Genomic DNA, 56,130 nt, shown 5'->3' on the forward strand with positions numbered 1-56,130 from the left:
GATGCCCAAACTGGCGCGTTAAAAACCGATTATGCGGGGCCGCTACCCACCACGTCAGGCTATGTGCCCTTCCACAAAGAAGGTGCCATTATTTTGGGTATTGGCGGCGACAACAGCAAAATGGCAGTCGGTAATTTCTATGAAGGCGCAATGACAAGCGGCAAGCCTTCTGATGCAACCGAAAACGCCGTGCAGGCCAATATCGTTGCAGCGGGTTACAGCGGAAATGCCCTGAGTTCTTATAAAAAACTCGTCAACCAAAACAGCAGCAAGTGCGTGGACGTTCAGCAACCCAATACCAGTGCGGGTAGCAATGTCGACCTCTACACGTGCAATGGGTTTGCCTGGCAAAATTGGCAAATGGTGGACTTGGGCAACGGATACGCGAGTATTTATAGCGAGCACAGTGGCATGTGCCTGGATGTCGCCGGATCTTCCACAGCTAATGGCGGCAACGTGATCCAAAATACCTGCAGCAGTAGCACCAGCCAGCAATGGCAGATAACAACGACCACCGCTCCCTGGTTCCGCCTGACCTCGCGCAATAGCGGAAAGGTGTTGGATGTTACCAACTGTGGCACGGCCGACACGACCAATATCCAGCAATGGGACTGGCTCAATAATGCTTGCCAACAATGGAAGCTGCAATAACTATTCTTTTATGAAGAATGGATTCGACTAATATTCAGTTGAACTAAACCAAGACGCGGTGACTGGTCCTCATGGACCGCCACCGCTTTTTATTGTCGGTGTGTCGCCCAGATGGGCAAAGCGCGACACAAGTCCAAAGTCGTCATTCGTTGCCGAATTTGACTGTTGAATTGCGTGGAATTCTGACCCTAAGGGGGGCAGTTTTAGACGCAAATCAATGCCCATAACATAGTCTGTCGAGCTCTTTATGGACGCCGTTTACGAGGTTATTACGAACAACTGAATTTTGAACCGATGACGAACGTCTAGAAAACTGGTGGCGATTCAAACGTCAGAGTCGACTTGTCGGAATCGATAAAGCGATGCCCCTTTTCGTTTTCACATGAAATTTGCACCAGAACCTGCGCAGTTATCCATTCCACTAATATCTGTCCTCCCAATTTACGGACAATTTTGGTCATTTTGGTCTGTCACGGATTTGTAGCCCCTCGTGACAGACTTTATTAGTCATTATCACAAGATAGAGGAGGAGCGCCTTTTTATAGGACTGTTTGAAGTCACATCGAAGCCCCGTGATCGCAAGTAGTCTGGAGCAGACCTTTGTCGGTATTGCTCGACTGGCTATTGCTGACAGATAGCATGCTTTGCTATGAATGGCGCGTATCTATCCACGACATAACGTCGTATTGAAACCGGTCACCACCTCGCAGATGCGGCGAGATATACGTCGCCGAAAAGCGCGTATCGATGTTTTCGACTTTAATGACCTGTTTTCGACTTTAATTGTAAGGAATAAGAGAATCAGCTCGCGGAAACCTTATTCGACAGTAACCGACTTAGCCAAATTCCGCGGCTTGTCCACATCCGTTCCCCGCGCCAGCGCCGTGTGATAAGCCAGCAACTGCAACGGTACCACGTGCAAAATCGGCGACAGCAAACCGTAGTTTTCCGGCAGACGGATCACATGCACGCCGTCGCTCGATTTGATGTGCGAGTCAGCATCGGCAAACACATACAGTTGGCCGCCACGGGCGCGGACTTCCTGCATATTCGATTTCAATTTTTCGATCAGCGTGTCGTTCGGCGCGACGGTCACTACTGGCATTTCTTCGGTGACCAGCGCCAGCGGGCCGTGCTTGAGTTCGCCGGCGGCGTAGGCTTCGGCGTGGATGTAGGTGATTTCCTTGAGCTTCAGCGCGCCTTCCAGTGCGATCGGGTAGTGGATGCCGCGGCCGAGGAACAATGCGTTTTCCTTGCGCGCAAAGGCTTCGGCCCAGGCGACGATGTGCGGTTCCAGCGCCAGCACGCTTTGCAGTGCGGCGGGCAGGTGGCGCATTGCTTTCAGGTGGGCGGCTTCTTCTTCATCGCTGAGGCGACCTTTGCTTTGCGCCAGCGCTAGCGTCAGCAGGAACAGCGCGGCCAGTTGGGTGGTGAAGGCCTTGGTCGAGGCGACGCCGACTTCGACGCCGGCGCGGGTGATGTAAGCCAGCGCGCATTCGCGCACCATGGCGCTGGTGGCGACGTTGCAGATGGTCAGCGTGTGCAGCATGCCGAGCGAGCGGGCGTGCTTGAGTGCGGCCAATGTGTCGGCGGTTTCGCCGCTTTGCGAGATGGTGACGACCAGCGAGTTTGGATTCGGCACGCTGTCGCGGTAGCGGTATTCGCTGGCGATTTCGACGTTGACCGGAATCTTGGCAATCGATTCGATCCAGTATTTGGCAGTCAGGCCGGCGTAGTAGCTGGTGCCGCAAGCCAGGATCAGGACTGAATCGATTTGCTTGAACACATTGAAGGCGCCGTCGCCGAACAGTTCCGGCATGATGCCGGTGACGCCTTCAAGGGTGTCGGCAATCGCGCGCGGTTGCTCGAAAATTTCCTTTTGCATGTAGTGCTGGTACGGGCCTAGTTCGACTGCGCTGGTGTAGGCATGCACGGTCTTGACTTCGCGCTCTACCGATTTGCCGTTGACATCGACGATCCAGACGCGTTGCAGCTGCAGGTCGACGACATCGCCTTCTTCCAGATAAATAATCTGGTCGGTCGTGCCGGCCAGCGCCATGGCGTCCGAAGCGACAAAATTCTGCCCCTGGCCGACGCCGACGATTAATGGTGATCCTTGGCGCGCAGCAACCACGCGATGCGGTTCATCAACGCAGAACACGGCAATTGCATAGGCGCCTGTCAGGCGTTTTACCGCTTGCTGCACGGTGGCAAACAGGTCGCCGTTGTACATGTGATCGACCAGGTGGGCGATCACTTCGGTATCCGTCTGGCTTTCGAACTGGTAACCGGCCGCTTGCAGCTCGGCGCGCAATTCGTCGTGGTTTTCGATGATCCCGTTGTGGACCAGCGCGATGCGGTCGCGCGAAAAATGCGGGTGGGCGTTGTGGGTGGCTGGCGCGCCGTGGGTGGCCCAACGGGTGTGGGCGATGCCGGTGAAGCCGGACAAGTGCGCTTTTTCGACTTGCGCTTCCAGATCGGCCACGCGCGAGGTGCTGCGTGAGCGCTGCAATTTGCCGTCGACATGCAAGGCCACGCCGCATGAGTCGTAGCCGCGGTACTCAAGCCGTTTCAGGCCTTCCAGCAGGATCGGAGTGACATTGATTTTTGCAACCGCAGCGACGATACCGCACATGGCTTTCCTCATTTGTTGGGTGAATGGGCGTATCTTAGGCTAGCGCTTGTGAAATATGATGTCTAAATTGATTAGAATTTGGTTTAATATTTCATGATATAAATAATGTGAAATATTATTTCATTTTAGATTGAATTTAATCCATATATTGCGCACATACATCATGGACATTATTCTTGACGAGTTGGATCGTCGCATCTTGAATGCCTTGCAGGCCGATGCTTCTCAAACTAACCAGGAGCTGGCGCTGCAGGTGCATGCCTCGGCCCCGACCTGCCTGCGGCGCGTCAAGCGTTTGACTGACGCCGGCGTGATTGTGCGCCAGGTGGCGATCGTAGCACCCGACAAGGTCGGCGCCGGCCTGACCGCCATTGTCGAAGTCACGCTCGATAACCAGGCTGAAGAGCGCTTGCAGGAATTCGAGGAGTTGGTAGCGCATGCGCCGCAGCTGCTGCAATGCTATCGAGTATCGCCGGGACCGGATTTCGTGCTGGTGGTGCAGGTGACGGACATGGCGGCCTACCACGCGTTGGCGCATCAGTTGTTTGCCGCCCAGAAGAATGTGCGCAATGTGCGGACGTATTTTTCGATCTACAGAAGTAAATTCGATACCCGCATCGCAGTGTAGAGGGGCGTTGGACAACCTCGGCTGAGACTATCCAACGCGTTGCTGCTATTTCTTGATCTTGACCGGCCGCTCCCAGCCATCAACAGTGATCTGCCTAGCCCGCGAGACCGTCAGTTTGCCTGCCGGCGCGTCCTTGGTCAGCGTGGTGCCGGCGCCCAGGGTTGCGCCTTTGCCGACCCGCACCGGCGCCACCAGTTGGCTGTCGCTGCCGATGAAGGCATCGTCCTCAATCACGGTACGGAATTTGTTAACGCCGTCGTAATTGCAGGTGATGGTGCCCGCGCCGATATTCACGCGCGATCCAATCGTCGCATCGCCAATGTAAGCCAGGTGATTGGCTTTGCTGTGGGCGTCGATCTGGCTGTTTTTCACTTCAACGAAATTGCCGATGTGGACATCTTCGCCCAGCTCAGCGCCCGGCCGCAGCCGTGCATACGGGCCGATCTGCGAAGCAGCGCCGACTGTGGCGCCTTCGATATGGCAGAACGGCTTGATGTTGGCGTTGCTGCCGATGCGCGCATTCTTGATCACACAGTTGGCGCCGATCACGGCACCGTCTTCAATGCTGACTTCGCCTTCGAACACGCAGCCGACATCGATGCTGACATCGCGCCCGCACTGCAATGTGCCGCGCACATCGATACGCGCCGGATCGAGCAGGGTCACACCCTGTTCCAGCAGGCGTTCGGCGATGCTGCGCTGATGGATGCGCTCCAGTTCAGCCAGTTGTACCTTGCTGTTGACGCCCAGCGTTTCCGCCACGGCGTCCGGTTGCGCCGATACGACCGGCGTGCCATCGGCGACGGCGCTGGCGATGATGTCGGTCAAATAATATTCACCCTGCGCATTGTTGTTGGAGAGACCGGCCAGCCATTTCTTCAGCTGCACGGTCGGCGCCACCATGATGCCGGTGTTGCATTCAGTGATCGCGCGTTGCTCGGCGTTGGCGTCCTTTTGTTCGACGATGCTGATAATCTGGCCATTTTCACGGACGATGCGGCCATAACCGGTCGGGTCTGGCAGTTCGACGGTCAGGACCGCCAGCTTGTCGGCGCCAGCGCTGTCGACCAGCCGGCGCAACGTGCTGCTGGCAATCAGCGGCACGTCGCCGTACAGCACCAGAGTCGGCACGCTGTCATCCAGATGTGCCGCGGCTTGCGCCACCGCATGGCCGGTACCGAGTTGCGGTTCCTGCTTGGCAAACACCAGGTCGGCGGCCGCCAGCGAACTGGGCACGGCATCGCCGCCATGGCCGTAGATCACGCATAGCGTGGTCGGCGACAGGGCGCGGGCGGCATCGATCACATGCGACAGCAGCGGCTTGCCTGCCAATGGGTGCAACACTTTTGGCAGCGCCGACTGCATGCGCTTGCCCATGCCAGCAGCGAGAATGACAATGTTCATGGTCGAATTTGAAAGAAAAGGTGCGAAATTTTATCACGCGCAGCGTAGGGCGAATTCACTCCCTGACGCCGCTGCATCACCATATCGCAGAACGCGCCGGCGTGCTGCCGGCGGTAGGTTGACAAGCTGAGAGACGAGATTAGTAGTGTTGCCAGAAACCGCCGGAGAACGTCCAGGCGTTGCCGTTGCGGACCCAATGGCCGGGTGCCCAGAAGAAACCGTCGCGGCGCGCTTCCCAATGACCGTTGACCCATTCATGGCGGCCGTTGTTCCAGCGCCAGAAGCCGCCGATCCAGACGTGGTCTGGGCTCGGCGCCGGCGTAATGATTTCCACACGCGGCGGTGGCGGTGCTACGTTGATGACGATTGGCGCGCCGCCGTAGCTGTTATTCAGCGGCACCCAGCGGCCTTGGTGGAATACCCACTGCCCACCTTCGTTAGCCCAGTAGGCATGCTGGAAAATCATGTTCTGGCGCGACTGTTCCCAATGGCCGTTGTTCCAGACGTAGCGGTTGCCCTCCCACTTCCAATGCCCCGGAATCCAGTAGGAATCAGGATACGGAGCTGGCGGCACGACTTCGACCAGCGGTGCCGGCGGCGCCTGCACTACCGGAGTCGGCACCTTGACCTCGCGGTATTCGACCCGGGTGTGCTGCGGTTCAACCACGCAGCCGGCCAGTGAAACGGTCGCTGCGGCAACGGCAGTCAGTACAAAATAGCGATGGAAATGACGGCGATTCATTGAATTTATCTCCCCAAGAAAATAGAACCTGGGTATTAAACGATTTGCCGTGTGGAATGAATACAGGGATTACAAATACTTGCAAATAATCCGCCGCGCGAGCTCTTGCTGCGGCAGTTAGGCGGGTTTGCGGGGGAATGATGCGGCAGTCTGAACGGCCGTCGGCGTGAGTAATGTCGTTAAATTAAGATAGACATTCCTCTTCGGCCGTCACTGGCGAGCCTGTCATTCCCGCGAACGCGGGAATGACGACTGTATATATCCGACGTGGGGGAGTTCTGGGCTGGCGGTGACTTCAGGCCTCGTCCTTGATATTGGTGCTGGGACCGTTTTTCTTGACGGCGTCGATACCAGCGTCGCGGGCGCTGGTGGTGGTGTACATCTGGCTGCTGCCGATGACCTGGTGGTTGGCGGCTTTCAGGTTGAAATAGAATTTGCCGTTGGAGGCCTGGTTGCGGCTGTAGCGGTCGTCCTGGGTGCAATTGTTCTGGACCGAGGCGATGCCATTCTCGGCGGATGCCTTGGCAACATACATTTCACTGTTCAGCACGACTTCGCCATTGCTCGCCTGCAGCAGGAAGTAAAACTGTCCATCTACCGACTTCTTGAGTACGTAGGAAGCTGCCATCTGACCTTCTCCTGGTTATCCTGGTTAATTACCGACAAACCTGCATGAAACCGTTAAACCGTTTGAGACATTATCGAATGTGCATGTACTGATAGCCCTGTGGGCGAGCTGCTGATCTTGATTATATATTCCGAACGGCAGGATGGATGTTGAATTGACGTGACTCAGGAGAGAAGGCAGACGCGCAAGGGTTTGCCGCGTCTGCGAGCATTGACTGCCTTAATCCAGCGGCCGCAGCGGAATGATTCCCGGCACGGTCGCGCTGGTCGGCGTCGCGCAAGGCTCATCGTCAAACGCGATATCGCCGTTCGGATCGGCAATCCCGGTCGCCTTCAAGCCGGTAAAGCCGAACAGGTTGCGGTCCATCAGGTGCGATGGCGCTACCGTCGACAAGGAAGAGAAGATGTTTTCCACGCGCCCCGGGAATTTCTTTTCCCAATCGCGCAGCATGCCCTTGATCTGCTTGCGTTGCAGGTTTTCCTGACTGCCGCACAGATCGCAGGGGATGATCGGGAACTGCTTGACCTCGGCGTAGCGGATCAGATCGGCTTCCTTGACGTAGGCCAACGGCCGGATCACGATCTGCTTGCCGTCGTCCGACTGCAGCTTGGCCGGCATGCTCTTCAGCTTGCCACCGAAGAACATGTTCAGGAAGAAGGTTTCCATGATGTCATCGCGATGATGGCCGAGCGCGACCTTGGTAGCGCCCAGTTCCGTGGCAACCCGATACAGGATGCCGCGCCGCAGTCGTGAACACAGCGAGCAGGTAGTCTTGCCTTCCGGGATCAGGCGCTTGACGATGCTGTAGGTATCTTCGTTCTCGATATGGTAGGTAACGCCGAGCTTTTCCAGATAGGCTGGCAGGATGTGGTCCGGAAAATTCGGTTGCTTCTGGTCCAGATTGACCGCAACGATCTCGAACTTGATCGGCGCCCGCTCGCGCAGCGTCATCAGGATGTCCAGCAACGCGTAACTGTCCTTGCCGCCGGAGAGGCACACCATCACCTTGTCGCCATCCTCGATCATGTTGAAATCGCCGATCGCCTGGCCGACCTGACGGCACAGCCGTTTATGCAGCTTGTTGTTTTCGTGGGCGATCTTTTCCATCTGCTTGTGGCTGGCGAAAGCCGCGACAGCATCGGCATCGACGGCCGCAGCTGGCGCCAATAATTGGTCTTCCATAGGTATTTCCTGCATCAATAGGTCATTCATGGCGATTCTTCATTCAATATTTACCGGCTCATGCCTTGGGCTTGATCCGGAACACTTCGACGCCGACTGAGTGGCAGTCGGGATAGGCATCCGGTTTTTCCGATGAGACTCGCACCGCGCGCACCCGCGGATGCGCCAGTAGTGCTGTGGCAAGGTCGTCGCACAGGGTTTCCTGCAGATGGATATGGCCTTGCGCCATGCGCTTTGCTACGGTATTGCGCATGAAATTGTAATCCAGCACGTCATCCATATGGTCTTTGGTCGGCGTCGACAACGCCAACGGCACAAACAGGTCGACATTGATCAGCGCACGTTGCGGACCTTGTTTTTCAGATTCGTAGACGCCGATATTGATCTGCACTTCGTAGTCGCGCAGGAACAGGCGACGGCAATCGCTAAGGTCGGGATGGATGAGTGCGGAGAGCATGTTTTTTCAGTGAGGATGGGAAGGGCGACCGGGTTGGCCATGAGCGGTCGCCTTGTCCCGAGGGTGAGGATACAAATGGTGACCGCCATCGACCAGCAGCGTGCTGCCGGTAATGGCGGAGGAGACGGCGACAAAACAGACCGTCGCCGCAATGTCGTTCAGCATCGCAGAATCCGCCGGCTGCAACGCCAGGCCGGTTTCGGGCGTGCCAGCGGCGGCCAGCGCCGGCGCAATTCCGACTACTCGCACCTGCGGCGCAAAAGCCTGCGCCAGCAAGGTGGTAGCGCTGTGCAACGCGGCCTTCGACAGCGTATACGACAAAAAATCCGGCTGTGGATTGAACAGTTTTTGGTCGAGCAGGTTGATGACTACGCCTTGCGCGCCGTCGATCTTGCTGGTGGCGGCATGCAGCGCCTGCGCCAGCAACACCGGTGCGGCGAGATTTCCCTGCATGTGGCGGGCCAGGGCTGCCGCAGAGAAGGTCGCGGGGCTGTCGCTTTCGATATGGCTGGCGTTGTTGACGATGCAGGTCACATTGCCGAGCGCGGCAGTAATGCGCGGCAGCAGTGCCCGGATCTCTGCTTCATCGGTCAGTGTGCAGCGAATGGTGGCGGCCTGCGCACCGATAGCCTGGCATTCCCGCAATAGAGCCGACAAGGCCGCCGGCTCGTTTTTATCCTGAAAGTGCAGCGCCAGCCGCCAGCCCTGCCGCGCCAGCGCGCGCGCAATGGCACTGCCGACCGTGCCGGCGGCGTCGGTGACAAGGGCAACTGCATCGGCAGGGGGGCGGGTTTGGCTATGGTACGCATACTTGTTGATCAATTAGTAATCGCTGTCAGGCGCGAGACTTTCTGTTTGGCGACGATACGGAGCCCGTCGCCATCTTTCATTATCGTCGATTGCTTGTACAGCGGCGTTATCTCCTACAATAGCGCCATGCAACTGCAATTACCCGAAGCTTCTATCGAAGCGCAGCGCGCGTCGCGCCTGCTGCACAATCTGATCGCCACTGAAATCCGCCGGCAAGATGGCTGGATTTCATTCGCACGTTATATGGAACTGCTGCTGTACGCGCCGGATCTCGGTTATTACAGTGGCGGCGCGGAAAAATTGGGCAAAGACGGTGATTTTACAACCGCGCCCGAAATTACGCCGCTTTTTGGCGCAACTTTGGCGCATTTGGCAACAGAATTGCTCGATTCCACGCCCGCGCTGCAGCCGCAGATACTCGAATTCGGCGCCGGCAGCGGCCAACTGGCCCACGATATCCTGACCGAACTAACTAGTGGCGCTCAGTCGGCACGCATGCCGCAGGCGTATTACATTGTCGAGCTGTCGGCCGAATTGCGTGCGCGCCAGCAACAAAAATTGCGCGATTTCCCACAAGTACAATGGCTGGATCGCCTGCCGGAGGCATTCTCCGGCGTGGTGCTCGGTAACGAAGTGCTCGATGCGATGCCGGTTGAGCTGGTAGTGCGCGGCGCCGACGGCTGGCTGCAACGCGGAGTCGGCCTGACTGAAGCCGCAACTGCGGACGATGATGGTCAGTTTGTCTATATGGACCGTCCCGCCGATCCATCACTGATCGCGCAAATTCCCGATGCCGAATCGCTCACGGTCGGCCACCTGACCGAGGTCCATCCGGTCGCTATCGGCTTCATGCGTTCGCTGGCAGCGATGCTGAAAGCCGGGCAGGGCGGCGTGGCGATATTTCTCGACTATGGTTTTCCGGCCGCAGAATATTATCTGCAGCAACGCGATCAAGGCACCTTGATGTGCCATTACCGGCACCATGCTCATCCCGATCCGTTTTATCTGCCGGGTTTGCAGGATGTTACCGCCCACGTTGATTTCACCGCGATGGCGGTGGCGGCGCTGGATAATGGACTGGACCTGCTGGGCTACACCAGCCAGGCCGCATTCCTGCTGGAGGCCGGTATTGGTCAGTTGTTGCTGCGCACGCCGCCGGAAAACGCGTTGCAATACCTACCCCAAGCCAACGCCATGCAAAAGCTGGTGTCGCCAGCCGAAATGGGGGAGTTGTTCAAGGTGTTGGTGGTCGGCATCGGCGCCGAGTTGCCTGAGCGGTTTTCCAGGCATGATCGTAGCCACCGGCTATGAAATCATTCGCTGAAAGTCGCCGATGATCCGTTGGATGCTGGTGATTTTTATCGCCGTTATCGTCTTTTCCAGCGCTTTGCCGTGGCTGGAAAAGCTCGGACTTGGTCGTCTTCCCGGCGATCTGCGATTCACGCTGTTCGGCAAGAAATTCTCCCTGCCGTTTGCCTCAACTGTGTTGCTGTCGACGGTGTTGTTCCTGCTCGTCCGGCTGTTGTAGGGAGCGAATCTTGCCCACTTCATCCATTATTTGTCGAACAACGCGCTAACCAACTGCGGTGGCCGCCCAATCACCGCTCGCCCACGATAAACCACCACCGGCCGTTGCAACAGCTTCGGGTACGCAGCGAGCGCTGCCAGCAACGCCGCATCGTCGGCCTGCGCCAGACCAAGCGCAGCGTATTCGGTTTCATTGTCGCGCACCATCGTGCTCACCGGCCGCCCAACTGATGATGCAAATGCTGTAGCTGTGCCAGCGTCAGCGGCGTCTTTTGATAGTCGACAACATCCAGCTGGAGCTTGTGCTCACTGCCGAATTGTTCGGCAATCGCCAGTGCTTCCCGCGATTTTGAGCAACGCGGATTGTGGTAAATCGTGATCATGCTTGTTCCTTGTCTTCTTTAATCGGTGAATCCTGCGGCAACACTTCATCGTCCCAGCCGCTGGCTGGCGCATCCTCGCGCAAGATGCGGTCGTGCGCAAACATTTCTTCCAGCTCTTCACGCGCCTTCTTGGCAATCGATACGATCTTTTGCTGGTCTTTCTGATGCGGATACATGTCATGCAGGGTTTGCAGATTATGCGCGCGGAACTTCATCGCCGCCTGGCGCGCCCGGTAGGCGCCGAAACCCATCGCGCGCAAGGCCTGGCGTCCGAGCTGCAAGGCCGATTCGAAGGTTTCGCGCTCAATCACGGTAACGCCCAGGTCCATCAGGTCAAAGTAATGCGTGACGTTGCGGGCTCGTGCGATGATCGGCAGGTCGGGAGCAATCCTGCGCACCGCAGCCACCAGTTTCAGGCTGCCCTCGATATCGTCCAGCGCGACTACCAGCAGGCGCGCCTTGGCAATGCCGGCAGCGCGCATCAGGTCCATCCGGGTGGCGTCGCCGTAAAACACCTTGAAGCCGAACTTGCGCAACAGCTCGATCTGGTCGGGGTCATGGTCGAGCACGGTGAGGCCGATCTTGTTGGCGTGCAGCAGGCGACCGATGATCTGGCCAAAGCGGCCGAAGCCGGCAATGATGACCGGGTTCTCGTTCTCTTCAATCTCGTCGTCCGGACGTTTTTGCGCCGCCAGGAAATAGGGGGCGATGACCTTGTCGTACAGCACCAGCAGCAGCGGCGTGGTGACCATCGACAGCGCCACCACGACCACCAGGATCGACGACGTCTCTTCCGAAAACACGCGGGCGGTGGCTGCCGCACCGAACACCACGAACGCGAACTCGCCGCCTTGCGACAGCAGCGCCGCAAACAGGAACTGCTGTGAGCGTGCGATCTTGAAGGCCTTGCTGAGCAGGTACAACACTGCGAATTTGATCACCAGGAAGCCGGCCACCAACCCCAGGATCAGCCAGGGTTTGGTCAGTAGCAGGCCGAAATCGACCGACATGCCGACCGCGATGAAGAACAATCCCAACAACAGGCCCTTGAACGGTTCCAAATCGGTTTCCAGCGCGTGTCGGTACTCGGAGTCGGCCAGCAGCACGCCTGCCAGGAAGCTACCCAACGCCATCGACATGCCGACTGACTGCATCAGCAAGCCGATCGCGATCACCAGCAGCAGCGCAAAGGCGGTGAAGATTTCGCGTAAGCCGGTACGCGCAATCACGCGCATCAGCGGCCGAACCAGGTAGCGTCCGCCAACGATCAGCGTGGCAATTACCGCCACCACCTTGGCAGCGCCGACCCAGCCTTGGTTGCTGCCATGGCCGACAGCGACACCCAGAACCGGCACCAGCGCAATCATGGGAATCGCTGCAATGTCCTGGAACAGCAAGATGGCAAAGCCCGCCGAACCGGCGGTGGTGGTGTTCAGCTTGCGTTCGTTGATGGTCGCCAGTGCGATTGCGGTGGACGACAGTGACATGCCAAGCGCGGCGATCAAGGCGGTCTTCCAGTCGACACCAAACGCCGCGGCAGCGCCGAACAGCGCCAACGAGACGGTCGCCACCTGCGCCGTACCCCAGCCGAAAATCTGGCGCCGCAGCGACCACAACCGCTTTGGATCGAGCTCCAGGCCGATCAGGAACAGCAGCAGCACAACGCCGAATTCAGAAAAATGCAGGATGTCCTCGACATTGTCGATCAATCGCAATCCCCACGGTCCGATCGCCATGCCGGCCAGCAGGTAACCGAGCACCGCGCCCAGTCCGAATCGCTTGGCAATCGGCACCGCAGCCACCGCGGCCGCAAGATAGATCAATGCATTGAATAAAAGATTTTGTTCCATAGTCCTAACCGGGTTGATCTGCGAGTTTGTCTGGGATGGCGGTTGGTGTCGGCGCAAGGGCGTCGGTACTCAACAACTCCGGCCAGTTTGGATAATTCGCCAGGCGCTTGCGATAGGTCTCGATGTGCGCCGCCAGGGTCTTCTGGCTAACCTGGTGTGCGCCAAAAAGCATATGTGGCGGTAGCCAGCGCATGCCGCATAACTGCGCGGTCTGCTGGAACGGCGGCAAGAAGGCGGCAAAGGGGAACAGATTGTGCCCATCGGCCTGGTAGGAACGGTCCGAGCCGCCAGTGGTGGCCACCAGCCAGAAATCTTTGCCATGCAAGGCGGTGCCACCGGGCCATAGGCCCAGCCCGGCGTCAGCACCGAGTCGACCCACTGCTTGAGCAATGCCGGCATGCTATACCACTGCACCGGATGCTGGAACACGATCAGATCGGCCTGTTCCACCAGCGCCTGTTCGCGCCGTACCGGGATGTGGAAGTCGGGATACAGTTCGTACAGATCATGTACCTGCACATTCGGCACCTTGGCGGCGGCTTCCGCCAGCCGCCGGTTGGCGCGCGAATGATGTGGCGTCGGGTGTGCATACAGGATCAGGATTTGCGGTGGTTTGGTCATGACGAACGATGTGGGTAGCGGGCGGAATGGCAAAAATGGCTGTAAATGACGGCTTAAGATGAACTGATATTGAAAACAACGCTCAATTACAATGACCGAGCCTATACTTTGCCAAGCAAATGTTACCGGCGACAGTTGTCAGTGCGCGGCTTTTGTTTTCAGTGGACATGCTAGCAGCACTTCTCTTAATTTTTTTATTTCTGACAATTTCTGACAATATGCCCGACTCACAGCCAAGCGATCCCAAGCATCCCGCAGCGGATACCGACACCAGTCCGGCGGCGCCAAAGCCGGCTGCCGCCGAACAGGTAGCGGCAGAAACCCAGCCTGAAGCCACGCCTGAAGTTAAACCGGAATCACCGCCAGAGGTTAAAGCGGAGGCGAAGCCCGAAGCGAAACCTGCGGCCGCTACCCAGCCGGCATTTTCCAACCAGAATAGCGAAGGCGCACCCTGGCCGCAAACCTGGAAGCTGATCGCCGCGCGTTTCCGTGCGCTGTCCGACAAGGCCGGCCGGCGCATGATGCAGCGGACCCTGAAAATCGGCATTTCGGCTCGCATCTTTCATCCGGAGGAGGGCGCCAAGGGGCTGCGCGGACGTACGCTGCAATACCTGGAGGAGTCGATCGCACAATGGGTGATGTCGCGCAATGTGCTGGTGTTCATGATTCCTACCGTAAATACCAATGGCCTGGTTCACCCAAGCTCGATTCGCCTGCGAGACTACGCCAAACACCTGGATGGACTGGTCCTGCAAGGCGGCGCCGACGTCTCGCCACAAAGCTACGCGGAAGCCGCGACCAGGCCGGAATGGGGCGGCGACCGTGTTCGCGACATGTACGAACTGGAACTGCTGCATGAATTTGTCGAGGCCGGCAAGCCGGTGCTGGGCATTTGCCGTGGTTGTCAGTTAATCAATGTTGCTTTCGGCGGCACCTTGTATCAAGACATCGCCACCGATGTTCCGACCTCAATCACCCACGTCAACGACGAATACGATCGCCTGCATCATGCGATCCAGTTTCCGGCGGGTTCCTCGCTGGCGGCGTTGTTCAACAACGGCGAGAGCGGCCAGACCGAATGGGTGGTCAACTCGATTCATCACCAGGCTGTAAAAGACCTCGGGCGCGATCTGACGGTCGAAGCAATCTCCGGCACAGACAATATCGTTGAGGCAATTCGTTACCGCAAGGCAGCATTTGTCATGGGCTTGCAATGGCATCCGGAATTCCATCGCGCCGGCGGCCCGCAGTTGCTGGATTGCACGCCAATACTCGATGGATTTTTAAGAGCTGCACGCGAGACGCGTTTCTGATATTATCTTGCGCCTTGGCCGGTGAAGCAGTTTTCCCGGTTCCGGCCAGGCTCGATGTCAGTCGTTTGCGTCAAATATGAAAAAACTTCAAATTATTTTGAGGAAATCATTTTTCGGCGGTTGACACTTCAGAGGTGCTTTACTATAATCTGGGGTTCCCTGCGGAGAGGTGGCCGAGTGGTTAATGGCAGCAGACTGTAAATCTGCCCTCTTACGAGTACGCTGGTTCGAATCCAGCCCTCTCCACCATTTTGGGAAGAAGCAAAAAGTAGTAGCTGTAGCAAAATGTTGTGGCGGTAGAAGTGAAATGATCGAATTGAAGTGATCTCGCGGGTGTAGCTCAATGGTAGAGCTGAAGCCTTCCAAGCTTATGACGAGGGTTCGATTCCCTTCACCCGCTCCAGTAGATTGCCAGGCAGCAGTAAATTATAAAGTTGGGCGTGTTGTTGGTTGGCGGTTGCCAATAAGAGCGCGCGTACAGCATAGCCCTTGTAGCTCAGTGGTAGAGCACTCCCTTGGTAAGGGAGAGGCCACGTGTTCGATCCACGTCAAGGGCACCAGATCAAAGTTGTTTTCGGTGCCCGCAATGGGGTGCTGTAAAAACTGGATATCAGTTTTTAATCCGTAAGGCGGTCGGGCGTGTGCCTGGACATTCTCATCAAATCTTTAGGAGTCTAAGATGGCAAAAGGCAAGTTTGAGCGGACCAAGCCGCACGTCAACGTCGGCACTATCGGCCACGTCGACCACGGCAAGACCACGCTGACAGCAGCGATCGCGACAGTATTGTCGAAGAAGTTTGGCGGCGAAGCCAAAGCGTATGATCAGATTGACGCGGCGCCAGAAGAAAAAGCGCGCGGCATCACGATCAACACGGCACACGTTGAATACGAAACTGCAAACCGCCACTACGCTCACGTTGACTGCCCAGGCCACGCTGACTATGTTAAAAACATGATCACTGGTGCTGCACAGATGGACGGCGCGATCCTGGTTTGCTCCGCAGCTGACGGCCCAATGCCACAGACTCGTGAGCACATCCTGTTGTCGCGTCAAGTTGGCGTGCCATACATCATCGTGTTCCTGAACAAGGCTGACATGGTCGACGACGAAGAGTTGCTCGAGTTGGTCGAAATGGAAGTGCGCGAGCTGTTGACCAAGTACGAATTCCCAGGCGACGACCTGCCAATCATCAAGGGTTCGGCGAAGTTGGCTCTGGAAGGCGACACTGGCCCATTGGGCGAGCAAGCAATCATGGCTCTGGCTGAAGCACTGGACACTTACATCCCAACACCAGAGCGTGCTGTTGACGGCGCATTCCTGTTGCCAGTGGAAGACGTGTTCTCGATCTCGGGTCGCGGTACTGTTGTGACCGGTCGTGTTGAGCGCGGTATCGTCAAGGTTGGCGAAGCCCTGCAAATCGTTGGTATCCGTGATACGCAAGATACAACATGTACTGGCGTTGAAATGTTCCGCAAGCTGCTGGATCAAGGTCAAGCCGGCGACAACGTTGGCGTTCTGTTGCGCGGTACCAAGCGTGAAGACGTAGAGCGCGGCCAAGTGTTGGCCAAGCCAGGTTCGATCAAGCCACACAAGCATTTCACAGGCGAGATCTATGTTCTGTCGAAAGACGAAGGCGGCCGTCATACTCCGTTCTTCAACAACTATCGTCCACAGTTCTACTTCCGTACAACGGACGTGACTGGTTCGATCGAGTTGCCGAAGGATAAGGAAATGGTTATGCCGGGCGATAACGTGTCGATCACTGTAATGTTGATCAACCCGATCGCGATGGAAGAAGGTCTGCGTTTCGCGATCCGCGAAGGTGGCCGTACTGTTGGTGCAGGTGTTGTTGCTAAGATCCTGGCTGACTAAAAGAAGAAAAGCAGTAATCGCCGCGACCCGGGAAATTCCCGCCTCGCGGCGTTGATGTCTGAATGGGATGCGTAAGTTAGCAAGCCAAGCCATTCAGATAAAGTGTTTTAAGCGTAGGGGTGTAGCTCAATTGGCAGAGCGCCGGTCTCCAAAACCGGAGGTTGGGGGTTCGATGCCCTCCGCCCCTGCCACCGATTCAGGTGTAGGGTACTGAAAGTAAACCGCGTATGTCTAACCACCCTGTGCAAACTGTCGGCGAATCCGGCAATAAGCTCAAAGTAATACTGGCAGTTTTGGCTGTCGTTGCCGGCGTTGTCGGCTTTTATTTTTTGTCGGGCCAGTCTGGTCTGGTGCGCGCTGGCGCATTGGTTGCCGGTTTGGTGGTGGCTGTCGCCCTGGCATGGACTTCGACCCAAGGTCGTGAATTCCTTGGTTTCGCCAAGGAGGCCGTGCGCGAAACGAAAAAAGTTGTTTGGCCTACCCGCAAGGAAGCGATGCAGATCACTGCGATCGTTTTCGCATTTGTGCTGGTGATGGCGATTTTCCTCTGGGGCATCGATAAGCTCCTCGAGGTCTTGTTGTACGACGTGATATTGGGTTGGAAACAATAATGAGCGATAGCACACAAAACGATGCGCAAGCAACGCCGCCTGCTGTGACGCCTTCGGCGCCAGTGGGCAAAAAGCGCTGGTATGTGGTGCATGCTTATTCCGGTATGGAAAAGAGCGTGCAACGCGCGCTTACCGAGCGCATTGACCGCGCAGGAATGCAAGAACAGTTCGGCCAGATCCTGGTGCCGACTGAAGAAGTGATCGAAGTCAAGAATGGCCAGAAAGCCGTTACCGAGCGTCGTTTCTTCCCAGGTTACGTCCTGGTCGAGATGGAAATGACCGACGAAACATGGCATTTGGTGAAGAATACCAACAAGGTAACCGGTTTTATCGGTGGCAAGTCGAACAAGCCTACCCCGATCCCGCAGCATGAAGTCGACAAGATCATGCAGCAAATGCAGGATGGTATCGAAAAGCCGCGGCCAAAGGTGCTGTACGAAGTTGGCGAGCTGGTTCGTATCAAGGAAGGCGCTTTTACCGATTTCAACGGCAACGTCGAAGAAGTCAATTACGAAAAGTCGCGTGTGCGTGTCACCGTTACTATTTTCGGTCGTGCCACACCAGTCGAACTGGAGTTCGACAAAGTCGAAAAAGTCTAAGCTGCGCTTGCCCTCATTGCAGCAGCAACAGCAGATTCAAACAAACGCCGTTCGGAGCGTCATGGATTAAACCTCATGAAATCCGAAGCAGTAAGAGGAGCCCTACTAGATCGCGGCCCGGCATGCCGGGTTGATCAAAAAGGCGCTAATACTCACACACTTAGGAGCCATCATGGCAAAGAAAATCATTGGTTTTATCAAGCTGCAAGTGCCAGCTGGTAAAGCAAACCCATCCCCACCAATCGGTCCAGCATTGGGTCAGCGCGGTCTGAACATCATGGAATTCTGTAAGGCATTTAATGCCCAGACCCAAGGTGTTGAGCCAGGTCTGCCAATTCCAGTCGTGATCACCGCGTTTGCTGACAAGTCCTTCACTTTCGTGATGAAGACTCCTCCAGCAACGATTCTGATCAAGAAGGCTGCTGGCATCACCAAGGGTTCGGCTAAGCCGCATACCGACAAGGTTGGTTCTATCACTCGCAAGCAAGCAGAAGAAATCGCTACCTTGAAGAAGCCCGATTTGACTGGTGCTGATCTGGAAGCTGGCGTACGTACAATCGCCGGTTCTGCTCGTTCGATGGGCATCACGGTGGAGGGTCTGTAATGGCTAAGTTATCTAAGCGCGCAAAAGCGATCAAGGCAAAAGTTGATCGCACCAAGGCATATCCATTCGATAACGCAGTTGCGTTGATCAAGGAATGCGCAACTGCAAAATTCAACGAATCGATCGACGTATCCGTCCAATTGGGCGTTGATGCAAAGAAATCGGACCAAGTGGTTCGCGGTTCCGTCGTGCTGCCAGCTGGCACCGGCAAGACTGTTCGCGTTGCAGTATTTGCTTCCGGCGAAAAAGCCGAACAAGCTAAAGCTGCCGGCGCCGATGTCGTTGGCATGGAAGACCTGGCCGAGCAGATCAAAGCCGGCAACATGCCTTTCGACATCGTGATCGCTTCGCCAGACACCATGCGTATCGTTGGTACCCTGGGCCAGATCCTGGGACCACGCGGCCTGATGCCGAATCCGAAGGTTGGTACTGTTACTCCTGACGTCGCTACTGCCGTCAAGAACGCCAAAGCTGGTCAAGTGCAATATCGTACCGACAAGGCCGGTATCATCCACGCAACCATCGGTCGTAAATCGTTTAGCGATGCAGAACTGAAGTCCAACTTGTTGGCACTGATCGATGCATTGAGCAAAGCCAAGCCAGCAACCAGCAAGGGTGTATACCTGCGCAAGATCTCGTTGTCCTCGACAATGGGTGCCGGCGTTCGTGTCGATCAGTCGACACTGGCAGCTTAATCGGCTGGCTGAGCTGTATTGAATCAAGTCCTGACGGCGGTGCGCGAGTCGCATAGCCATCAGGCGAATCTTTGGGCTGGATCTGTATTGGCTTTATCGATGCAGGTCCAGGCAATCAAAGACCGTTGGGCGGCGTGCAGCAGGTAGTGCACAAAGTTAAACACCAGGCGAGCAATCGTTTGGCACCCAACGCAGATGGTGTACCCGAACAAGTTTTGTAGTCTCAACGCTGTGTGTCGCTTTGTTTTTATGATGCGTCAGTACTGAACTCCTAACTTCGGACGCCGTGTTCGAACCGATGTGAGGTAAGTAACCACTTGCGGTTATGTCGTTACCGAGCATCATTTTTGGAGGTTGATCTTGAGTCTCAATCTGAATGACAAAAAGGCCGTAGTCGCCGAAGTCTCTGCAAAAGTAGCAGCTGCACAGACTATCGTCGTGGCCGAATATCGTGGCATCCAGGTTGGTCACTTGACCCAACTGCGCGCTAATGCGCGTACCCAGGGTGTGTACCTGCGTGTATTGAAAAATACACTGGCACGTCGCGCTGTTGAGGGTACCGCGTTTGCCGACCTCGCCTCGCAAATGACCGGCCCGTTGATCTATTCGATCTCCGAGGACGCCGTTGCTGCTGCAAAAGTCATCAATGACTTTGCAAAAACCAACGACAAACTGGTCGTCAAGGCAGGTAACTACGCTGGTAAGTCGCTGGATAAGGCGGGTGTACAAGCGTTGGCAAACATTCCAAGTCGCGAAGTTCTGCTGGCCCAAGTTGTGGGCATGATGCAGATGCCGATTGCTGGATTTGTGCGTGGTCTGGCTGCTTTGGCAGCGAAAAAAGAAGCCGAAGCCGCTTAATCAGCAAGCTTCAGGCGCTTTTTTTAGCGTTAGTACCAATCTGATGTATTCATTGTAAAAAAAATTAGGAGTTTCACATGGCCTTTGATAAAGACGCATTCCTGGGACAAATCGAGTCCCTGACTGTTATGGAATTGAATGACCTGGTTAAGGCATTCGAAGAGAAGTTTGGCGTTTCCGCAGCAGCTGTTGCAGTTGCTGGCGGCGGCGCTGCTGGCGGCGGCGCTGCTGCAGCTGAAGAGCAAACCGAGTTCACCGTTGTCCTGAAGGGCGTCGGCGCAAACAAGGTTGGCGTGATTAAGGCAGTTCGCGAAATCACCGGTCTGGGCTTGAAAGAAGCTAAAGACCTGGTTGACGGTGCACCGAAGCCAGTTAAAGAAGGCGTTTCGAAAGCCGACGCTGATGCTGCAGCCAAGAAATTGGTTGAAGCCGGCGCAGAAGCTGAAATCAAGTAATTTCAGCTTTTTTGAGCGCATTTATTGCGCTGGAGTCAAAGTGCAGAACTCTCGAAAAGGAGAGTTCGGCTTTGGCTCCTTTGTCGTTTTTGATTTTGTTTAGCGCTTGTTGTTTTATTAAGCGTCCGTTGCCATCAAGCTCGAAGGGCTGAGACTTGAGGAATTGTTGGTTACGACAGTTTAGCTAGATCGTTAGTTTTGTCTAGTTTGACCGAAATATCCAGCGAATCCTGAATTCTCTATCCTTCCTGTCACTCACGGAGTGTTCAATGCACTACTCATTTACTGAGAAGAAGCGTATTCGTAAATCCTTTGCGAAACGCGCTAACGTTCACCACGTTCCGTTCCTGCTGGCGACCCAGCTCGAGTCGTATCTTGGCTTTTTGCAAGCAGACAAAGTACCGTCTCAACGTAAGAATGAGGGCCTGCAGTCGGCTTTCACGTCTATTTTCCCTATCGTTTCGCACAATGGTTTCGCGCGTCTCGAATTCTTGTCTTATGTCCTCGGCGATCCGCCGTTCGACGTCAAGGAATGCCAACAGCGTGGTCTGACGTTCGCGTCGCCATTGCGCGCCAAGGTGCGTCTGGTGATCCTGGACAAGGAGTCGCCGACCAAGCCAGTCGTCAAGGAAATGAAGGAGCAGGAAGTGTATATGGGCGAATTGCCGCTCATGACCACTACCGGCTCGTTCGTCATCAATGGTACCGAGCGTGTGATCGTGTCGCAGTTGCATCGTTCCCCGGGTGTGTTCTTTGAACATGACCGCGGCAAGACGCACTCGTCCGGCAAATTGCTGTTCTCGGCACGTATCATTCCTTACCGTGGTTCCTGGCTGGACTTCGAGTTCGACCCGAAAGACATTCTGTTCTTCCGCGTCGACCGTCGCCGCAAGATGCCTGTCACGATCCTGCTGAAAGCGATCGGCATGTCGGTCGAGCAGATCCTGGCCAACTTCTTTGTATTCGACAATTTCGCGTTGCGCAATGAAGGCGCCGAAATGGAGTTCGTCTCCGAACGCCTGCGTGGCGAAGTTGCGCGTTTCGACATCACAGACAAATCGGGCAAGGTCCTGGTCGCTAAAGACAAGCGGATCAATTCCAAGCACGTGCGTGACATCGAAGCTGCCGGCATCAAGCACATTTCGGTACCGGAAGACTATCTGCTGGGCCGCGTCCTGGCGCGCAACATCGTTGACGGCGATACCGGCGAAGTGGTTGCCAACGCCAACGACGAGTTGACTGAAGAGTTGCTGGCCAAGCTGCGCGAAGCCGACGTTACTGACATCCAGACCCTGTACACCAACGATCTGGATCAAGGCGGCTACATTTCGCAAACGCTGCGTAGCGACGACACCAACGACCAGATGGCTGCCCGTGTAGCGATCTATCGCATGATGCGTCCTGGCGAACCGCCAACCGAAGATTCGGTTGAAGCGTTGTTCAATGGCCTGTTCTATAACGAAGACCGTTACGATCTGTCGGCTGTCGGCCGCATGAAGTTCAACCGCCGTATCGGCCGTGATGAGCTGACTGGCGCCATGACGCTGTCGAATGAAGACGTGCTGGCTGTGATCAAAATCCTGGTTGAGTTGCGCAATGGTCGCGGCGAAGTCGACGATATCGATCACTTGGGTAATCGTCGCGTGCGTTGCGTCGGCGAACTGGCTGAGAACCAATTCCGTGCCGGTCTGGTGCGGGTTGAGCGCGCAGTCAAGGAACGCCTCGGCCAAGCCGAAGCGGACAACCTGATGCCGCACGACCTGATCAATTCCAAGCCGATTTCGGCCGCGATCCGTGAATTCTTCGGTTCGTCGCAGTTGTCGCAGTTTATGGACCAAACCAATCCGCTGTCGGAAATCACCCACAAGCGCCGTGTATCGGCACTTGGACCGGGCGGTTTGACCCGTGAGCGCGCCGGCTTTGAAGTCCGCGACGTGCATCCGACCCATTACGGCCGCGTTTGCCCGATCGAAACACCGGAAGGCCCGAACATTGGTCTGATCAACTCGCTGGCTTTGTATGCTCGCCTGAACGAATACGGTTTCCTCGAAACTCCGTACCGTAAGGTTGAAGACAGCAAGGTTACCGACCAGATCGATTACCTGTCGGCGATTGAAGAAGGCCGCTACATCATCGCCCAGGCGAATGCGACTATCGACAAGTCCCTGAAACTGTCCGATGAATTGGTTTCTGCACGTGAAGCCGGCGAAACCATTCTGGTATCGCCAGAGCGCGTTCAGTACATGGACGTTGCGCCAGGCCAGGTGGTTTCGGTTGCAGCATCGCTGATCCCGTTCCTCGAGCACGATGACGCGAACCGCGCATTGATGGGTGCCAACATGCAACGTCAGGCAGTTCCTTGCTTGCGTCCAGAAAAGGCATTGGTCGGTACCGGTATCGAACGTACCGTGGCAGTTGACTCGGGCACCACTGTGCAGGCACTGCGTGGCGGTATCGTTGATTACGTCGATGCAGGCCGCGTCGTTATTCGCGTGAATGACGAAGAAGCGACTGCAGGCGAAGTCGGTGTCGATATCTACAACCTGATCAAGTACACACGTTCGAACCAGAACACCAACATCAACCAACGGCCAATCGTGCAAGTTGGTGACCGCGTCGCCAAGCACGACGTGATCGCCGATGGCGCATCGACCGATCTGGGTGAGCTGGCTCTGGGGCAGAACATGCTGGTGGCGTTTATGCCATGGAACGGCTACAACTTCGAAGATTCGATTTTGATCTCCGAGAAAGTCGTTGCTGACGACCGCTATACCTCGATTCATATCGAAGAATTGTCTGTTGTTGCTCGCGACACCAAGCTGGGCGCTGAAGAAATCACCCGCGACATCTCCAACCTGGCCGAAAACCAGCTGGCGCGTCTGGATGAATCCGGCATCGTCTATATCGGCGCTGAAGTCGAAGCCGGCGATACACTGGTCGGTAAGGTGACTCCTAAGGGCGAAACCCAACTGACGCCAGAAGAAAAGCTGTTGCGCGCGATTTTCGGCGAAAAGGCTTCGGACGTTAAAGATACATCGCTGCGCGTGCCTTCGGGCATGGTCGGTACGGTGATCGACGTGCAAGTGTTTACCCGCGAAGGCATCCAACGCGACAAACGTGCACAACAGATTATTGACGACGAACTGCAACGCTATCGCCTGGATCTGAACGACCAGTTGCGTATCGTTGAAGGCGATGCTTTCGAACGTCTGGAACGCATGTTGATCGGCAAGGTTGTCAACGGTGGTCCGAAGAAACTGGCCAAAGGCAGCAAGCTGACCAAGGAATACCTGGCAGATCTGGACAAGTACCACTGGTTCGACATCCGTCCGGCGGACGACGATGCGGCCGTGGCACTGGAAGCGATCAAGGAATCGATCGCCGAGAAGCGTCACCAGTTCGACCTGGCATTTGAAGAAAAGCGCAAGAAGCTGACACAAGGCGATGAGCTGCAGCCTGGCGTGCAAAAGATGGTCAAGGTTTACCTGGCCGTCAAGCGCCGCCTGCAGCCTGGCGACAAGATGGCCGGCCGTCACGGTAACAAGGGTGTGGTTTCGCGCATTCTGCCAATCGAAGACATGCCGCACATGGCTGACGGCACGCCGGCAGACATCGTGCTGAACCCGCTGGGCGTTCCATCACGGATGAACATCGGTCAGGTTCTGGAAGTCCACTTGGGCTGGGCAGCCAAGGGTCTGGGCCTGCGTATCGGTGAAATGTTGAAGGCGCAAGCCAAGATCGCCGAACTGCGCAAATTCCTGACCACGATCTATAACGAGTCGGGCAAGTCGGAAGATCTGGACAGCTTGACCGATGACGAGATCCTGCATCTGGCCAGCAACCTGAAGGCTGGTGTGCCATTCGCTACGCCGGTGTTCGATGGTGCGCACGAAGAAGAAATTCGTCGCATGTTGGACCTGGCTTATCCGGATGCCATCGCCAAGCAATTGGGCATGACGCCATCGAAGAACCAGGTCACCATGTATGACGGCCGTACCGGCGAAGCTTTCGAGCGCACCGTGACAGTCGGCTACATGCACTACCTGAAACTGCACCATCTGGTCGATGACAAGATGCACGCACGTTCGACTGGTCCTTACTCGCTGGTTACCCAGCAGCCATTGGGTGGTAAGGCGCAGTTCGGTGGTCAGCGCTTCGGTGAGATGGAAGTTTGGGCATTGGAAGCTTACGGTGCGTCGTACGTGCTGCAGGAAATGCTGACAGTGAAGTCGGATGACGTGAACGGTCGTACCAAAGTGTATGAAAACCTGGTCAAGGGTGACCACGTGATCGACGCTGGCATGCCGGAATCCTTCAACGTTCTGTTGAAAGAAATCCGCTCGCTGGGTATTGATATGGATCTTGACCGCGAATAAGCGGGCAAGATCGACCGTCCCTCATTGCGGGACAGAGTTTATGAGGCGCCGTAGCGCGACGAATTACTCTGTCCCCAACTGACTAGAACGTGAGATCGAGTCAGACCGGACTGCAGCGATGCAAAGGATGTGGGGTGATCAATTTCCCCTACGCAGCAATAGTAAAGAATCTTAGTTTCTTCACGCCAACTGGAGTGATACATGAAAGCACTGCTCGATTTATTCAAGCAAGTTCAGCAAAGTGAACAGTTCGACTCGATCAAAATTGGTCTGGCGTCGCCCGAAAAAATCCGTTCGTGGTCTTACGGCGAAGTTAAAAAGCCGGAAACCATCAACTATCGTACCTTCAAGCCAGAGCGCGACGGTCTGTTCTGCGCCAAGATTTTTGGCCCGATCAAAGACTACGAGTGCCTGTGCGGCAAGTACAAGCGCCTGAAGCACCGCGGTGTCATCTGCGAAAAGTGCGGCGTTGAAGTAACCCTGGCCAAAGTGCGTCGCGAACGCATGGGCCACATTGAACTGGCATCGCCAACTGCGCATATCTGGTTCCTGAAATCGCTGCCGTCGCGTCTGGGCATGGTCCTCGACATGACGCTGCGGGATATCGAACGCGTATTGTATTTTGAAGCCTACGTCATCACCGATCCAGGCATGACGCCGCTGAAGCGTTGCCAGATCATGTCGGAAGACGATTACGCCGCCAAGTATGAAGAGTACGGCGACGATTTCACCGCATTCATGGGCGCCGAAGGCATCCGTGAGTTGCTGCGCGCGATCGATATCGACCGCGATGCGGAAACTTTGCGTCAGGAATTGAAAGAGTCGAAGTCCGAAGCCAAGATCAAGAAATACGCCAAGCGCCTGAAAGTGCTGGAAGCGTTCCAACGTTCGGGCATCAAGCCTGACTGGATGATCATGGAAGTGTTGCCAGTGCTGCCGCCTGAGTTGCGTCCGCTGGTACCGTTGGATGGCGGCCGTTTCGCTACTTCCGATTTGAACGACCTGTATCGCCGCGTCATCAACCGTAACAACCGTCTGAAGCGCCTGATGGAATTGCGCGCTCCGGAAATCATCACCCGCAACGAAAAGCGGATGTTGCAAGAAGCGGTTGACTCGTTGCTGGACAACGGCCGTCGCGGTAAGGCAATGACAGGCGCCAACAAGCGTCCGCTGAAATCCCTGGCAGAAATGATCAAGGGTAAGGGCGGCCGTTTCCGTCAGAACTTGCTGGGTAAGCGCGTCGACTATTCCGGCCGTTCGGTTATTGTGGTGGGTCCACAACTGAAACTGCATCAGTGCGGCTTGCCGAAACTGATGGCGTTGGAACTGTTCAAACCATTCATTTTCCACAAGCTGGAAGTGATGGGCATCGCCAGCACGATCAAGGCAGCCAAGAAGGAAGTTGAAAACCAGACTTCCGTGGTGTGGGACATCCTGGAAGACGTGATCCGTGAACATCCGGTCATGTTGAACCGTGCGCCGACATTGCACCGTCTGGGTATCCAGGCGTTCGAGCCGGTTCTGATCGAAGGCAAGGCAATCCAATTGCACCCGCTGGTCTGCGCCGCATTCAACGCCGACTTTGACGGCGACCAAATGGCGGTCCACGTTCCACTGTCGATCGAAGCACAGATGGAAGCACGCACCTTGATGCTGGCTTCCAACAACATCCTGTTCCCATCGAACGGCGAACCGTCGATCGTGCCGTCGCAGGATATCGTGTTGGGTCTGTACTACGCCACCCGTGAGCAAATCAACGGCAAGGGCGAAGGCATGATGTTCCCCGACGTGTCGGAAGCCATCCGTGCTTACGACAACAAGGAAGTCGAGCTGACGACCCGCGTTACCGTCCGTATCACCGAGTATCCGAAGGATCCGGCGACCGGCGAATTCGTCAAGACAATCAAGCGTTACGAAACGACTGTCGGCCGTGCGATCCTGTCGGAAATCCTGCCTAAGGGCTTGCCATTCACCGTGCTGAACCGCGCGTTGAAGAAGAAGGAAATCTCGAAGCTGATCAACACGGCATTCCGTAAGTGCGGCCTGCGCGCTACGGTTGTGTTCGCTGACCAATTGATGCAGTCCGGTTTCCGTTTGGCGACCCGTGCCGGTATCTCGATCTGCGTGGACGACATGCTGGTACCGCCACAAAAGGCAACCATCATTGCGACTGCAGAACAAGAAGTGAAGCAGATCGAACAGCAGTACTCGTCCGGTCTGGTGACTGCTGGCGAACGTTACAACAAGGTTGTGGATATCTGGGGCAAGGCCGGCGACGACGTCGGCAAGGCCATGATGGAACAACTGAAGGTGGAAGACGTGGTCCGCCGCGACGGCACCAAGGGCACTCAGGAATCGTTCAACGCGATTTACATGATGGCCGACTCCGGTGCGCGTGGTTCCGCAGCACAGATCCGTCAGCTGGCCGGTATGCGTGGCCTGATGGCGAAACCGGATGGTTCGATTATCGAAACGCCGATCACCGCGAACTTCCGCGAAGGTCTGAACGTTTTGCAGTACTTCATTTCGACCCACGGTGCACGTAAAGGTCTGGCCGATACCGCGTTGAAGACAGCGAACTCGGGTTACCTGACACGTCGTCTGGTTGACGTGACCCAGGATTTGGTCGTGATCGAAGATGATTGCGGCACCTCCAACGGCGCCTCGATGAAGGCGATGGTTGAAGGCGGTGAAGTTATTGAAGCGCTGCGCGACCGTATCCTCGGCCGTGTTGCTGCCAACGATATCGTCAATCCGGAAACCCAGGGCACACTGTACGAAGCCGGCACGCTGCTTGACGAAGATGCAGTCGAAGAAATCGAACGCCTCGGCATCGATGAAGTCAAGGTCCGCACACCGCTGACATGCGACACACGCTACGGTCTGTGCGCACAATGTTACGGTCGCGACCTGGGCCGCGGCACGCTGGTCAACAACGGTGAAGCAGTCGGTGTGGTTGCTGCGCAGTCGATCGGTGAGCCAGGTACCCAGCTGACCATGCGTACGTTCCACATCGGTGGTGCGGCGTCGCGTTCGGCAGTGGCATCCAGTGTTGAAGCCAAGTCCAACGGTACGGTCCGCTTCACAGCGACCATGCGTTACGTGACTAACGGCAAGGGCGAACTGATCGTGATTTCCCGTTCCGGCGAAGTCCTGATCACCGACGACCACGGCCGTGAGCGCGAGCGTCATAAAGTACCGTACGGTGCGACACTGATCGTCAAGGATGGCTTGACCATCAAGGCCGGTACCGCATTGGCGACATGGGATCCGTTGACCCGTCCGATCATTACCGAGTACACCGGCACCGTCCGCTTCGAGAACGTCGAAGAAGGTTCGACCGTTGCCCGTCAGATCGATGAAGTTACCGGTCTGTCGACTCTGGTGGTTATCGATGCGAAGCGTCGTGGTTCGGTCACCAAGACTGTTCGTCCGCAAGTTAAGCTGCTGAACGAACAAGGCGAAGAAGTCAAGATCGCCGGTACTGAACACGCAGTGACGATCGGCTTCCAGGTGGGCGCGCTGATTACCGTGAAAGACGGTCAGCAAGTGCACGTTGGTGAAGTGTTGGCACGTATCCCGACTGAATCGCAAAAGACGCGCGATATTACCGGGGGTCTGCCACGCGTTGCCGAGCTGTTCGAAGCGCGTTCGCCGAAGGATGCAGGTATGCTGGCTGAAGTCACAGGTACTGTGGCGTTCGGTAAGGAAACCAAGGGCAAGCAACGTCTGGAAATCACAGACATGGACGGCAACAAGCACGAGTTCCTGATTACCAAGGACAAGCAAGTGCTGGTGCATGACGGCCAGGTTGTGAACAAGGGTGAAATGATTGTCGACGGCCCGGCCGATCCGCAAGACATCCTGCGTCTGTTGGGTATCGAAGCGCTGGCGCGTTACATCGTCGACGAAGTTCAAGACGTGTACCGCTTGCAAGGCGTGAAGATCAACGACAAGCACATCGAAGTGATCGTACGCCAGATGTTGCGTCGCGTTCAGATCGTTGATGCCGGCGATGCGTCTTACATCACTGGTGAGCAGGTCGAGCGTTCGGAACTGCTGGACGAAAACGATCGCGTGATTGCAGCGGGCAAGATTCCTGCAACCTACGAAAACGTATTGCTGGGTATTACCAAGGCATCGCTGTCGACCGATTCGTTCATCTCGGCCGCATCGTTCCAGGAAACCACCCGCGTGTTGACCGAAGCTGCAATCATGGGCAAGAAAGACACGCTGCGCGGCCTGAAGGAAAACGTTATCGTTGGTCGTCTGATCCCAGCCGGTACCGGTCTCGCGTTCCATCGTGCACGCAAGGAAAAGACAGCTGGGAAGCGGAAGAGCGCACAGCACTGTTGCAATCCGAACAGGCAGCACGCCTGGCAGCTGCAGAAGCACGTGCAGCTGAAGAATTGAACGCGCAGCAAGGCGACGAAGCTTAATCCTTTTAATGGATTAGTCAGCAAAAAAGGCAGTGGATAATTATCCGCTGCCTTTTTTTCGTCCATTGAAAGGGAAGTGCTGCTGCAGCTCAGCCCCAGCGATGTACGCAAGTGGCTGTTTTCAGCGGACAATCTAGATCAGCTCGACATTTCCCGCACGAAAACATGAGGATGGTGTGGAGCAGGTCCGAATGCGTTAATCACGCTGCTGGCGCAACGGCTTGCCATTGTCGATAACTTCGCGGCAGTCGCCCTTGAAGGTCGAGTTGTCGTAATCGCTCCAGCCATAGCTGTCGACATAGCGCCTGTGCAGACGCAGCTTGTTGCTCAGGAAGCTCCATTCCAGACGTTCGTCAGGGTAGCGGATATCGGACAGGTCCAGCAACGAATGGAACACGTTTTCGGTGGTCATGCGGGCGCGCTTGTGCCGCTGTAGCTGGTCGACCTTGTCCGGATAGGCTTGCTTGTACAAATCCGAATACCACATCAGTGCCGGAATATGGAATTCGAACTGAGTGTTGTGCCCATGGAATGCGATCTTGCAACTGCCGTCATACAGCGTCTGGCCGTGGTCGGAGAAATACATCATGGCGCTCAATTGCTTCGACTCCTTGAGTGCGCCGATCACCTGCGACAGGAACCAGTCGGCATACAGCACAGAGTTGTCATAGCTGTTGCTGAGCGCCGGCTTGATCGCCAGGTTGGTATAGGCGGGACTTTCGATGCCGAATAGCGACGGCTGCCACCTGTCAAAATCCTGCGGGTAGCGATGGCTGTAATTCCAGTGATTACCCAGTGTGTGTAGCACAATCAGCTTCTTCTCTGCCGGATCCAGCATTGCCTTTTGTAATTGCGGCAGCAGGATGGCATCGAGGTTGGAAGTATCGGTAAATCCGCCCAGATTCAGGAACTGGACCACATCGGCTTCATTGGCAAATACAGACACCGGCGTATCAAACTTGCCGTAGGACATCTGGTTGGAAATCCAGTAGGTCTTGAAGCCAGCTTCCTTATAAGCCGTAATGAAGGATTTTTCAGCAAAGCCGGCTTTCAGGCTTTCGGTTGCTGGCTTACGCGAAACCATAACTGGTACGGACAGGCGGGTGGCTGACACAGAGGTGATGACATCAGAGAAACTGACCAGGTTCGCCTCTTTTTGAGCAGTGGGTTGGTTTCGCGCTGATAGCCGTTCAAGCTCCAGCGATCGTAGCGGGAAGATTCACCGATCACCATGACCACGATCTGCGGTGTATGTTGATGTGTCGCCTGATGGGCACCGAAATGAAACTGGCTGTTCTTGTGCTCCAGATCATCCAGGTATTCTCGTTCTTTCCAGAAGTCGTAGCCGCGCACGGCCAGCCCGAACGGCCAGGTACGGCCGAGTGGTTCCGTCTGGAATGGCATTGCCGCCCAGCCAGGAAGTTTGCCTAGATATGTGCCGGGGACGGAAGTAGGGGGAGCTGTCCTGCCGCTTGCAACATTCGTTGAAACGGCTTGAATACCAATCTCTTGGCCATACAGCCAAACACATAGACCTGCAGTGAGCACTAACCAGCCAAGCCAGCGCGAGGGACCCTCCAGGTCCAGATCGCGAGTGCGGCTCGCGGCCAGCCAACTGAGCGCCCACCACAGCACGACGAGGGCGAGGATTGCAGCCAGCCACCAAACCTTGTCGCCAAGAAACTCCATGGTTTCCCTTGGGCTGGTCTCGGCGATGATGCCTAGATGGTGCGTGGAAATGCCCTGGTTGTAAAACTTGCGCAGGTAGATCTCGGTTGGCAGTGCAATGAATGCAGGTATCAACAACCAGTGAAACCAGGCCGGCCGCTTGAAGATCGACCAGATAACCAGCCAGATCGCCGCTTCCATCAGGATGATGCGTAGCGGATGCTCGATCGACTGTCCGAACAGCAGTGGTACGAATGGGACCAGGGACAACGCCAGATAGGTGACCAGTACGAACAGATTATTGCGGCGAAACAGGGCTGGCATCATGGTTAAGAAGAATAATCAAGCCTCATTATCTCGCAAAGCCGCATGACGGTAGCAGACATCTGGCAGATAAACCAAAGCGTTGCCGTCTTGAAAATTATTCACGGACAATGGGTATTGTCAGATTATTCATGCCTTCCTCCGGTGTTGCGTTTACGGTTATGCATCCAAGACTGCGGTTGACTGGCCGGCATCATAGGGATATACTCGCGGGTTCTCGATTGTAGGCTCTATTGGGCTGAGCGTTCTTTGGTCTGCTTCCGCTTTCTATAGCGCGTTTCCTCTCTACTGCTGAATGTCGATCTGCGCGAACGGTGCGCAAATTGTGCGGTTCCTAGCGCAAGTATCTGTCCAATCCCGGACAACCGATTTCGGGATTGTTGTTATTAACGTCGTAATTTTGTTGGATATATAACGATGCCAACCATCAATCAATTGATTCGCCAGCCGCGCGTTTCTGCGGTCGTAAAGAGCAAATCACCAGCGCTGGAAAACAGCCCGCAAAAACGCGGCGTTTGCACCCGCGTTTATACGACAACTCCAAAGAAGCCAAACTCGGCTCTGCGTAAAGTTGCCAAAGTTCGCCTGACCAACGGTTTCGAAGTCATTTCGTACATCGGCGGTGAAGGCCATAACCTGCAAGAACATAGTGTCGTGCTGTTGCGCGGCGGCCGTGTGAAAGACTTGCCAGGTGTGCGTTACCACATGGTTCGCGGTGCACTGGATACCCAAGGCGTCAAGGATCGTAAGCAAGCGCGTTCGAAGTACGGTGCAAAGCGTGCTAAGGCTGCAAAGAAATAATCATTTTCGGGCGGCGTAAGCCAAGCGAAACTAGTGTCGGTCCCGAATGGGCCGAGTAAGTGGGTGGCTATGATGGCTGTCCGCGAGTGTGCAGAAACAAAAGGTCTGCGTGCTCAACTGAAGATTGAAAGGAATCGAAATGCCACGTCGTCGTGAAGTTCCCAAGCGGGAGATTCTGCCGGATCCAAAATTCGGTAATGTTGATGTTGCGAAGTTCGTCAACGTCCTGATGTTGTCCGGTAAGAAATCGGTCGCTGAAAACATCATTTACGGTGCCTTCGAGCACATTCAAGCCAAATCCGGCAAAGATCCGCTGGAAGTGTTTGCCCTTGCTATCAGCAACGCAAAACCTTTGGTTGAAGTTAAGTCGCGTCGCGTTGGTGGTGCAAACTACCAGGTGCCAGTTGAAGTTCGTCCTGTCCGTCGTATGGCTTTGTCGATGCGTTGGTTGCGTGAAGCAGCTAACAAGCGCAGCGAAAAATCGATGCCACAACGTCTGGGCGGCGAATTGATGGAAGCCGCAGAAGGCCGCGGCGGCGCAATGAAAAAGCGTGACGAAGTTCACCGTATGGCAGAAGCGAACAAGGCGTTCTCGCACTTCCGCTTCTAATAGACTGGACAGCCGCCTCCCTGAATCGAGACGTCTGTCCGCATCTGAAATTTGTTCGAGCCGAGCGCATATTTTTATCAAAAATGGCGCTCGGTTTCGTGCATTAAAAGACTTAGGAATAAATCATGGCTCGCAAGACCCCCATTGAGCGCTATCGCAATATCGGTATCTCCGCTCACATCGATGCAGGTAAAACCACGACTACAGAACGCGTTCTGTTTTATACCGGTGTGAATCACAAAATCGGTGAAGTGCATGATGGCGCGGCCACCATGGACTGGATGGAGCAGGAACAAGAGCGTGGTATCACGATCACTTCCGCTGCGACCACCTGTTTCTGGAAGGGTATGGCGGGTAACTTCCAGCCGCACCACATCAACATCATCGACACACCGGGCCACGTTGACTTCACGATTGAAGTTGAGCGCTCGATGCGTGTTCTGGACGGCGCTTGCATGGTTTACTGTGCAGTCGGCGGCGTGCAGCCACAGTCGGAAACTGTGTGGCGTCAAGCTAACAAGTACAAGGTTCCACGTCTGGCGTTCGTCAACAAGATGGACCGTACCGGCGCGAACTTCTTCAAGGTTTTCGAGCAGATGCGCGCTCGCCTGAAGGCTAACCCTGTTCCAATGCAAGTACCTATCGGCGCTGAAGACAAGTTCGAAGGCGTGATCGACCTGGTCAAGATGAAGGCGATCTACTGGCACGACGATACTCAGGGTATGACTTTCGACTACCGTGACATTCCTGCTGACCTGGCTGCGGATGCCGCCAAGTGGCGTGAAAACATGGTTGAAGCCGCTGCTGAAGCATCGGAAGAGCTGATGAACAAGTACCTGGAAGAAGGTGACCTGACCGAAGCGGAAATCAAGGCTGCGATCCGTCAACGTACTCTGGCCAGCGAAATCGTGCCGATGATGTGCGGTACCGCGTTCAAGAACAAAGGTGTGCAAGCCATGCTGGACGGCGTGGTCGACTACCTGCCTTCGCCGCTGGACGTGCCGCCGGTACCTGGCCTGGACGAAGATGATGCGCCGATCTCGCGTAAAGCAGAAGACACTGAAAAGTTCTCCGGCCTGGCGTTCAAGATCGCAACCGACCCGTTCGTTGGTCAGATCTGCTTCATGCGTTGCTACTCGGGTACTTTGAACTCGGGCGACACCGTGTTGAATTCGATCAAGGGCAAGAAAGAGCGTATCGGTCGTATCGTGCAGATGCACGCCAACCAGCGCGAAGAAATCAAGGAAATTCTGGCCGGCGACATCGCTGCACTGATCGGTATGAAGGACACAACTACCGGCGATACATTGTGCGATACCAATGCATTCATCATTCTGGAACGCATGGTGTTCCCAGAGCCGGTGATTTCGCAGGCAGTCGAGCCTAAGACTAAGGCTGACCAGGAAAAAATGGGCTTGGCGCTGAATCGCCTGGCACAAGAAGATCCTTCGTTCCGTGTCCGCACTGACGAAGAATCGGGCCAGACCATCATCGCCGGTATGGGCGAGTTGCATCTGGACATTATCGTCGATCGTATGAAGCGTGAATTCAACGTTGAAGCGACCGTTGGTAAGCCACAAGTTGCGTACCGCGAAACCATCCGCAAGACTTGCGAAGAAATCGAAGGCAAGTTCGTCAAGCAATCGGGTGGTCGTGGTCAATACGGTCACGTGGTTCTGAAGATCGAACCGCAAGAACCAGGCAAGGGCTTTGAATTCGTTGACGCGATCAAGGGCGGTACCGTTCCACGCGAATACATCCCTGCAGTTGAAAAGGGTGTCCGTGAAACATTGAACACCGGTGTCCTGGCCGGCTACCCAGTGGTAGACGTCAAGGTAACCCTGTTCTTCGGTTCGTACCATGACGTTGACTCGAACGAAAATGCGTTCCGCATGGCCGCTTCGATGGCGTTCAAGGACGGCTGCCGTAAAGCCAGCCCGGTTATTCTGGAGCCAATGATGGCTGTTGAAGTCGAAACTCCGGAAGATTACGCTGGTACTGTGATGGGCGATCTGTCGTCGCGTCGCGGTATGGTTCAAGGTATGGATGAAATCGCCGGCGGTGGCGGCAAGATCATCAAGGCCGAAGTGCCTCTGTCGGAAATGTTTGGTTACTCGACTTCGTTGCGTTCGGCTACTCAAGGCCGTGCAACTTACTCGATGGAATTCAAGCACTACGCTGAAGCACCGAAGAACGTTATCGATGCAATCGTAACGTCCAAAGCCAAGTAATCAGGCAAGTTGCCCTTGTCCGCCACGAGCGGGCAAGGGCTGAAATGTTTCACTCATTGTTTAACGACATCGTTCTTTTTGAAGGAAGAATAAAATGGCAAAAGGTAAATTCGAGCGGACCAAGCCGCACGTCAACGTCGGCACTATCGGCCACGTCGACCACGGCAAGACCACGCTGACAGCAGCGATCGCGACAGTATTGTCGAAGAAGTTTGGCGGCGAAGCCAAGGCGTATGATCAGATTGACGCAGCGCCAGAAGAAAAAGCGCGCGGCATCACGATCAACACGGCACACGTTGAATACGAAACTGCAAACCGCCACTACGCTCACGTTGACTGCCCAGGCCACGCTGACTATGTTAAAAACATGATCACTGGTGCTGCACAGATGGACGGCGCGATCCTGGTTTGCTCCGCAGCTGACGGCCCAATGCCACAGACTCGTGAGCACATCCTGTTGTCGCGTCAAGTTGGCGTGCCATACATCATCGTGTTCCTGAACAAGGCTGACATGGTCGACGACGAAGAGTTGCTCGAGTTGGTCGAAATGGAAGTGCGCGAGCTGTTGACCAAGTACGAATTCCCAGGCGACGACCTGCCAATCATCAAGGGTTCGGCGAAGTTGGCTCTGGAAGGCGACACTGGCCCATTGGGCGAGCAAGCAATCATGGCTCTGGCTGAAGCACTGGACACTTACATCCCAACACCAGAGCGTGCTGTTGACGGCGCATTCCTGTTGCCAGTGGAAGACGTGTTCTCGATCTCGGGTCGCGGTACTGTTGTGACCGGTCGTGTTGAGCGCGGTATCGTCAAGGTTGGCGAAGCCCTGCAAATCGTTGGTATCCGTGATACGCAAGATACAACATGTACTGGCGTTGAAATGTTCCGCAAGCTGCTGGATCAAGGTCAAGCCGGCGACAACGTTGGCGTTCTGTTGCGCGGTACCAAGCGTGAAGACGTAGAGCGCGGCCAAGTGTTGGCCAAGCCAGGTTCGATCAAGCCACACAAGCATTTCACAGGCGAGATCTATGTTCTGTCGAAAGACGAAGGCGGCCGTCATACTCCGTTCTTCAACAACTATCGTCCACAGTTCTACTTCCGTACAACGGACGTGACTGGTTCGATCGAGTTGCCGAAGGATAAGGAAATGGTTATGCCGGGCGATAACGTGTCGATCACTGTAATGTTGATCAACCCGATCGCGATGGAAGAAGGTCTGCGTTTCGCGATCCGCGAAGGTGGCCGTACTGTTGGTGCAGGTGTTGTTGCTAAGATCCTGCCTGACGCGTAATAGCAAGGTTGTAGTGCAATAGGCAAGCCGTTTCGGCGGTTTGTCAATGTAATAATATACCGTGGGTGGCTGTCATCCACGGTTCGTTCTTTTAAGGAAAATCATGTCAGCTCCGAACCAAAAAATCCGCATCCGCCTGAAGGCGTTCGACTACAAACTGATCGATCAATCGGCTCAGGAAATCGTTGATACAGCCAAGCGCACCGGCGCCGTTGTCAAGGGCCCAGTACCACTGCCAACACGTATTCAGCGTTTTGACGTATTGCGTTCGCCGCACGTCAACAAGACCTCGCGCGATCAGTTCGAAATCCGTACGCACCAACGCCTGATGGACATCGTTGACCCAACCGACAAGACTGTCGATGCGTTGATGAAGCTGGATCTGCCAGCCGGCGTGGACGTGGAAATCAAGCTGCAGTAATAAATTTGCAATAATTTGCAATAAGCAACACATAAGAAATATCGATGCGGGACAGGGTTTAAGAGCCATCTAAACATGGCGATTGACTCTGTCCCCAAGTCTTTATAGGTGTTGTAAAACAGTCCTAACCGCTGAATGTTTGACATACCACGACAAAGATGGTCTTGCAAATAAAAATTTACGCGGTTATACTGATCGGCTTCGGTGCGATTGCCGGCGGATTTCGTCTTTGCAATCGTGCTTATTTTAGTTGTACAAACATCAGCCCCGCCCAATCGTAGGCGGGAATGGAGAAAAACAATGAGCTTAGGCCTTGTTGGTCGCAAGGTTGGTATGATGCGCATCTTCACGGAAGATGGGGATTCGATCCCAGTAACCGTGTTGGACGTGTCGAACAACCGCGTGACCCAAATCAAAACGCCTGAAACAGACGGTTATACCGCTGTTCAAGTTGCATTCGGTTCGCGTCGCGCTTCACGCGTGACTAAAGCTGCCGCTGGTCACTACGCCAAAGCTGGCGTCGAGGCTGGTACCATCCTCAGAGAATTCCGCATTGATTCAACCAAGGCTTCCGAGCTGAAGGCCGGCGAAGTTATCGCTGCTAGCCTGTTCGAAGTCGGTCAAAAGGTTGACGTTCAAGGTGTGTCGATCGGTAAGGGTTACGCTGGTACCATCAAGCGTCACAACTTCTCGTCCGGTCGTGCTACCCACGGTAACTCCCGTTCGCATAATGTTCCAGGTTCCATCGGTATGGCGCAGGACCCAGGTCGTGTTTTTCCTGGTAAGCGCATGACCGGTCACATGGGTGACGTTACTGTAACCACGCAAAACCTCGAAATTGCACGTGTTGACGCTGAGCGTCAGCTGTTGCTGGTCAAGGGCGCGGTTCCAGGTGCGAAGAACGGCCAAGTTGTGGTCAGCCCTGCGATCAAAATCAAAGCTAAGAAGGGAGCCTAATTCATGGAACTCAAGCTCCTGAATGACCAAGGTCAAGCTGCTTCGAACGTTGCTGCGCCGGATACCATTTTCGGTCGCGATTACAACGAAGCCCTGATTCACCAGGTCGTAGTTGCTTACCAGGCTAACGCTCGCAGCGGTAACCGTAAGCAAAAAGACCGTGAAGAAGTTCATCACACGACTAAAAAGCCATGGCGCCAAAAGGGTACTGGCCGCGCTCGTGCTGGTATGTCGTCCTCGCCTCTGTGGCGCGGCGGCGGTCGGATTTTCCCGAACTCGCCAGATGAGAACTTCTCGCACAAAGTAAACAAGAAGATGTATCGCGCAGGCCTCTGCTCGATTCTGTCGCAGTTGGCACGCGAAGGTCGTTTGTCTGTCGTCGAGAATTTCTCGGTCGAAGCACCAAAGACCAAGTTGCTGTCACAAAAGCTGAAGACCATGGGTCTGGATTCCGTGTTGGTGATTACCGACAATCTGGAAGAAAACCTGTTGTTGGCGTCGCGTAACTTGCCAGGTTTCCTGGTATGTGAGCCACGTCACGCTGATCCAGTATCGCTTGTGTTCTACAAGAAGATCCTGATCACCAAGCAGGCTTTGGCGAAGATTGAGGAGATGCTGGCATGAACGCAATTAAACATAGCGAAGAACGCTTGATGAAAGTGTTGCTGGCACCGGTGATTTCCGAAAAGGCAACGTTGGTTGCGGAGAAGAACGAGCAAGTCGTTTTCCGTATCGCACCAGACGCTACCAAGCTGGAAGTCAAGGCTGCTGTCGAGCTGCTCTTCAAAGTTCAGGTTGAATCGGTGCAAGTTGCCAATCGCCAGGGTAAGCAAAAGCGTAGCGGCAAGACCATGGGTCGCCGCAACCATACCCGCCGCGCATTCGTATGCTTGAAGCCGGGTCAAGAGATCAACTTCACCGAGGAGGCTAAATAATGGCACTCGTTAAAGTTAAACCAACCTCGCCGGGCCGCCGTGGCATGGTCAAGGTCGTTAATCCCGACCTGTACAAAGGCCGTCCATTTGCTGCCCTGGTTGAGAAGAAGTCGAAAACAGCTGGTCGTAACAACAACGGTCATATCACTACTCGTCACATCGGCGGTGGTCATAAGCAACATTACCGTCTGATCGACTTCAAGCGCACCAAAGATGGTATTCCAGCGAAAGTGGAACGTATCGAATACGATCCAAACCGCACAGCGAATATCGCTCTGTTGTGCTACGCCGACGGCGAACGTCACTACATCATCGCCACTAAGGGCATGGCTGTAGGTGACCAGGTAATGAGCGGCTCGGAAGCGCCGATCAAATCCGGTAACTGCCTGCCAATCCGCAACATTCCGGTTGGTACGATTCTGCATTGCGTCGAAATGCTGCCAGGTAAGGGTGCCCAAATGGCCCGTACCGCCGGCGCCGGCGTTGTGTTGATGGCTCGTGAAGGTACTTACGCTCAAATTCGTTTGCGCTCCGGTGAAGTTCGCCGCGTGCACATCGAATGCCGCGCTACCGTAGGTGAAGTCGGCAATGCCGAACACAGCCTGCGCAAGATCGGTAAAGCGGGTGCGATGCGTTGGCGTGGTGTTCGTCCTACCGTTCGCGGTGTGGTCATGAACCCGGTTGACCATCCTCACGGTGGTGGTGAAGGCAAGACCGCAGCTGGTCGTCATCCAGTTTCGCCATGGGGTCAACAGACTAAGGGTAAGAAGACACGCAGCAACAAGCGTACTACTTCCATGATCGTCTCGCGCCGCGGCAAGAAATAAGGGATAAAACATGACACGTTCATTGAAAAAAGGGCCGTTCTGCGACGCCCACCTGGTGAAAAAAGTCGAAACCGCGCAAGCAGTTAAAGACAAAAAGCCAATCAAGACTTGGTCCCGTCGCTCGACCATCATGCCGGATTTTATCGGTCTGACGATTGCTGTGCATAACGGCAAGCAACACGTCCCGGTATATGTGTCCGAGAACATGGTTGGTCACAAGCTCGGCGAATTCGCGCTGACCCGTACGTTCAAGGGTCATGCTGCTGATAAGAAGGCTAAGAAATAAGGTCCGATGATGGAAACTAAAGCTACCCTCCGCGGCGTGCGCCTGTCGGCCCAAAAGGGCCGTCTGGTCGCCGACCTGATTCGCGGCAAAAAAATTGATCACGCGCTTAACATCCTGACTTTCAGCCCAAAGAAAGGTGCAGCTATCATCAAGCGTGTTCTGGAATCCGCAATTGCGAATGCCGAACACAATGACGGTGCTGACATCGACGAGCTGAAGGTCACGACGATTTACGTGGAAAAAGGTTCGGTCCTCAAGCGCTTCACAGCGCGTGCAAAAGGCCGTGGCGATCGTATCTCGAAGCAATCCTGTCACATTTACGTGACTGTCGGAAACTAAGGAGTCACGATGGGACAGAAGATTCATCCAACCGGTTTTCGCCTTGCGGTTACACGTAACTGGGGATCCCGCTGGTATGCAGGCAATAGCAATTTTGCCCAAATGCTTAGCGAAGATCTGAAAGTTCGTGCTTTTCTCAAGAAAAAACTGAAGAACGCATCGGTCGGCCGCGTTGTTATCGAGCGTCCTGCAAAGAACGCACGTATCACGATTTACAGCTCGCGTCCTGGTGTTGTTATTGGTAAAAAAGGCGAAGACATCGAAGTTCTGAAGTCGTCGTTGACCAAGCTGATGGGTGTGCCGGTTCACGTTAATATCGAAGAAATTCGTAAACCTGAAATCGACGCACAACTGATCGCTGACTCGATCGCGCAACAGCTCGAAAAACGTATTATGTTCCGCCGCGCGATGAAACGTGCGATGCAGAACGCAATGCGTCTGGGCGCGCAAGGGATCAAGATCATGTCGTCCGGCCGTCTGAATGGTATCGAAATCGCACGTACCGAATGGTACCGCGAAGGTCGTGTGCCACTTCACACACTGCGTGCTGACATCGACTACGGTTTCGGCGAAGCTGAAACCACGTACGGTATCATCGGCATCAAGGTCTGGGTCTACAAGGGTGATCGTTTGGCTAACGGCGAAGCGCCGGTAATCGACGTACCTAACGACGACGACAAGAAGCGCCGTGGTCCACGTCGTGACGATGGCAAGCCAGCTGGTCGTCCACGTGCTAAAACTACAACGGCAGGTCCAGGTGCGCCAGCTGCGCGTCCGGCCCGTGCCAAGAAGCCGGATGGCGCTGCTGAAGGTGCTGCTGCACCGGCTGAGAAAGCAGGAGAATAATCATGCTGCAACCAGCACGCAGAAAATATCGTAAAGAGCAAAAAGGCCGCAACAAAGGCATTTCGCATTCGCGCGGTACCGCCGTGTCGTTTGGCGAATTTGGCTTGAAAGCGGTTGGCCGCGGTCGTATCACCGCGCGTCAGATCGAAGCAGCTCGTCGCGCAATGACCCGTCATATCAAGCGGGGTGGTCGTATCTGGATTCGTATTTTCCCGGATAAGCCAATTTCGCAAAAGCCTGCTGAAGTCCGTATGGGTAACGGTAAGGGTAACCCCGAGTACTACGTGGCTGAAATCCAGCCAGGTAAAATGCTGTACGAGATGGATGGCGTCGACGAAGCTCTGGCGCGTGAGGCATTCCGTTTGGCTGCAGCTAAACTGCCACTCTTGACCACGTTCGTCGTGCGTCAAGTCGGCCAATAATTGGAGTGAAACATGAAAGCATCTGAACTCCGCGACAAAGATCAAGCGGCCTTGACGAAAGAGCTGAACGAGTTGTTGAAGGCGCAATTCAGCCTTCGTATGCAAATCGCTACTCAGCAATTGAGCAATACGTCGCAATTGAAGAAAGTTCGTCGCGATATAGCACGGGTCAAGACCGTCATCAATTCGAAGGGCGCCCTGTAATGAACGATCAAGTGAAACAAGCGCTCAAGCGCACGCTGGTTGGTAAAGTTGTGTCCGATAAAATGGACAAGACTGTTACCGTCCTGATCGAACGCCACGTCAAGCATCCTCTGTATGGCAAAATCATTGTGCGTACTAACAAGTACCATGCACATGACGAAACCAACCAGGCCAAGGAAGGCGACGTTGTCGAGATCCAAGAAGGACGTCCAATCTCCAAGACTAAAGCTTGGAGCGTGACACGTGTGGTACAAGTGGCACAAGTCCTGTAAGTAATTGTTGCGAGCCAAGCATTTTGATGTAATAATGCTTGGCTTCGCTCCTGTTGGCTTCCAATGAGAGCGAAATAAACACCCTGCAGTATCTAGCAAGAAGTTTTGGAAGTCGTCCACCTAAGCAGTGCGCTCAGCAGAGTTGTTCTGACAGGACCAAGACTGACCGTAAATCCGCATCGTGCGGCAGCGAGTTAAGTTGGGAAAGAAAATATTATGATTCAAACGGAAAGCCGGCTCGAAGTAGCCGACAACACTGGTGCACGCGAAGTGATGTGTATCAAAGTTCTGGGTGGTTCCAAGCGTCGCTATGCCAGCATTGGTGATGTGATCAAGGTTACCGTCAAAGTGGCAGCGCCACGTGGTCGCGTCAAAAAAGGCGAGATATATAACGCCGTTGTCGTGCGGACCGCTAAAGGTGTTCGCCGTCAAGATGGTTCGTTGGTCAAGTTCGATGGTAATGCAGCGGTGCTGCTGAACGCGAAGCTTGAGCCAATTGGTACGCGTATTTTTGGACCAGTCACTCGTGAGTTGCGCACAGAGCGCTTCATGAAGATTGTGTCGCTCGCGCCTGAAGTGCTGTAAGGAGTCGAGATGGATAAGATTCGGAAAAGCGACGAAGTAATCGTCCTGACTGGTAAAGATAAGGGCAAGCGCGGTGTTGTTAAGCAACGCGTTGATGCCGAGCACGTCATCGTTGAGGGTGTCAATGTTGCTAAAAAAGCGACTAAGCCGAACCCGATGACTGGTGTAACTGGTGGCATCATTGACAAGTTGATGCCAATTCACGTGTCAAATGTTGCGTTGTTCAACGCTGCAACTGGCAAGGCAGATCGCGTTGGCTTTAAAGATGTGGACGGCAAGAAAGTCCGCGTTTTCAAGTCCAGTGGCGAAGTTGTTAAGGTTTAAGAGATCATGGCCCGTCTCCAAGAATTCTATAAAGAAAAGGTCGTTACCGATTTGACAGCGAAATACGCTTACAAGTCAGTAATGGAAGTGCCGCGCATCCTGAAGATCACCCTGAACATGGGTCTGTCGGAAGCGATTGCGGACAAGAAAATCATCGAGCACGCTGTTGGCGATCTGACCAAGATTGCAGGTCAGAAGCCAGTTGTGACCAAGGCGCGTAAGGCTATTGCGGGTTTCAAGATCCGTGAAGGCTACCCGATTGGTTGCATGGTTACACTGCGTGGCGCTCACATGTATGAGTTTCTGGATCGCCTGATCACTGTCGCGCTGCCGCGCGTTCGTGACTTCCGTGGTGTGTCCGGTCGTGCATTTGACGGCCGTGGTAACTACAACATCGGTGTGAAAGAGCAGATCATTTTCCCCGAAATTGAGTACGACAAGATTGACGCGTTGCGTGGTATGAATATCAGCATCACGACAACTGCTAAGACCGACGAAGAAGCAAAATCGCTTCTCGCCGCATTTAAATTTCCGTTCAGAAACTGAGGTTGCCATGGCAAAACTGGCACTGATTAACCGTGAACAAAAGCGCGCTGACCTGGTAAAGAAATACGCCGGCAAGCGTGCCGAGTTAAAGGCAATCATTGATGACCAATCGAAGTCGGAAGAAGAGCGCTACGAAGCTCGCTTGAAACTGCAAGCGCTGCCACGTAACTCGGCTCCGACCCGTCAACGTAATCGTTGCTCCCTGACTGGTCGTCCACGTGGCACTTTCCGCAAGTTCGGTCTGGGCCGTATTAAGCTCCGTGAAATCGCCATGCGTGGCGAAATTCCGGGTATGACTAAAGCAAGCTGGTAATAGGAGAATATGCAATGAGTATGAGCGATCCTATCGCCGATATGCTGACCCGTATCCGCAATGCGCAAGTAGTTCACAAGACAACCGTGGCAATGCCATCGTCGAAGGTCAAGATTGCGATTGCCAACGTCCTCAAGGACGAGGGTTACATTGAAGATTTCGCTGTCACTGAAGAAGGCGGCAAAGCGGAACTCAAAATCGGTTTGAAGTATTACGCCGGCCGTCCTGTTATCGAGCGCCTTGATCGCGTATCCCGTCCAGGGCTGCGTATCTATAAGGGCAAAGATGACATTCCTAACGTGATGAACGGCTTGGGTGTGGCAATTATTTCGACACCTGCTGGTGTCATGACGGACCGCAAAGCGCGCGCAACCGGTGTCGGTGGCGAAGTTATTTGCTACGTCGCCTAAGGAGTGCAATATGTCTCGTGTAGGTAAAATGCCGATTGCACTGCCAACTGGCGCGGAAGCGACCATTACAGCAGCGCAGATCACAGTTAAGGGCCCATTGGGCTCGCTTTCCCAGGCTTTGAATGGTCTGGTGAAAATCGAAAACAACAACGGTACGCTGAATTTCAGCGCCGCTGATGACAGCCGTGAAGCTAATGCGATGTCAGGCACCCTGCGTGCTCTGGTCAACAACATGGTCAATGGCGTAACCAAGGGCTTTGAAAAGAAGTTGAACCTGGTTGGCGTTGGTTTTCGTGCTCAAGCACAAGGTGACAAGTTGAATCTGTCGCTCGGTTTCTCGCATCCTGTTGTACACCAAATGCCAGAAGGCGTTACCGTGGCAACACCGACGCAAACCGAAATCCTGATCAAGGGTATCGACAAGCAACGTGTTGGTCAGGTTGCTGCAGAAGTTCGTGCTTACCGCGAACCTGAGCCTTATAAGGGCAAGGGCGTTCGTTACTCGGACGAAGTGGTAATCCTTAAAGAAACCAAGAAGAAGTAATAGGGGTTGACGATGGATAAGAAACAATCACGTCTGCGCCGTTCACGCCAAACGCGTGCCAAGATCGCAGAGTTAAAGGTGAACCGCCTGGCAGTGCATCGTACCAACTTGCACATTTACGCTAGCATCATCGGCCCTGACGCTAAAGTGCTGGCTTCGGCCTCCACAGTGGAAGCTGAAGTACGTGCGGAACTGGCCGGCAAGTCCGGTGCAGGCGGCAATACAGCAGCTGCATCTTTGGTTGGCAAGCGCGTTGCCGAGAAGGCACTGAAAGCAGGAGTTACCGAAGTTGCGTTTGATCGCTCCGGTTTCCGTTACCACGGCCGCGTCAAGGTGCTGGCAGATGCCGCCCGTGAAGCTGGTCTGAAGTTCTAAGGAAGAATCGTCATGGCAAAAATGCAATCGAAAATGCAAAGCGATAAGCCGGATGATGGCATGCGCGAAAAAATGATCGCGGTCAACCGTGTGACCAAAGTGGTCAAGGGTGGTCGTATCATGGGTTTCGCAGCATTGGCTGTTGTTGGTGATGGCGATGGCCGTATCGGCATGGGCAAGGGCAAATCGAAAGAAGTGCCAGTTGCTGTGCAGAAGGCTATGGAAGAAGCCCGTCGCAAGATGATCAAGGTAACGCTCAAGAACGGTACTCTGCAACATGCTATCTCCGGCAAGCACGGCGCGTCATCGGTTTTGATGCTGCCAGCTAAAGACGGTACTGGTGTTATTGCAGGCGGCCCAATGCGCGCAATTTTTGAAGTACTGGGTGTGACGAACGTTGTGGCGAAATCCACTGGTTCGACCAATCCGTACAACATGGTTCGTGCTACGTTGAACGGCTTGTCAAAAATGAACACTCCATCGGAAATTGCTGCCAAGCGCGGCAAGTCCGTTGAAGAAATTCTGGGCTAAGGTGATCAACATGACAAAGACTGTAAAAGTACAATTGGTCAAGGGTTTGATCGGCACGCGCGAAACTCATCGCGCGACAGTTCGCGGCTTGGGTCTGCGTCGGGTCAATTCGGTTTCCGAATTGCAAGACACGCCAGCAGTGCGCGGCATGATCAATAAAGTGTCATATCTTGTGAAAGTGGTTTCGTAAGCTAACGCTTGCGAACGGAGCAAATTATGGAATTGAATACTATTCAACCTGCAGATGGCGCCAAGCACTACAAGCGTCGCGTTGGTCGTGGTATCGGCTCGGGCCTGGGTAAGACATCTGGCCGCGGTCACAAGGGTCAAAAATCGCGTTCGGGCGGTTTCCACAAAGTCGGCTTCGAAGGCGGTCAGATGCCTTTGCAACGTCGTTTGCCAAAGCGCGGCTTCAAGTCGATGGCAACGCCGTACAAGGCTGAAGTGCGTTTGTCGGACCTGGAAAACCTGCCGGTAACTGAAGTGGATATCCTGGTTCTGAAGCAAGCTGGCGTGATCGGTGAGCTGGCACGTGTTGTACGCGTGATCCTGTCGGGCGAAGTCACTAAAAAAGTAACGCTCAAGGGCTTGATCGCTACCAAAGGTGCAAAAGCTGCGATTGAAGCAGCTGGCGGATCGGTTGCTTGATTTGTCGTTCTAACTCGTAGCAATGGAGCAATAAGTGGCGACTTCTCCCCAACTTGCAAAGAGTGCTGCGAGCGGCTTCCCTTGGGCCGTCTGTGGTTCTTGCTTGCTGCATTGGTTGTATATCGTATTGGTGCGCATATTCCGGTACCTGGAATTGACCCATCGCAATTGGCGCAATTGTTCAAGCAGCACCAGGGCGGTATTCTGGGTATGTTCAATATGTTCTCCGGTGGCGCGTTGTCACGCTTTACCGTGTTTGCGCTGGGATCATGCCGTATATTTCGGCTTCGATCGTGATGCAGTTGATGTCGATTGTGTCGCCTCAGCTGGAAGCGTTGAAGAAGGAAGGCGAATCCGGTCGTCGCAAGATTACTCAGTACACCCGTTACGGTACGCTGTTGTTGGCTACCTTTCAGGCTCTGGGTATCGCTGTTGCACTGGAATCACAACCTGGCCTGGTGTTGGATGCCGGCTTGGCTTTCCGTTTCACGACAGTTGTTACGCTGGTGACCGGAACGATGTTTTTGATGTGGTTGGGCGAGCAAATTACAGAGCGTGGTCTCGGTAATGGCATCTCGATCATCATCTTTGCAGGTATTGCAGCTGGTTTGCCAAATGCTATCGGTGGTTTGTTCGGACAAGTCAGTACTGGTTCGATGAGTGCTCCTTCGGCAATCCTGATTTGCGTGATTGCTGCGGCGGTAACCTACCTGGTGGTGTTTATCGAACGTGGTCAGCGCAAGATTCTGGTGAATTATGCCAAGCGCCAGGTGGGTAACAAGATTTATGGCGGTCAAAGCAGTCATTTGCCGCTGAAGCTGAATATGGCTGGTGTAATTCCTCCAATCTTCGCTTCCTCGATCATCTTGTTTCCTGCGACAATCACGAGTTGGTTTACTTCCGGTGATTCCACCAATCCGGTAGTGAATTTCCTCAAGGATATGGCGGCTTCATTAGCGCCAGGCGAGCCGATTCATGCACTGCTGTATGCGATTGCAATTGTGTTCTTCTGTTTCTTCTACACAGCGTTGGTGTTTAACAGCAAGGAAACTGCTGACAACCTGAAGAAGAGCGGCGCGTTTGTACCGGGGATTCGTCCAGGTGAACAAACTGCACGTTATATCGACAAGATCCTGATGCGTTTGACTCTGGTCGGCGCGGTCTATATCACTGTAGTCTGCCTGGTTCCGGAATTCTTGATCGCTCGCTGGAAGGTGCCGTTTTACTTTGGTGGTACATCGCTGTTGATTATCGTTGTAGTCACCATGGATTTCATGGCGCAAGTACAGAATTACGTGATGTCGCAGCAATATGATTCGCTGCTTCGTAAAGCAAATTTCAAGGGCGGCGTTTCGACGCGTTAAGTTGAAATGAACGACCAGAGGAACCAGTAGACCGAATGGCAAAAGACGACGTTATCCAGATGCAAGGCGAGATTCTTGAGAATCTCCCCAATGCAACATTTAGAGTCAAGTTGGAAAACGGACATATCGTCCTCGGTCATATTTCTGGCAAGATGCGTATGAACTATATCCGCATACTCCCAGGAGATAAGGTGACGGTAGAATTGACACCTTATGATTTAAGCCGGGCACGGATTGTGTTCCGTACCAAGTAACAGCAATTAGAACCTAGAACGAAAGAGGGCAAAAATGAAAGTGCTCGCATCAGTCAAGCGGATCTGCCGCAACTGTAAGATCATTAAGCGCAAAGGCGTTGTCCGCGTCATTTGTACAGAACCGCGCCATAAACAGCGCCAAGGTTAATTAACGTTATTGATCGAGGAATAACGAATGGCACGTATTGCAGGGGTAAACATCCCAACCATCAGCACACCGTTATCGGCTTGACAGCCATCTACGGTGTTGGCCGCCCACGCGCAAAGGAAATTTGCGAGAGCACGGGTATTTTGACTACGAAGAAGATCAAAGATCTCGACGATAACGAGCTGGAAAAGCTGCGCGACGAAATTGCAAAATTCGTCGTCGAAGGTGACCTGCGTCGTGAACTGTCGATGAACATCAAGCGTTTGATGGATCTGGGTTGCTACCGTGGTATGCGTCATCGCAAAGGCTTGCCTTGCCGTGGTCAACGTACTCGTACTAATGCTCGTACCCGCAAGGGCCCGCGCAAAGCCGCTCAATCGCTGAAGAAATAATTAAGCTGCCACGCTTCCGTGGCAACTGATTGTTCTTAGGTAGTCGGATTCAAGGAAATTATTATGGCAAAGTCCCCAAATAACGCCGCAGCAGCACGTGTGCGTAAAAAAGTTAAAAAGAACGTTGCTGAAGGTATCGCGCATATCCACGCGTCTTTCAACAACACCATCATCACGATTACCGATCGTCAAGGTAACGCGTTGTCGTGGGCGACATCTGGTGGCGCTGGCTTTAAAGGCTCCCGCAAGTCGACTCCATTTGCAGCGCAGGTTGCAGCCGAAGCCGCTGGTAAAGTGGCTGTGGAATGTGGCGTAAAGAACTTGGAAGTGCGTATCAAGGGCCCAGGTCCTGGTCGTGAATCCGCTGTTCGCGCGTTGAACAACCTGGGTATCAAGATCACCCAGATTCAAGACGTTACTCCAGTACCGCATAACGGTTGCCGCCCTCCAAAGCGTCGTCGTATCTAAATCTGTACAGATTTTCGCTATTGCCCTGCAATAGCGTATGCAAGTAGCCCGCCAATGATCTTGGCGGGTTTTGTTCTTAAGCCCACTGTCTGATTGAAGGTAAGTCAGACTAGCGCCAGGTCGGTTATCGACCGCAAAAGGCAGTAATGCCCCGGCGTCATATTTTTAAAAGGAAGCATCGTGGCACGTTATATCGGACCTAAAGCAAAACTTTCCCGCCGTGAAGGCACGGACCTGTTCCTGAAGAGCGCACGCCGCTCGCTGGATTCCAAGTGCAAACTGGATTCCAAGCCAGGCCAACACGGCCGTACCTCCGGCGCACGTACTTCCGACTACGGTAACCAATTGCGCGAAAAGCAAAAGGTTAAGCGTATGTACGGTATTCTGGAGCGCCAATTCCGCCGTTATTTCGCTGAAGCTGACCGTCGCAAGGGCAACACCGGTGAAACGCTGCTGCGTTTGCTGGAAGCGCGTCTGGACAACGTCGTCTATCGTATGGGCTTTGGTTCGACCCGCGCTGAAAGCCGTCAGCTGGTTTCGCACAAAGCGTTCACCGTCAACGGGAACGTTGTGAATATCGCTTCGTACCAAGTGAAGACTGGCGACGTGATTGCCGTTCGTGAAAAAGCCAAGAAGCAAGCGCGTATCATTGAAGCGCTGCAACTGGCTGAACAAGGCGGTATGCCATCGTGGGTTTCGGTTGATGCGAAGAAGATGGAAGGTACTTTCAAGTCCTTGCCAGACCGTAATGAAATCGCCAACGACGTCAACGAATCGCTGATCGTCGAACTGTATTCGCGTTAATTTTAGTTTTTCGGCTCTGCCTGGTTTCAGGTGGAGCCGTTTCATCAGGGTGCCTCTAATAATCCTCGTGATTATTGGCGGCACCCTTAATGCCATCAGCCTTATCGGTGTAACGAGCCGAGGGTATTGAAAAGGACATTTCATGCAAAACAGCTTGTTGAAGCCACGTATTATCGAAGTAGAAGCACTGGGTGCCGGCCACGCTAAAGTCGTGATGGAACCGTTTGAACGTGGCTACGGCCACACGCTGGGCAACGCATTGCGCCGCGTCCTGCTGTCATCGATGGTTGGCTATGCGCCGACTGAAGTGACCATCGCCGGTGTGGTTCATGAATACTCGTCACTCGACGGCGTGCAGGAAGACGTAGTTGATATCCTGTTGAACCTGAAGGGCGTTGTGTTCAAGTTGCATAACCGCGACGAAGTAACACTGACATTGAAAAAAGATGGCGAAGGCGCCGTGTTGGCTTCCGACATCGATCTGCCGCATGACGTAGAACTGGTGAACCCCGAGCACGTGATTGCCCACCTGACCGCCGGCGGCGCGTTGGATATGCAGATCAAGGTTGAAAAAGGCCGTGGCTATGTGCCGGGCAACGTGCGTCGTCTGACTGAAGATGCCAACAAGACCATCGGTCGCATCATCCTGGACGCATCGTTCTCGCCAGTGCGCCGTGTTTCCTACGCTGTTGAATCGGCGCGTGTGGAGCAGCGTACCGACCTGGACAAACTGGTCATCAACATTGAAACCAATGGCGTGATCACTCCGGAAGAAGCGATTCGCCAATCGGCGCGCGTGCTGGTTGATCAACTGAATGTGTTCGCGGCACTGGAAGGCACTGAAGCTGCTGCTGAAGCGCCATCCCGCGCACCGCAAGTCGATCCTATCCTGTTGCGTCCAGTCGATGATCTGGAACTGACAGTACGTTCGGCGAACTGCCTGAAAGCAGAAAACATTTACTACATTGGCGATCTGATCCAGCGTAGCGAAAATGAACTGCTGAAGACGCCAAACCTGGGCCGCAAGTCCTTGAACGAAATCAAGGAAGTTCTGGCATCCCGTGGTTTGACACTGGGCATGAAGCTGGAAAACTGGCCGCCTGCAGGCCTGGAAAAGTAATATTTGTTGTTAGCTCGGGGGTGAGATAGAATCACGCCCCTGAGCTTGTTTTGCTCTCGTTGTTTCTATTGTTGTACTAATTTCAACCGGCCCGCGACCAGGCACTGCCAAAGTCGATCGAAGAGCTGGATGTAAACTCAAAACTGAAAGGAATTACCATGCGTCACCGTCACGGCCTCCGTAAATTAAATCGTACTTCTTCCCACCGTCTGGCCATGTTGCGCAACATGACTGTTTCGCTGCTGCGTCACGAAGCAATCAAGACCACATTGCCAAAGGCAAAAGAACTGCGCCGCGTGATCGAACCGATCCTGACACTGGGCAAGACCGACACCCTGGCAAACAAGCGCCTGGCATTTGCTCGCCTGCGCGACCGTGAAATGGTCCTGAAGCTGTTCGCTGAACTGGGTCCACGCTACGCTACCCGTAACGGCGGCTACCTGCGCATCCTGAAAATGGGTTTCCGCGTTGGCGATAACGCGCCTATGGCCTATGTTGAGCTGGTTGACCGTCCGGAAATCAGCGACGCTGCTGAAGTACCGACAGCGGACTAAGCTTAACCAGCACTGCTGCGTTAGAATGAAAAGCCAGGCCTTGCCTGGCTTTTTTGTTATCTGTACGTTTCGCGGACTTGCTGCTTGCGGCCTGGTGAAGCAGCTTAATGTAAGGAATCAGGGAGGAGCGTCGACTATGTCGGAAGCGTTGCTTATACTCACCAACTTGCCCGGGCTGGCTGAAGCAGAAGCCTTGGCGCGGGACCTGGTTGAACGCAAATTTGCCGCTTGTGTCAATATCTTGCCTGTCGTGCAGTCGGTGTATCGCTGGCAAGGAATGGTGAAGCAGGCCAACGAGGTTACGTTGCTGATCAAGACTGCTGCGAACCGCTATGCCGAGCTGGAAGCTGCGATCAAAGCAGCTCATCCCTACGCGCTCCCGGAAATTGTTGCGATACCGATTGCGGCCGGCTTACCGGCCTACCTGAACTGGATTACCGCTGAAACTCAAAAGGATGTGAATGTTTAAGTTGCTCAAGCAATTGTCTGTCTTGTTGGTGATGATATTGGCGTTCGGCGCGGCACATGCCGACGATGACGATTACCTCGCACCCGAAGTCGCCTTCAAATTTTCGGCGCGCATGGTAGATGCCAAGACCGCCGAAGTCAGTTATGCGATCGCGGATGGTTACTACATGTACCGTGAACGTTTCCATTTCAAGGCCGAAGGCGCGACCTTGGGTGAGCCGCAGATCCCGCCCGGAACCGTGAAATTCGACCAGACTTTCAACAAGAATGTGGAGACTTATCACCACGGTGTCACGATCCGTTTGCCGGTTGAGGCGAACGGCAGCTTCACTTTGATTGCCACTGGCCAGGGTTGTGCTGACAAAGGTTTGTGCTACCCGCCGATGGACTCGCGGATCAGCTTGTCCACGACCGGTGGCAACGGTGGTGGTCTGTTGAGTGCGATGGGGATCGGTAGTGGTGGCAGTGCCGCGGCCGATACGCCGCAATCGGTTGCAGCGGACAATGCTTTCCAAGCTGCTCCAGCTGCAGCCGTTTTGCAAAACCTGGCCCCAGTAACTGCCGCACCCGATTCCGAAACTGGGCGCATCGAATCCTCGCTGAAGGGGGCAAACTGCTGGTGATCATGCCGCTGTTCCTGCTGCTTGGCCTGGGGTTGTCGTTCACGCCATGCGTGCTGCCGATGGTGCCGATCCTGTCTTCCATTATCGTCGGCGAAGGTACGCAAGTCAGTCGCCGCCGCGGTTTCCTGCTGTCGGTGACTTATGCGTTGGGTATGGCGTTGGTCTACACGGCTCTTGGCGTGGCAGCGGCCTGGCAGGCGAAGGTTTGGCGGCAACCTTGCAGAATCCTTGGGTGCTGTCGGCATTTGCCTTGCTGATGATATTGATGTCGCTGTCGATGTTTGGCTTCTATCAATTGCAATTGCCGGCGGCATTTCAAACCAAACTGACAAAGGCCTCCGACCAGCAATCTGCCGGCAAGCTGATTGGCGTTTTTGTCATGGGGGCGATATCGGCATTGATCGTCGGTCCTTGCGTCGCAGCGCCGTTGGCAGGTGCACTGGTGTATATCAGCCAGACGCGGGATGTCGTGATCGGTGGTAGCGCGCTGTTCGCGATGGCGGTCGGTATGAGCGTACCGCTGATGCTGGTCGGCATTTCTGCCGGCTCGTTGCTGCCGCGCGCCGGCGCCTGGATGGAGTCGGTCAAGCGCTTCTTCGGCGTGTTGATGCTGGCGGTGGCGCTGTGGATGGTTTCGCCGGTGATTTCGCCGCTGTTCCAAATGCTGGGTTGGGCGGCGCTGGGTATCGGCTACGGTGCTTACCTGCTGTGGGATAAGTCATCGACTGCCTGGTTTGCCAAGGCCTTCGGAGTGGTATTCATGGTGTGCGGCATTGTGCAATTGGTCGGCGGCATCTCCGGCGGGCGCGATGTGTTTGCGCCCCTCGCACATTTGGGCGGCCGCCAGGACAGCGCCCATACCCAGTTCATCCGCGTCAAATCGGTTGCCGAACTGGATGCCGCATTGGCGCAGACCAACGGCAAAACCGCATTGCTGGATTTCTACGCTGACTGGTGCGTGTCGTGCAAAGAGATGGAAAAATTCACGTTTGCCGATCCGCGGGTGCAAGCGCGTTTTGGCGATATGGTATTGCTGCAGATTGACGTCACCGCCAACAATGCCGATGACAAGGCCATGCTCAAGCGTTTCAATCTGTTCGGGCCGCCGGGCATCATATTCTTTGACGGCCAGGGACAAGAAGTGCCTCACGGTCGGGTGATCGGGTATCAGAACGCCGATAAATTCCTGCAATCACTGGCGGTTCTGGATGTAAAAAAATGATGGGCATCGGGGCCGCCAGCCCCTGCTGCGCCGAAGGAGTAGAATCGTCTGTTCGGTGCCTCCAATCTGCAGTCTAGTCGAGGTCTGGCTTCTAACTGCAGGTTATGTAGATAGTCGATAAAGTTCGTTAGACTATCATCGTCGCACCGCTATAGTTTTAGTTCTAGCAAACCTGTGCGATCTAAAGGAGACTGAAATGACTTTACGCCTTGGCGACGTTGCCCCCGATTTCGAGCAAGATTCTTCACTCGGGAAAATCGGGTTTTACGATTGGGCCGGCGATTCATGGGTGGTGTTGTTTTCGCATCCAGCCGACTTCACGCCGGTCTGCACTACCGAACTCGGTTTGACTTCCAAATTGAAATCGCAATTCGAGCAGCGCGGCGTCAAGGTGATCGCGCTCTCCGTGGATCCTGCCGACAAGCACCAGGAATGGATCAAGGATATCAACGAAACACAAAACACCGTGGTTGGTTTCCCGATCATTGCCGATGCCGACCGCAAGGTATCTGAACTGTATGACCTGATCCATCCGAATGCCAGTGCAACTGCCACCGTGCGTTCGCTGTTCGTCATTGATCCGGCCAAGAAGGTGCGTCTGATCATCACGTATCCGGCCAGCACCGGCCGCAACTTCGATGAAATCCTGCGTGTCATCGACTCGTTGCAACTGACCGATAATTATTCGGTAGCGACGCCGGGCAACTGGAAAGACGGTGAAGATGTCGTCATCGTTCCGTCGCTGCAGGACCCCGAAGTTCTCAAACAGAAATTCCCAAAAGGTTACAAGGCGATCCGTCCATATTTGCGGCTGACGCCGCAACCAAATCGTGACTGATTGTTTGTCCGCGATCTCTAAAGTGTACTGAAAGCAAAAAGCCTCGCCAGGAAAAATGGCGAGGCTTTTTGTTTAGGTGCGCAGTAGTTACAGCCGGTTGTTCAACGCCGGTCCAGCGCCTGGCTTTCCAGGTAGCGGCGGCGCTGGAAGAACACCAGCATGACGACGATCACGAGTGCCATGCTGCCTATTGTCAGCCAGAAGCCGAGCGCGTTCTTGAGCAAGGGCATGACTTCGAAATTCATGCCGAAGATCCCGGTGATCAAGGTCAGTGGCATGAACAATGCCGTGATGACGGTTAAGGTGCGCATGATTTCATTAGTGCGATGGGCCACCGCCGAGAAGTGGATCTGCACCGCCGATTCAATCGATGATTCCAGCCGGCGCGCATGATTCAGCACGCGCGTGATGTGCTCCATCACGTCGTTGATGCGTACCAGCAGTAAGTCGTTGGCGCGACTGATTTCGATACCGTCGTTGAGGTCGACAAAGTAGTCACGCAGCTCCTGCATTGCATCGTGCTGCTCCTCACACAGGTTTTCCAGCTTGCGCAATTCGATCCGTGCATCCAGCAGCGCCATCCAGTCCTTGAACGGCCTGCGTGGGTCAAGCAGGGCGCGCTGCCAACGGTCGAGCTGCGTCGTCAACGGTTGGCGCAAATCCAGGTACTGGTCGACCATGGCGTTGATCAGGCGCAGCAGCAGGTCTTCCGGCGAGGCCGGCAGGCGCGTCGGATGCGGCGCTTTTTCAGGTTTGTTGCAATGGTCGAGCAGGCGCGTGCGTGCCGCATCGATGGTGCGGCTGTAACGTTCATGCACGGTGATCAGTGCATGGTCCATGATCAGGAATGTCACCGGCTGCGTGGCCAGCTTGCTCAGCGCGGCCGGGATGCGGCGCTTGCCGGTATCGGTGTCCGTTGCATCGGCGGTTGGCGCATCGCCTTTCGTGCTGGCAGACTGAACGCCGGTATCCGATACATTGCCGTTCCCGTTTCCGCTGCCATTCAGCATCAGCTTTCGAAACACCACCATCCCGTAATCCTGGGTCGAGTCGAAATACGACGGATGGTTGGGGTTGAGGGCATCCGTCATGTGCGGATCGTAGATTTGAGTGCCGGTTGCCTGGGTGATGGCATTGCGCCAGGCCTCCGGATCGGCTGCCACTTCTTCGTGCGTGGCGTCGATCCAGAGAAACCCTTTCAGCGGAATGGCGTCCGGGATTTCATTGCTTTGCTTGACCTGGTTTTCACTGATGAGAAAGATGTCCATGCATTGTCGATAAACGTTTGAATATGAACCGGAGCGCAGGTGTCGAACTGCATGATGTGGTGATGATGCGGTTCGGTACCAGCCGCTACGGTGAATAGTGCGCCAACCGTGTCTCGCAGCATGCGACACCGACGGCTGTCAGCATCGCATGCCGAATTGGAGGCGGCAATCAACATGGATGTTACCGCTGCGGCGCGCCAGGACTGTGTGTCATTGCGCGCTGCCGCCGGCTCACCCCTTTTTCAGATGCCGGGCAATGTCCAGCGCGAAGTAGGTCAGCACGCCATCGGCGCCGGCGCGCTTGAACGCCAGCATCGCTTCCATCATGGTCTTGTCGTGATCGAGCCAGCCGTTTTGCGCCGCGGCCTTGAGCATCGCGTATTCGCCGCTGACCTGGTAGGCAAAGGTTGGCACCTTGAATTCGTCTTTCACGCGCCGCACGATATCGAGATAAGGCATGCCGGGCTTGACCATCACCATGTCAGCGCCTTCGGCCAGGTCGAGCGCGACTTCATGCAAGGCTTCATCGCTGTTGGCCGGATCCATTTGATAGGTG

The 56,130-nt window shown here is 54.7% G+C and carries 59 protein-coding genes, 4 tRNA genes and 6 pseudogenes (2 of these 69 cut by a window edge); 54 read left to right on the forward strand and 15 right to left on the reverse strand.

The features are described 5' to 3' along the window. Positions 1-651 carry the 3' portion of an arabinofuranosidase catalytic domain-containing protein gene (locus CAter10_RS01320; RefSeq protein WP_061531992.1) on the forward strand. The gene continues 852 nt to the left of window position 1, outside the view, so only the last 651 of its 1,503 coding nucleotides appear in the window; the start codon falls outside the window, past its left edge; its stop codon occupies positions 649-651. Positions 652-1,468: 817 nt separating this feature from the next. Here the strand turns inward: CAter10_RS01320 and glmS are convergent. Continuing rightward, entirely contained in the window at positions 1,469-3,286 is a 1,818-nt protein-coding gene (gene glmS / locus CAter10_RS01325) for a glutamine--fructose-6-phosphate transaminase (isomerizing) (protein ID WP_061531993.1), read from the reverse strand. 163 nt (positions 3,287-3,449) lie between these two features. Here glmS and CAter10_RS01330 point away from each other — a divergent pair, with 163 nt between their 5' ends. Beyond that, the gene (locus CAter10_RS01330; RefSeq protein WP_061531994.1) at positions 3,450-3,914 is read left to right on the forward strand and encodes an Lrp/AsnC family transcriptional regulator; all 465 of its coding nucleotides are present in this window, start codon (positions 3,450-3,452) and stop codon (positions 3,912-3,914) included. Positions 3,915-3,959: 45 nt separating this feature from the next. Here CAter10_RS01330 and glmU read toward each other — a convergent pair whose 3' ends face one another. The 6 genes from glmU to CAter10_RS01360 form a co-directional block, all read right to left on the reverse strand. Next, complete coding sequence (gene glmU / locus CAter10_RS01335) at positions 3,960-5,318, reverse strand: bifunctional UDP-N-acetylglucosamine diphosphorylase/glucosamine-1-phosphate N-acetyltransferase GlmU (RefSeq protein WP_061531995.1); 1,359 nt, start codon at positions 5,316-5,318, stop codon at positions 3,960-3,962. A gap of 139 nt (positions 5,319-5,457) precedes the next feature. Then, positions 5,458-6,060 (reverse strand): YXWGXW repeat-containing protein, encoded by a 603-nt coding sequence (locus CAter10_RS01340; protein WP_061531996.1) that lies wholly within the window; start codon positions 6,058-6,060, stop codon positions 5,458-5,460. Between the two features lie 295 nt (positions 6,061-6,355). Next, positions 6,356-6,688: a YegP family protein gene (locus CAter10_RS01345; RefSeq protein ID WP_061531997.1), complete on the reverse strand. Its 333-nt coding sequence runs from the start codon at positions 6,686-6,688 to the stop codon at positions 6,356-6,358. Positions 6,689-6,907: 219 nt separating this feature from the next. Next, positions 6,908-7,870, reverse strand: a complete 963-nt coding sequence (gene ttcA / locus CAter10_RS01350) for a tRNA 2-thiocytidine(32) synthetase TtcA (RefSeq protein WP_128083171.1) — start codon at positions 7,868-7,870, stop codon at positions 6,908-6,910. 58 nt (positions 7,871-7,928) lie between these two features. Then, on the reverse strand, positions 7,929-8,327 hold the full coding sequence (locus CAter10_RS01355) for a dihydroneopterin aldolase (protein ID WP_061531999.1): 399 nt from the start codon (positions 8,325-8,327) through the stop codon (positions 7,929-7,931). 6 nt (positions 8,328-8,333) lie between these two features. Beyond that, a complete protein-coding gene (locus CAter10_RS01360) occupies positions 8,334-9,149 on the reverse strand; it encodes an SDR family NAD(P)-dependent oxidoreductase (RefSeq protein ID WP_236905465.1) in 816 nt (271 codons plus the stop codon). Positions 9,150-9,263: 114 nt separating this feature from the next. Between CAter10_RS01360 and CAter10_RS01365 the strand changes: the two genes are divergently transcribed. After that, positions 9,264-10,448: a class I SAM-dependent methyltransferase gene (locus CAter10_RS01365; protein ID WP_061535111.1), complete on the forward strand. Its 1,185-nt coding sequence runs from the start codon at positions 9,264-9,266 to the stop codon at positions 10,446-10,448. A gap of 22 nt (positions 10,449-10,470) precedes the next feature. Continuing rightward, on the forward strand, positions 10,471-10,665 hold the full coding sequence (locus tag CAter10_RS01370; RefSeq protein ID WP_061532000.1) for a DUF2905 domain-containing protein: 195 nt from the start codon (positions 10,471-10,473) through the stop codon (positions 10,663-10,665). 26 nt (positions 10,666-10,691) lie between these two features. Here the strand turns inward: CAter10_RS01370 and CAter10_RS01375 are convergent. From CAter10_RS01375 to CAter10_RS24105, 4 genes and pseudogenes are all read right to left on the reverse strand, one after another. Beyond that, positions 10,692-11,047, reverse strand: a pseudogene (locus tag CAter10_RS01375) (ArsC/Spx/MgsR family protein). Then, on the reverse strand, positions 11,044-12,897 hold the full coding sequence (gene kefC, locus CAter10_RS01380) for a glutathione-regulated potassium-efflux system protein KefC (RefSeq protein ID WP_061532001.1): 1,854 nt from the start codon (positions 12,895-12,897) through the stop codon (positions 11,044-11,046). Before kefC ends, CAter10_RS01375 begins: the two are co-directional and overlap by 4 nt. A 4-nt stretch (positions 12,898-12,901) precedes the next feature. Next, entirely contained in the window at positions 12,902-13,276 is a 375-nt protein-coding gene (locus tag CAter10_RS24100) for an NAD(P)H-dependent oxidoreductase (protein WP_335340178.1), read from the reverse strand. Positions 13,277-13,287: 11 nt separating this feature from the next. Then, positions 13,288-13,518: pseudogene (locus CAter10_RS24105) on the reverse strand (NAD(P)H-dependent oxidoreductase); the annotation flags it as partial. A gap of 218 nt (positions 13,519-13,736) precedes the next feature. Between CAter10_RS24105 and CAter10_RS01390 the strand changes: the two are divergent. The 14 genes and pseudogenes from CAter10_RS01390 (at position 13,737) to rpoC (ending at position 29,341) form a co-directional block, all read left to right on the forward strand. Continuing rightward, positions 13,737-14,831 carry a gamma-glutamyl-gamma-aminobutyrate hydrolase family protein gene (locus tag CAter10_RS01390; RefSeq protein ID WP_061535112.1) on the forward strand — a complete coding sequence of 365 codons (1,095 nt, stop codon included), beginning with the start codon at positions 13,737-13,739 and terminating at the stop codon, positions 14,829-14,831. 163 nt (positions 14,832-14,994) lie between these two features. Further along, positions 14,995-15,080, forward strand: a tRNA-Tyr gene (locus CAter10_RS01395). A gap of 80 nt (positions 15,081-15,160) precedes the next feature. Continuing rightward, positions 15,161-15,234 (forward strand) — tRNA-Gly (locus CAter10_RS01400). Positions 15,235-15,316: 82 nt separating this feature from the next. Continuing rightward, positions 15,317-15,391 (forward strand) — tRNA-Thr (locus CAter10_RS01405). 119 nt (positions 15,392-15,510) lie between these two features. Then, complete coding sequence (gene tuf, locus CAter10_RS01410; RefSeq protein WP_061532002.1) at positions 15,511-16,704, forward strand: elongation factor Tu; 1,194 nt, start codon at positions 15,511-15,513, stop codon at positions 16,702-16,704. A 115-nt stretch (positions 16,705-16,819) separates the two neighbouring features. Beyond that, positions 16,820-16,895 (forward strand) — tRNA-Trp (locus CAter10_RS01415). 36 nt (positions 16,896-16,931) lie between these two features. Continuing rightward, on the forward strand, positions 16,932-17,315 hold the full coding sequence (gene secE, locus CAter10_RS01420) for a preprotein translocase subunit SecE (protein WP_061532003.1): 384 nt from the start codon (positions 16,932-16,934) through the stop codon (positions 17,313-17,315). Beyond that, positions 17,315-17,914, forward strand: a complete 600-nt coding sequence (nusG, locus tag CAter10_RS01425; protein ID WP_061532004.1) for a transcription termination/antitermination protein NusG — start codon at positions 17,315-17,317, stop codon at positions 17,912-17,914. Before secE ends, nusG begins: the two co-directional genes overlap by 1 nt. A 172-nt stretch (positions 17,915-18,086) precedes the next feature. Then, positions 18,087-18,518 carry a 50S ribosomal protein L11 gene (gene rplK, locus CAter10_RS01430; RefSeq protein WP_038484621.1) on the forward strand — a complete coding sequence of 144 codons (432 nt, stop codon included), beginning with the start codon at positions 18,087-18,089 and terminating at the stop codon, positions 18,516-18,518. Next, complete coding sequence (rplA, locus tag CAter10_RS01435; RefSeq protein ID WP_061532005.1) at positions 18,518-19,213, forward strand: 50S ribosomal protein L1; 696 nt, start codon at positions 18,518-18,520, stop codon at positions 19,211-19,213. The genes rplK and rplA overlap by 1 nt, the downstream gene beginning before the upstream one ends. Before the next feature lie 360 nt (positions 19,214-19,573). Further along, positions 19,574-20,071, forward strand: a complete 498-nt coding sequence (gene rplJ / locus CAter10_RS01440) for a 50S ribosomal protein L10 (RefSeq protein ID WP_061532006.1) — start codon at positions 19,574-19,576, stop codon at positions 20,069-20,071. 77 nt (positions 20,072-20,148) lie between these two features. After that, on the forward strand, positions 20,149-20,526 hold the full coding sequence (rplL, locus tag CAter10_RS01445; protein WP_061532007.1) for a 50S ribosomal protein L7/L12: 378 nt from the start codon (positions 20,149-20,151) through the stop codon (positions 20,524-20,526). A gap of 269 nt (positions 20,527-20,795) precedes the next feature. After that, a complete protein-coding gene (gene rpoB / locus CAter10_RS01450; RefSeq protein ID WP_061532008.1) occupies positions 20,796-24,902 on the forward strand; it encodes a DNA-directed RNA polymerase subunit beta in 4,107 nt (1,368 codons plus the stop codon). Between the two features lie 201 nt (positions 24,903-25,103). Beyond that, positions 25,104-29,341 (forward strand): annotated as a pseudogene (rpoC, locus tag CAter10_RS01455) (DNA-directed RNA polymerase subunit beta'). Between the two features lie 196 nt (positions 29,342-29,537). Here the strand turns inward: rpoC and CAter10_RS23270 are convergent. Then, the gene (locus CAter10_RS23270) at positions 29,538-30,455 is read right to left on the reverse strand and encodes a phosphoethanolamine transferase (RefSeq protein WP_236905467.1); all 918 of its coding nucleotides are present in this window, start codon (positions 30,453-30,455) and stop codon (positions 29,538-29,540) included. Beyond that, on the reverse strand, positions 30,392-31,336 hold the full coding sequence (locus CAter10_RS23275; RefSeq protein WP_236905468.1) for a hypothetical protein: 945 nt from the start codon (positions 31,334-31,336) through the stop codon (positions 30,392-30,394). Before CAter10_RS23275 ends, CAter10_RS23270 begins: the two co-directional genes overlap by 64 nt. 414 nt (positions 31,337-31,750) lie before the next feature. Between CAter10_RS23275 and rpsL the strand changes: the two genes are divergently transcribed. The 36 genes and pseudogenes from rpsL to CAter10_RS01635 all read left to right on the forward strand — a co-directional run bounded on the left by rpsL (position 31,751) and on the right by CAter10_RS01635 (position 54,306). After that, a complete protein-coding gene (rpsL, locus tag CAter10_RS01465; protein WP_014004389.1) occupies positions 31,751-32,134 on the forward strand; it encodes a 30S ribosomal protein S12 in 384 nt (127 codons plus the stop codon). A 139-nt stretch (positions 32,135-32,273) separates the two neighbouring features. After that, a complete protein-coding gene (gene rpsG, locus CAter10_RS01470; RefSeq protein WP_061532009.1) occupies positions 32,274-32,744 on the forward strand; it encodes a 30S ribosomal protein S7 in 471 nt (156 codons plus the stop codon). Positions 32,745-32,869: 125 nt separating this feature from the next. Beyond that, positions 32,870-34,975 carry an elongation factor G gene (fusA, locus tag CAter10_RS01475; RefSeq protein WP_061532010.1) on the forward strand — a complete coding sequence of 702 codons (2,106 nt, stop codon included), beginning with the start codon at positions 32,870-32,872 and terminating at the stop codon, positions 34,973-34,975. Positions 34,976-35,069: 94 nt separating this feature from the next. Further along, positions 35,070-36,266: an elongation factor Tu gene (gene tuf / locus CAter10_RS01480; protein WP_061532011.1), complete on the forward strand. Its 1,197-nt coding sequence runs from the start codon at positions 35,070-35,072 to the stop codon at positions 36,264-36,266. Between the two features lie 103 nt (positions 36,267-36,369). Further along, positions 36,370-36,687, forward strand: coding sequence for a 30S ribosomal protein S10 (rpsJ, locus tag CAter10_RS01485; protein ID WP_038484649.1), 318 nt, complete (start codon positions 36,370-36,372; stop codon positions 36,685-36,687). A gap of 300 nt (positions 36,688-36,987) precedes the next feature. Further along, positions 36,988-37,644 (forward strand): 50S ribosomal protein L3, encoded by a 657-nt coding sequence (rplC, locus tag CAter10_RS01490; RefSeq protein WP_061532012.1) that lies wholly within the window; start codon positions 36,988-36,990, stop codon positions 37,642-37,644. Positions 37,645-37,647: 3 nt separating this feature from the next. Next, entirely contained in the window at positions 37,648-38,268 is a 621-nt protein-coding gene (rplD, locus tag CAter10_RS01495; protein ID WP_061532013.1) for a 50S ribosomal protein L4, read from the forward strand. Beyond that, positions 38,265-38,579 (forward strand): 50S ribosomal protein L23, encoded by a 315-nt coding sequence (gene rplW / locus CAter10_RS01500; RefSeq protein ID WP_061532014.1) that lies wholly within the window; start codon positions 38,265-38,267, stop codon positions 38,577-38,579. The genes rplD and rplW overlap by 4 nt, the downstream gene beginning before the upstream one ends. Continuing rightward, positions 38,579-39,406, forward strand: coding sequence for a 50S ribosomal protein L2 (gene rplB, locus CAter10_RS01505; RefSeq protein ID WP_038484661.1), 828 nt, complete (start codon positions 38,579-38,581; stop codon positions 39,404-39,406). Before rplW ends, rplB begins: the two co-directional genes overlap by 1 nt. Positions 39,407-39,416: 10 nt before the next feature. Then, entirely contained in the window at positions 39,417-39,692 is a 276-nt protein-coding gene (rpsS, locus tag CAter10_RS01510) for a 30S ribosomal protein S19 (RefSeq protein ID WP_014004397.1), read from the forward strand. A gap of 6 nt (positions 39,693-39,698) precedes the next feature. After that, positions 39,699-40,031, forward strand: coding sequence for a 50S ribosomal protein L22 (rplV, locus tag CAter10_RS01515; protein ID WP_172656933.1), 333 nt, complete (start codon positions 39,699-39,701; stop codon positions 40,029-40,031). Positions 40,032-40,040: 9 nt separating this feature from the next. Then, a complete protein-coding gene (rpsC, locus tag CAter10_RS01520) occupies positions 40,041-40,877 on the forward strand; it encodes a 30S ribosomal protein S3 (protein ID WP_061532015.1) in 837 nt (278 codons plus the stop codon). Between the two features lie 2 nt (positions 40,878-40,879). Beyond that, positions 40,880-41,299 carry a 50S ribosomal protein L16 gene (gene rplP / locus CAter10_RS01525; protein WP_061532016.1) on the forward strand — a complete coding sequence of 140 codons (420 nt, stop codon included), beginning with the start codon at positions 40,880-40,882 and terminating at the stop codon, positions 41,297-41,299. A 12-nt stretch (positions 41,300-41,311) separates the two neighbouring features. Next, complete coding sequence (gene rpmC, locus CAter10_RS01530; RefSeq protein ID WP_014004401.1) at positions 41,312-41,503, forward strand: 50S ribosomal protein L29; 192 nt, start codon at positions 41,312-41,314, stop codon at positions 41,501-41,503. Further along, the gene (rpsQ, locus tag CAter10_RS01535) at positions 41,503-41,775 is read left to right on the forward strand and encodes a 30S ribosomal protein S17 (RefSeq protein WP_014004402.1); all 273 of its coding nucleotides are present in this window, start codon (positions 41,503-41,505) and stop codon (positions 41,773-41,775) included. The genes rpmC and rpsQ overlap by 1 nt, the downstream gene beginning before the upstream one ends. Positions 41,776-41,991: 216 nt before the next feature. Further along, positions 41,992-42,360 carry a 50S ribosomal protein L14 gene (gene rplN, locus CAter10_RS01540; protein WP_014004403.1) on the forward strand — a complete coding sequence of 123 codons (369 nt, stop codon included), beginning with the start codon at positions 41,992-41,994 and terminating at the stop codon, positions 42,358-42,360. 9 nt (positions 42,361-42,369) lie between these two features. After that, on the forward strand, positions 42,370-42,684 hold the full coding sequence (gene rplX, locus CAter10_RS01545) for a 50S ribosomal protein L24 (RefSeq protein ID WP_061532017.1): 315 nt from the start codon (positions 42,370-42,372) through the stop codon (positions 42,682-42,684). 6 nt (positions 42,685-42,690) lie between these two features. Further along, a complete protein-coding gene (gene rplE, locus CAter10_RS01550) occupies positions 42,691-43,230 on the forward strand; it encodes a 50S ribosomal protein L5 (protein ID WP_061532018.1) in 540 nt (179 codons plus the stop codon). A 7-nt stretch (positions 43,231-43,237) separates the two neighbouring features. Next, entirely contained in the window at positions 43,238-43,543 is a 306-nt protein-coding gene (gene rpsN, locus CAter10_RS01555) for a 30S ribosomal protein S14 (RefSeq protein WP_014004406.1), read from the forward strand. A gap of 14 nt (positions 43,544-43,557) precedes the next feature. Beyond that, a complete protein-coding gene (rpsH, locus tag CAter10_RS01560; protein ID WP_061532019.1) occupies positions 43,558-43,953 on the forward strand; it encodes a 30S ribosomal protein S8 in 396 nt (131 codons plus the stop codon). A gap of 10 nt (positions 43,954-43,963) precedes the next feature. Continuing rightward, a complete protein-coding gene (rplF, locus tag CAter10_RS01565; RefSeq protein WP_061532020.1) occupies positions 43,964-44,497 on the forward strand; it encodes a 50S ribosomal protein L6 in 534 nt (177 codons plus the stop codon). 12 nt (positions 44,498-44,509) lie between these two features. Further along, a complete protein-coding gene (gene rplR / locus CAter10_RS01570) occupies positions 44,510-44,872 on the forward strand; it encodes a 50S ribosomal protein L18 (protein ID WP_061532021.1) in 363 nt (120 codons plus the stop codon). A 12-nt stretch (positions 44,873-44,884) separates the two neighbouring features. Then, positions 44,885-45,403 (forward strand): 30S ribosomal protein S5, encoded by a 519-nt coding sequence (gene rpsE, locus CAter10_RS01575; protein WP_014004410.1) that lies wholly within the window; start codon positions 44,885-44,887, stop codon positions 45,401-45,403. A 10-nt stretch (positions 45,404-45,413) separates the two neighbouring features. After that, entirely contained in the window at positions 45,414-45,593 is a 180-nt protein-coding gene (rpmD, locus tag CAter10_RS01580; protein WP_061535113.1) for a 50S ribosomal protein L30, read from the forward strand. A 26-nt stretch (positions 45,594-45,619) separates the two neighbouring features. Further along, positions 45,620-46,051, forward strand: coding sequence for a 50S ribosomal protein L15 (rplO, locus tag CAter10_RS01585; protein ID WP_061532022.1), 432 nt, complete (start codon positions 45,620-45,622; stop codon positions 46,049-46,051). A gap of 34 nt (positions 46,052-46,085) precedes the next feature. Continuing rightward, positions 46,086-47,415: pseudogene (gene secY / locus CAter10_RS01590) on the forward strand (preprotein translocase subunit SecY). 35 nt (positions 47,416-47,450) lie between these two features. After that, positions 47,451-47,669: a translation initiation factor IF-1 gene (gene infA, locus CAter10_RS01595; RefSeq protein WP_014004414.1), complete on the forward strand. Its 219-nt coding sequence runs from the start codon at positions 47,451-47,453 to the stop codon at positions 47,667-47,669. A 34-nt stretch (positions 47,670-47,703) separates the two neighbouring features. Next, positions 47,704-47,817 carry a 50S ribosomal protein L36 gene (gene rpmJ / locus CAter10_RS21725; protein ID WP_014004415.1) on the forward strand — a complete coding sequence of 38 codons (114 nt, stop codon included), beginning with the start codon at positions 47,704-47,706 and terminating at the stop codon, positions 47,815-47,817. A gap of 27 nt (positions 47,818-47,844) precedes the next feature. Continuing rightward, a pseudogene (gene rpsM, locus CAter10_RS01600) lies at positions 47,845-48,209 on the forward strand (30S ribosomal protein S13). Positions 48,210-48,272: 63 nt separating this feature from the next. Next, positions 48,273-48,677 (forward strand): 30S ribosomal protein S11, encoded by a 405-nt coding sequence (rpsK, locus tag CAter10_RS01605; protein ID WP_014004417.1) that lies wholly within the window; start codon positions 48,273-48,275, stop codon positions 48,675-48,677. A gap of 180 nt (positions 48,678-48,857) precedes the next feature. Then, positions 48,858-49,481: a 30S ribosomal protein S4 gene (gene rpsD / locus CAter10_RS01610; protein WP_061532024.1), complete on the forward strand. Its 624-nt coding sequence runs from the start codon at positions 48,858-48,860 to the stop codon at positions 49,479-49,481. Positions 49,482-49,623: 142 nt separating this feature from the next. Then, on the forward strand, positions 49,624-50,601 hold the full coding sequence (locus tag CAter10_RS01615; protein WP_061532025.1) for a DNA-directed RNA polymerase subunit alpha: 978 nt from the start codon (positions 49,624-49,626) through the stop codon (positions 50,599-50,601). Between the two features lie 158 nt (positions 50,602-50,759). After that, positions 50,760-51,155: a 50S ribosomal protein L17 gene (gene rplQ / locus CAter10_RS01620; RefSeq protein WP_061532026.1), complete on the forward strand. Its 396-nt coding sequence runs from the start codon at positions 50,760-50,762 to the stop codon at positions 51,153-51,155. A 25-nt stretch (positions 51,156-51,180) separates the two neighbouring features. Continuing rightward, positions 51,181-51,624 (forward strand): divalent-cation tolerance protein CutA, encoded by a 444-nt coding sequence (cutA, locus tag CAter10_RS01625; protein WP_335339718.1) that lies wholly within the window; start codon positions 51,181-51,183, stop codon positions 51,622-51,624. Continuing rightward, positions 51,617-53,468, forward strand: a pseudogene (gene dsbD, locus CAter10_RS23895) (protein-disulfide reductase DsbD). Before cutA ends, dsbD begins: the two are co-directional and overlap by 8 nt. A 196-nt stretch (positions 53,469-53,664) precedes the next feature. Further along, on the forward strand, positions 53,665-54,306 hold the full coding sequence (locus CAter10_RS01635; RefSeq protein ID WP_061532028.1) for a peroxiredoxin: 642 nt from the start codon (positions 53,665-53,667) through the stop codon (positions 54,304-54,306). A gap of 101 nt (positions 54,307-54,407) precedes the next feature. Here CAter10_RS01635 and CAter10_RS01640 read toward each other — a convergent pair whose 3' ends face one another. Together CAter10_RS01640 and hemB are read right to left on the reverse strand one after the other, a co-directional pair. Beyond that, positions 54,408-55,574 (reverse strand): magnesium transporter CorA family protein, encoded by a 1,167-nt coding sequence (locus CAter10_RS01640; protein ID WP_061532029.1) that lies wholly within the window; start codon positions 55,572-55,574, stop codon positions 54,408-54,410. A 231-nt stretch (positions 55,575-55,805) separates the two neighbouring features. Further along, positions 55,806-56,130: the end of a porphobilinogen synthase gene (hemB, locus tag CAter10_RS01645; protein ID WP_061535114.1), read on the reverse strand. 689 nt of this gene lie beyond the right edge of the window; the window shows 325 of its 1,014 coding nt (coding positions 690-1,014); the start codon falls outside the window, past its right edge; the stop codon is at positions 55,806-55,808.

The organism is Collimonas arenae (assembly GCF_001584165.1).
In the GTDB taxonomy this organism is placed as follows: domain Bacteria; phylum Pseudomonadota; class Gammaproteobacteria; order Burkholderiales; family Burkholderiaceae_D; genus Collimonas; species Collimonas arenae.

Coding starts and splice junctions, on each gene's coding strand:
- glmS (WP_061531993.1), bottom strand. CDS start 3,286: ATGTGCGGTATCGTCGCTGCGGTTGCAAAAATCAATGTCACTCCGATC.
- CAter10_RS01330 (WP_061531994.1), top strand. CDS start 3,450: ATGGACATTATTCTTGACGAGTTGGATCGTCGCATCTTGAATGCCTTG.
- glmU (WP_061531995.1), bottom strand. CDS start 5,318: ATGAACATTGTCATTCTCGCTGCTGGCATGGGCAAGCGCATGCAGTCG.
- CAter10_RS01340 (WP_061531996.1), bottom strand. CDS start 6,060: ATGAATCGCCGTCATTTCCATCGCTATTTTGTACTGACTGCCGTTGCC.
- CAter10_RS01345 (WP_061531997.1), bottom strand. CDS start 6,688: ATGGCAGCTTCCTACGTACTCAAGAAGTCGGTAGATGGACAGTTTTAC.
- ttcA (WP_128083171.1), bottom strand. CDS start 7,870: ATGGAAGACCAATTATTGGCGCCAGCTGCGGCCGTCGATGCCGATGCT.
- CAter10_RS01355 (WP_061531999.1), bottom strand. CDS start 8,327: ATGCTCTCCGCACTCATCCATCCCGACCTTAGCGATTGCCGTCGCCTG.
- CAter10_RS01365 (WP_061535111.1), top strand. CDS start 9,264: ATGCAACTGCAATTACCCGAAGCTTCTATCGAAGCGCAGCGCGCGTCG.
- CAter10_RS01370 (WP_061532000.1), top strand. CDS start 10,471: ATGATCCGTTGGATGCTGGTGATTTTTATCGCCGTTATCGTCTTTTCC.
- kefC (WP_061532001.1), bottom strand. CDS start 12,897: ATGGAACAAAATCTTTTATTCAATGCATTGATCTATCTTGCGGCCGCG.
- CAter10_RS01390 (WP_061535112.1), top strand. CDS start 13,737: ATGCCCGACTCACAGCCAAGCGATCCCAAGCATCCCGCAGCGGATACC.
- tuf (WP_061532002.1), top strand. CDS start 15,511: ATGGCAAAAGGCAAGTTTGAGCGGACCAAGCCGCACGTCAACGTCGGC.
- secE (WP_061532003.1), top strand. CDS start 16,932: ATGTCTAACCACCCTGTGCAAACTGTCGGCGAATCCGGCAATAAGCTC.
- nusG (WP_061532004.1), top strand. CDS start 17,315: ATGAGCGATAGCACACAAAACGATGCGCAAGCAACGCCGCCTGCTGTG.
- rplK (WP_038484621.1), top strand. CDS start 18,087: ATGGCAAAGAAAATCATTGGTTTTATCAAGCTGCAAGTGCCAGCTGGT.
- rplA (WP_061532005.1), top strand. CDS start 18,518: ATGGCTAAGTTATCTAAGCGCGCAAAAGCGATCAAGGCAAAAGTTGAT.
- rplL (WP_061532007.1), top strand. CDS start 20,149: ATGGCCTTTGATAAAGACGCATTCCTGGGACAAATCGAGTCCCTGACT.
- rpoB (WP_061532008.1), top strand. CDS start 20,796: ATGCACTACTCATTTACTGAGAAGAAGCGTATTCGTAAATCCTTTGCG.
- CAter10_RS23275 (WP_236905468.1), bottom strand. CDS start 31,336: ATGATGCCAGCCCTGTTTCGCCGCAATAATCTGTTCGTACTGGTCACC.
- rpsL (WP_014004389.1), top strand. CDS start 31,751: ATGCCAACCATCAATCAATTGATTCGCCAGCCGCGCGTTTCTGCGGTC.
- rpsG (WP_061532009.1), top strand. CDS start 32,274: ATGCCACGTCGTCGTGAAGTTCCCAAGCGGGAGATTCTGCCGGATCCA.
- fusA (WP_061532010.1), top strand. CDS start 32,870: ATGGCTCGCAAGACCCCCATTGAGCGCTATCGCAATATCGGTATCTCC.
- tuf (WP_061532011.1), top strand. CDS start 35,070: ATGGCAAAAGGTAAATTCGAGCGGACCAAGCCGCACGTCAACGTCGGC.
- rpsJ (WP_038484649.1), top strand. CDS start 36,370: ATGTCAGCTCCGAACCAAAAAATCCGCATCCGCCTGAAGGCGTTCGAC.
- rplC (WP_061532012.1), top strand. CDS start 36,988: ATGAGCTTAGGCCTTGTTGGTCGCAAGGTTGGTATGATGCGCATCTTC.
- rplD (WP_061532013.1), top strand. CDS start 37,648: ATGGAACTCAAGCTCCTGAATGACCAAGGTCAAGCTGCTTCGAACGTT.
- rplW (WP_061532014.1), top strand. CDS start 38,265: ATGAACGCAATTAAACATAGCGAAGAACGCTTGATGAAAGTGTTGCTG.
- rplB (WP_038484661.1), top strand. CDS start 38,579: ATGGCACTCGTTAAAGTTAAACCAACCTCGCCGGGCCGCCGTGGCATG.
- rpsS (WP_014004397.1), top strand. CDS start 39,417: ATGACACGTTCATTGAAAAAAGGGCCGTTCTGCGACGCCCACCTGGTG.
- rplV (WP_172656933.1), top strand. CDS start 39,699: ATGATGGAAACTAAAGCTACCCTCCGCGGCGTGCGCCTGTCGGCCCAA.
- rpsC (WP_061532015.1), top strand. CDS start 40,041: ATGGGACAGAAGATTCATCCAACCGGTTTTCGCCTTGCGGTTACACGT.
- rplP (WP_061532016.1), top strand. CDS start 40,880: ATGCTGCAACCAGCACGCAGAAAATATCGTAAAGAGCAAAAAGGCCGC.
- rpmC (WP_014004401.1), top strand. CDS start 41,312: ATGAAAGCATCTGAACTCCGCGACAAAGATCAAGCGGCCTTGACGAAA.
- rpsQ (WP_014004402.1), top strand. CDS start 41,503: ATGAACGATCAAGTGAAACAAGCGCTCAAGCGCACGCTGGTTGGTAAA.
- rplN (WP_014004403.1), top strand. CDS start 41,992: ATGATTCAAACGGAAAGCCGGCTCGAAGTAGCCGACAACACTGGTGCA.
- rplX (WP_061532017.1), top strand. CDS start 42,370: ATGGATAAGATTCGGAAAAGCGACGAAGTAATCGTCCTGACTGGTAAA.
- rplE (WP_061532018.1), top strand. CDS start 42,691: ATGGCCCGTCTCCAAGAATTCTATAAAGAAAAGGTCGTTACCGATTTG.
- rpsN (WP_014004406.1), top strand. CDS start 43,238: ATGGCAAAACTGGCACTGATTAACCGTGAACAAAAGCGCGCTGACCTG.
- rpsH (WP_061532019.1), top strand. CDS start 43,558: ATGAGTATGAGCGATCCTATCGCCGATATGCTGACCCGTATCCGCAAT.
- rplF (WP_061532020.1), top strand. CDS start 43,964: ATGTCTCGTGTAGGTAAAATGCCGATTGCACTGCCAACTGGCGCGGAA.
- rplR (WP_061532021.1), top strand. CDS start 44,510: ATGGATAAGAAACAATCACGTCTGCGCCGTTCACGCCAAACGCGTGCC.
- rpsE (WP_014004410.1), top strand. CDS start 44,885: ATGGCAAAAATGCAATCGAAAATGCAAAGCGATAAGCCGGATGATGGC.
- rpmD (WP_061535113.1), top strand. CDS start 45,414: ATGACAAAGACTGTAAAAGTACAATTGGTCAAGGGTTTGATCGGCACG.
- rplO (WP_061532022.1), top strand. CDS start 45,620: ATGGAATTGAATACTATTCAACCTGCAGATGGCGCCAAGCACTACAAG.
- infA (WP_014004414.1), top strand. CDS start 47,451: ATGGCAAAAGACGACGTTATCCAGATGCAAGGCGAGATTCTTGAGAAT.
- rpmJ (WP_014004415.1), top strand. CDS start 47,704: ATGAAAGTGCTCGCATCAGTCAAGCGGATCTGCCGCAACTGTAAGATC.
- rpsK (WP_014004417.1), top strand. CDS start 48,273: ATGGCAAAGTCCCCAAATAACGCCGCAGCAGCACGTGTGCGTAAAAAA.
- CAter10_RS01615 (WP_061532025.1), top strand. CDS start 49,624: ATGCAAAACAGCTTGTTGAAGCCACGTATTATCGAAGTAGAAGCACTG.
- rplQ (WP_061532026.1), top strand. CDS start 50,760: ATGCGTCACCGTCACGGCCTCCGTAAATTAAATCGTACTTCTTCCCAC.
- cutA (WP_335339718.1), top strand. CDS start 51,181: ATGAAAAGCCAGGCCTTGCCTGGCTTTTTTGTTATCTGTACGTTTCGC.
- CAter10_RS01635 (WP_061532028.1), top strand. CDS start 53,665: ATGACTTTACGCCTTGGCGACGTTGCCCCCGATTTCGAGCAAGATTCT.
- CAter10_RS01640 (WP_061532029.1), bottom strand. CDS start 55,574: ATGGACATCTTTCTCATCAGTGAAAACCAGGTCAAGCAAAGCAATGAA.